General features: G+C 69.8%; 41 protein-coding genes, 1 other RNA gene and 3 pseudogenes (1 of these 45 running past the window's edge). 20 read left to right on the top strand and 25 right to left on the bottom strand.

From position 1 onward, the window contains the following. From QNJ12_RS03925 to QNJ12_RS03915, 3 genes are all read left to right on the top strand, one after another. Positions 1-488, top strand: the 3' portion of a protein-coding gene (locus QNJ12_RS03925) for an ABC transporter ATP-binding protein (RefSeq protein ID WP_300619069.1). Its footprint begins 157 nt before the window's first position; the window shows 488 of its 645 coding nt (coding positions 158-645); its start codon lies beyond the left edge, outside the window; its stop codon occupies positions 486-488. A gap of 29 nt (positions 489-517) precedes the next feature. After that, entirely contained in the window at positions 518-1573 is a 1056-nt protein-coding gene (locus QNJ12_RS03920; protein WP_300619067.1) for a hypothetical protein, read from the top strand. A 234-nt stretch (positions 1574-1807) separates the two neighbouring features. Beyond that, positions 1808-2626 carry a toll/interleukin-1 receptor domain-containing protein gene (locus tag QNJ12_RS03915; RefSeq protein WP_300619064.1) on the top strand — a complete coding sequence of 273 codons (819 nt, stop codon included), beginning with the start codon at positions 1808-1810 and terminating at the stop codon, positions 2624-2626. Between the two features lie 17 nt (positions 2627-2643). Here the strand turns inward: QNJ12_RS03915 and QNJ12_RS03910 are convergent, their stop codons facing one another. The 10 genes from QNJ12_RS03910 to QNJ12_RS03865 all read right to left on the bottom strand — a co-directional run bounded on the left by QNJ12_RS03910 (position 2644) and on the right by QNJ12_RS03865 (position 16745). Continuing rightward, positions 2644-3384, bottom strand: coding sequence for an SDR family NAD(P)-dependent oxidoreductase (locus QNJ12_RS03910; RefSeq protein WP_300619062.1), 741 nt, complete (start codon positions 3382-3384; stop codon positions 2644-2646). 34 nt (positions 3385-3418) lie between these two features. Further along, a complete protein-coding gene (locus QNJ12_RS03905; RefSeq protein ID WP_300619059.1) occupies positions 3419-5290 on the bottom strand; it encodes a hypothetical protein in 1872 nt (623 codons plus the stop codon). A gap of 144 nt (positions 5291-5434) precedes the next feature. Then, positions 5435-6583, bottom strand: a complete 1149-nt coding sequence (locus QNJ12_RS03900) for a 6-phosphofructokinase (RefSeq protein WP_300619056.1) — start codon at positions 6581-6583, stop codon at positions 5435-5437. 3 nt (positions 6584-6586) lie between these two features. Beyond that, positions 6587-7492 carry a 2-deoxy-5-keto-D-gluconate 6-phosphate aldolase domain-containing protein gene (locus tag QNJ12_RS03895; protein WP_300619053.1) on the bottom strand — a complete coding sequence of 302 codons (906 nt, stop codon included), beginning with the start codon at positions 7490-7492 and terminating at the stop codon, positions 6587-6589. Positions 7493-7687: 195 nt separating this feature from the next. Next, complete coding sequence (locus QNJ12_RS03890; RefSeq protein ID WP_300619194.1) at positions 7688-9889, bottom strand: 6-phosphofructokinase; 2202 nt, start codon at positions 9887-9889, stop codon at positions 7688-7690. Between the two features lie 204 nt (positions 9890-10093). Next, positions 10094-11275 (bottom strand): low temperature requirement protein A, encoded by a 1182-nt coding sequence (locus tag QNJ12_RS03885; RefSeq protein WP_300619050.1) that lies wholly within the window; start codon positions 11273-11275, stop codon positions 10094-10096. Positions 11276-11403: 128 nt separating this feature from the next. Then, positions 11404-13935 (bottom strand): ABC transporter permease, encoded by a 2532-nt coding sequence (locus QNJ12_RS03880; RefSeq protein WP_300619047.1) that lies wholly within the window; start codon positions 13933-13935, stop codon positions 11404-11406. Positions 13936-13963: 28 nt separating this feature from the next. Further along, a complete protein-coding gene (locus QNJ12_RS03875; protein ID WP_300619044.1) occupies positions 13964-14737 on the bottom strand; it encodes an ABC transporter ATP-binding protein in 774 nt (257 codons plus the stop codon). Positions 14738-14853: 116 nt separating this feature from the next. Further along, positions 14854-15522: a response regulator transcription factor gene (locus QNJ12_RS03870; protein WP_300619042.1), complete on the bottom strand. Its 669-nt coding sequence runs from the start codon at positions 15520-15522 to the stop codon at positions 14854-14856. After that, positions 15519-16745 (bottom strand): sensor histidine kinase, encoded by a 1227-nt coding sequence (locus tag QNJ12_RS03865; RefSeq protein ID WP_300619040.1) that lies wholly within the window; start codon positions 16743-16745, stop codon positions 15519-15521. The genes QNJ12_RS03870 and QNJ12_RS03865 overlap by 4 nt, the downstream gene beginning before the upstream one ends. A gap of 112 nt (positions 16746-16857) precedes the next feature. Between QNJ12_RS03865 and QNJ12_RS03860 the strand changes: the two genes are divergently transcribed. The 3 genes from QNJ12_RS03860 (at position 16858) to QNJ12_RS03850 (ending at position 18466) form a co-directional block, all read left to right on the top strand. Continuing rightward, a complete protein-coding gene (locus QNJ12_RS03860) occupies positions 16858-17787 on the top strand; it encodes a phytanoyl-CoA dioxygenase family protein (protein ID WP_300619037.1) in 930 nt (309 codons plus the stop codon). A 77-nt stretch (positions 17788-17864) separates the two neighbouring features. Next, positions 17865-18149 carry a DUF503 domain-containing protein gene (locus QNJ12_RS03855; protein ID WP_300619034.1) on the top strand — a complete coding sequence of 95 codons (285 nt, stop codon included), beginning with the start codon at positions 17865-17867 and terminating at the stop codon, positions 18147-18149. A 116-nt stretch (positions 18150-18265) separates the two neighbouring features. Further along, positions 18266-18466 carry a cold-shock protein gene (locus QNJ12_RS03850; protein ID WP_300619031.1) on the top strand — a complete coding sequence of 67 codons (201 nt, stop codon included), beginning with the start codon at positions 18266-18268 and terminating at the stop codon, positions 18464-18466. A 26-nt stretch (positions 18467-18492) separates the two neighbouring features. Here the strand turns inward: QNJ12_RS03850 and QNJ12_RS03845 are convergent. The 3 genes and pseudogenes from QNJ12_RS03845 to QNJ12_RS03835 form a co-directional block, all read right to left on the bottom strand. Beyond that, positions 18493-18705 (bottom strand): annotated as a pseudogene (locus QNJ12_RS03845) (Rdx family protein); the annotation flags it as partial. Between the two features lie 270 nt (positions 18706-18975). After that, positions 18976-21738: a phosphoenolpyruvate carboxylase gene (ppc, locus tag QNJ12_RS03840; protein ID WP_300619028.1), complete on the bottom strand. Its 2763-nt coding sequence runs from the start codon at positions 21736-21738 to the stop codon at positions 18976-18978. Positions 21739-21740: 2 nt separating this feature from the next. Further along, positions 21741-22184, bottom strand: coding sequence for a hypothetical protein (locus QNJ12_RS03835; protein WP_300619025.1), 444 nt, complete (start codon positions 22182-22184; stop codon positions 21741-21743). Between the two features lie 68 nt (positions 22185-22252). Here QNJ12_RS03835 and glgC point away from each other — a divergent pair, with 68 nt between their 5' ends. From glgC to QNJ12_RS03820, 3 genes are all read left to right on the top strand, one after another. Then, entirely contained in the window at positions 22253-23479 is a 1227-nt protein-coding gene (glgC, locus tag QNJ12_RS03830; protein ID WP_300619023.1) for a glucose-1-phosphate adenylyltransferase, read from the top strand. A 125-nt stretch (positions 23480-23604) separates the two neighbouring features. Continuing rightward, positions 23605-24069, top strand: coding sequence for a sigma-70 family RNA polymerase sigma factor (locus QNJ12_RS03825; RefSeq protein ID WP_300619020.1), 465 nt, complete (start codon positions 23605-23607; stop codon positions 24067-24069). Further along, positions 24066-25427, top strand: a complete 1362-nt coding sequence (locus tag QNJ12_RS03820) for a hypothetical protein (RefSeq protein WP_300619017.1) — start codon at positions 24066-24068, stop codon at positions 25425-25427. The genes QNJ12_RS03825 and QNJ12_RS03820 overlap by 4 nt, the downstream gene beginning before the upstream one ends. Positions 25428-25466: 39 nt before the next feature. On the opposite strand, the gene QNJ12_RS03815 is transcribed toward QNJ12_RS03820, so the two are convergent. Next, positions 25467-26411, bottom strand: coding sequence for a TIGR03621 family F420-dependent LLM class oxidoreductase (locus QNJ12_RS03815; protein WP_300619015.1), 945 nt, complete (start codon positions 26409-26411; stop codon positions 25467-25469). Positions 26412-26608: 197 nt separating this feature from the next. Here QNJ12_RS03815 and QNJ12_RS03810 point away from each other — a divergent pair, with 197 nt between their 5' ends. The 8 genes and pseudogenes from QNJ12_RS03810 to QNJ12_RS03780 all read left to right on the top strand — a co-directional run bounded on the left by QNJ12_RS03810 (position 26609) and on the right by QNJ12_RS03780 (position 34960). Further along, positions 26609-28975 carry a transglycosylase domain-containing protein gene (locus tag QNJ12_RS03810; RefSeq protein ID WP_300619012.1) on the top strand — a complete coding sequence of 789 codons (2367 nt, stop codon included), beginning with the start codon at positions 26609-26611 and terminating at the stop codon, positions 28973-28975. Between the two features lie 33 nt (positions 28976-29008). Then, positions 29009-29713 (top strand): C4-type zinc ribbon domain-containing protein, encoded by a 705-nt coding sequence (locus tag QNJ12_RS03805; RefSeq protein WP_300619008.1) that lies wholly within the window; start codon positions 29009-29011, stop codon positions 29711-29713. Positions 29714-29732: 19 nt separating this feature from the next. After that, positions 29733-30215 carry a hypothetical protein gene (locus QNJ12_RS03800; protein ID WP_300619006.1) on the top strand — a complete coding sequence of 161 codons (483 nt, stop codon included), beginning with the start codon at positions 29733-29735 and terminating at the stop codon, positions 30213-30215. Between the two features lie 23 nt (positions 30216-30238). After that, positions 30239-30814, top strand: a complete 576-nt coding sequence (locus tag QNJ12_RS03795) for a histidine phosphatase family protein (RefSeq protein ID WP_300619004.1) — start codon at positions 30239-30241, stop codon at positions 30812-30814. 87 nt (positions 30815-30901) lie between these two features. Beyond that, complete coding sequence (locus tag QNJ12_RS03790; RefSeq protein ID WP_300619002.1) at positions 30902-32362, top strand: hypothetical protein; 1461 nt, start codon at positions 30902-30904, stop codon at positions 32360-32362. A gap of 103 nt (positions 32363-32465) precedes the next feature. Next, positions 32466-33191, top strand: a pseudogene (locus tag QNJ12_RS03785) (mechanosensitive ion channel domain-containing protein); the annotation flags it as partial. 76 nt (positions 33192-33267) lie between these two features. Continuing rightward, positions 33268-33423, top strand: a pseudogene (locus tag QNJ12_RS23675) (mechanosensitive ion channel family protein); the annotation flags it as partial. A gap of 241 nt (positions 33424-33664) precedes the next feature. Further along, positions 33665-34960: a hypothetical protein gene (locus QNJ12_RS03780; RefSeq protein WP_300618996.1), complete on the top strand. Its 1296-nt coding sequence runs from the start codon at positions 33665-33667 to the stop codon at positions 34958-34960. Here QNJ12_RS03780 and QNJ12_RS03775 read toward each other — a convergent pair. The 5 genes from QNJ12_RS03775 to QNJ12_RS03755 form a co-directional block, all read right to left on the bottom strand. Next, positions 34950-36080 carry a carboxylate-amine ligase gene (locus QNJ12_RS03775; protein WP_300618993.1) on the bottom strand — a complete coding sequence of 377 codons (1131 nt, stop codon included), beginning with the start codon at positions 36078-36080 and terminating at the stop codon, positions 34950-34952. The two genes, QNJ12_RS03780 and QNJ12_RS03775, sit on opposite strands and share 11 nt — an antisense overlap. 183 nt (positions 36081-36263) lie before the next feature. Continuing rightward, positions 36264-37331 carry a hypothetical protein gene (locus QNJ12_RS03770; RefSeq protein WP_300618991.1) on the bottom strand — a complete coding sequence of 356 codons (1068 nt, stop codon included), beginning with the start codon at positions 37329-37331 and terminating at the stop codon, positions 36264-36266. Positions 37332-37590: 259 nt separating this feature from the next. Continuing rightward, positions 37591-37978, bottom strand: an RNA gene (gene rnpB / locus QNJ12_RS03765) — RNase P RNA component class A. 58 nt (positions 37979-38036) lie between these two features. Continuing rightward, complete coding sequence (locus QNJ12_RS03760; RefSeq protein ID WP_300618988.1) at positions 38037-47423, bottom strand: SdrD B-like domain-containing protein; 9387 nt, start codon at positions 47421-47423, stop codon at positions 38037-38039. Between the two features lie 591 nt (positions 47424-48014). Next, complete coding sequence (locus QNJ12_RS03755) at positions 48015-49103, bottom strand: DUF2855 family protein (RefSeq protein WP_300618985.1); 1089 nt, start codon at positions 49101-49103, stop codon at positions 48015-48017. A 104-nt stretch (positions 49104-49207) separates the two neighbouring features. On the opposite strand from QNJ12_RS03755, the gene QNJ12_RS03750 reads away from it, so the two are divergent. After that, entirely contained in the window at positions 49208-49726 is a 519-nt protein-coding gene (locus QNJ12_RS03750) for a hypothetical protein (protein WP_300618983.1), read from the top strand. 109 nt (positions 49727-49835) lie between these two features. On the opposite strand, the gene QNJ12_RS03745 is transcribed toward QNJ12_RS03750, so the two are convergent. The 6 genes from QNJ12_RS03745 to QNJ12_RS03720 all read right to left on the bottom strand — a co-directional run bounded on the left by QNJ12_RS03745 (position 49836) and on the right by QNJ12_RS03720 (position 56347). Beyond that, complete coding sequence (locus tag QNJ12_RS03745) at positions 49836-50645, bottom strand: ferritin-like domain-containing protein (protein ID WP_300618980.1); 810 nt, start codon at positions 50643-50645, stop codon at positions 49836-49838. Between the two features lie 2 nt (positions 50646-50647). Then, a complete protein-coding gene (locus QNJ12_RS03740) occupies positions 50648-51226 on the bottom strand; it encodes a ferritin-like domain-containing protein (protein WP_300618977.1) in 579 nt (192 codons plus the stop codon). Between the two features lie 81 nt (positions 51227-51307). Next, positions 51308-52756, bottom strand: coding sequence for an FGGY family carbohydrate kinase (locus QNJ12_RS03735; protein WP_300618975.1), 1449 nt, complete (start codon positions 52754-52756; stop codon positions 51308-51310). Beyond that, a complete protein-coding gene (locus QNJ12_RS03730; RefSeq protein WP_300618973.1) occupies positions 52753-53208 on the bottom strand; it encodes a hypothetical protein in 456 nt (151 codons plus the stop codon). The genes QNJ12_RS03735 and QNJ12_RS03730 overlap by 4 nt, the downstream gene beginning before the upstream one ends. After that, the gene (locus tag QNJ12_RS03725) at positions 53205-54683 is read right to left on the bottom strand and encodes an FAD-binding oxidoreductase (RefSeq protein ID WP_300618971.1); all 1479 of its coding nucleotides are present in this window, start codon (positions 54681-54683) and stop codon (positions 53205-53207) included. The genes QNJ12_RS03730 and QNJ12_RS03725 overlap by 4 nt, the downstream gene beginning before the upstream one ends. After that, the gene (locus QNJ12_RS03720; protein WP_300618968.1) at positions 54680-56347 is read right to left on the bottom strand and encodes a glycerol-3-phosphate dehydrogenase/oxidase; all 1668 of its coding nucleotides are present in this window, start codon (positions 56345-56347) and stop codon (positions 54680-54682) included. The genes QNJ12_RS03725 and QNJ12_RS03720 overlap by 4 nt, the downstream gene beginning before the upstream one ends. 106 nt (positions 56348-56453) lie before the next feature. Here QNJ12_RS03720 and QNJ12_RS03715 point away from each other — a divergent pair, with 106 nt between their 5' ends. After that, positions 56454-56897 (top strand): Fur family transcriptional regulator, encoded by a 444-nt coding sequence (locus tag QNJ12_RS03715; RefSeq protein ID WP_300618966.1) that lies wholly within the window; start codon positions 56454-56456, stop codon positions 56895-56897. Between the two features lie 91 nt (positions 56898-56988). Next, on the top strand, positions 56989-57671 hold a 683-nt coding region (locus tag QNJ12_RS03710), incomplete at its 3' end, for a peroxidase family protein (RefSeq protein WP_367281746.1).

Raw genomic sequence — 57671 nt, 5'->3', positions numbered from 1 at the left:
GTCTGCTGCGGCCGCGCGGCGGCTCGATCTGGATCGGCGGCGTCGACATCGCGTCAGCATCGGAACGGCACCGTGCCGCCATCCGCGCCGCGCACTGCGGCTTCGTGTTCCAGGACGCGCTGCTCGATCCCTCTCGCCGAGTGATCACCAGCGTGACCGAGGTCGGGTTGTACCGACGGCGCAGTCGTCGCCAGCTGCGGCAGACGGCTCGCGATCTCCTGGCCTCGCTCGGCGTCGGGCATCTCGCGAACGTCAGGCCCGGCCAGATGTCGGGTGGACAAGCGCAACGCGTCGCAGTGGCGCGAGCCCTGGTCGGTGGTCCACGCATCGTGCTCGCTGACGAGCCCACCGGGAACCTCGACCTCGAGTCAGGCCGACTGGTGATCGACGCCCTCCGGAGCTACGCACGAGCAGCCAACGCGTGCGTGGTCTTCGCGACTCACGATCCGAACGTCGTCGCGAACGTCGACCGTGAGGTCCGGTTGTGAAACCGGTGAGGCTCGCGGGCGAAGCGGTGGTGGACCTGATCGCCCAGCGGCTCCGGACGCTCTTGATCGTGCTGGTGCTCGCCGGCCTGACGACGTTCATGTTCTCGCTCGACCGGGAATCCTCCGAATCACGCGATCGGCTCGACGAGGTGCTCGCATCACCGACCGCGACGCTGCTGCGCATCAAGGCCCATCAATCCGAGGTCTCGATCGCACCGCAGCTTCCCCGCGCCATGGCCAGCTTCGCCGACGTGCACGCGTCGTTCGCCTTGAGCCAGCCCGTCGACGCGACCCACGAGCGTCTCGGTCGGTCTCGGTCCGCAGTTCTGTGGAGGGTGAGCGATCTGTCCGCGGTCTTCGGGAGCGGGACGTATCACTGCGATGCTGCGCTCGCATCGGTGGCCGGCGCCCGTCGCCTCGGACTGGCTGACGGCGTCGGGCAGCTGAGAGCCCAAGGTGTGCCGATCTCCATCGCCGGAGCCCGACCCGTGCCGGAATCGCTCTCGTTCCTCGATCAGTCGGTGCTCCAACCGGCGTGTCCGAGCGCCCAGGACGATCTCGAGTTCAAGGAGCTGGTCATCGTGGTCGAGGAGCCCACCGACGTGAGTTGGGCGCTCGAGACCGCGCTCGGGTTCTTCAGCATCGAGGATCGAGCCAAGCTCAGTGTCGAATCCCGCATCGAACAGATCGAACTCTCGGTCGACGTCGCCAACGAGGCCGCGAGGTCGGCAGCGAGGTTGTCGCTGCTGACTGCAGGCGGCATCACGGGTCTCGTCGTGCTCCTGTTCAGCGCAGTCGTGGTGCAGCGCCGACGCGACTACGGCAGGCGTCGAGCCCTGGGGGCGAGCGGGCTGTACGTCGGGGGGCTCGTCACGGCACAGGCGTGCATCGCGATGACGATCTCGATCTTGATCGCCGTCGCCGCGTCGGTCGGCTTGGCGATCGCTCAGGACGCAGCCGTCCCGGACGGGCAGTACGTCGCGGGCGCCACGGCGATGCTGCTCTGCGGTGCAGCGGTCGGCGGTCTCGTCCCGGCCCTGTTGGCGGTGGGCGGCGATCCGCTGCGCGAGCTCAGGGTGCCGTAGCCGTTCGCAGCGACAGGTCGTCGAGCCCGTGGAGTCGAGCCATGCGCCTGGTGGCCGTGCCCGCACTTCGGACGTTGCCCGGCCGGGAGGGTGCTGGTCAGGCGCCGACCAGGTGACGGGGCTGCAGGGGTCCGGCGGGGCCGTAGGCCCTTCGTCTCTAGGCCTCCTCTGTGGGCGGCGCGACGCTGAAGGGGAGGTGAGGGTCCTCGTCGCCTCGTGAATGGAGGACGCATCGTGGGTGTGATCTTCATCAGCTATCGGCGCACCGACAGCGAGTACGCCGCCGGCCGCATCTACGACGTGCTGGCCGACCGCTACGGCGCCAAGCGGGTGTTCAAGGACGTCGAGAAGATCGCGCCGGGCACGAGGTGGGTCGACGCCGTCGACGAAGCGATGCGCGCGACCGACACCCTGCTGGTGGTCATCGGGCCGTCGTGGCGCACGGCAGCCGACCCCACCACGGGGCGGCCTCGACTCGACGATCCGTCCGACGAGCTGCGGCGCGAGGTGGCGGCTGCACTCGCGAACCATCCGAGGACGAAGGTGCTACCGGTTCTCATCGGCGGTGCGGCCATGCCGGCGGCGTCGGAACTGCCGGGCGACCTCCAGGACCTGACCCGGCGCCAGGCGATCGTCGTTCGCGGCGAAGAGCACTTCCACCGGGACATGGACACGCTGATGCGCGCCATCTCCGAAGAGCCGCGACGTCGAGCCCACGTCGAGCAGCGTGGTGGCGGTCGGCTCGTCGGCGTGGGCCTCCTCGTGCTCGTGCTGATCGGCGGCGGGGTCGCCGGCTACTACCTCGGCCCCTGGCGAGACGATCCGAGTCCGGTGCCGGGCCCCGTCGACAACGGGGAACGGTCCCATCTCGACGAGCTCTGGGACCGCTGCGCGGGCGAGGGCGGCGTTGCCTGTGACGAGCTGTTCCACGATTCGCCGCCCGATTCGGAGTACCGGGCGTTCGCCGAGACGTGCGGCGGCCGCACCGAGCCACGGCCCGGCATGTGCGGCGAGCCGGATGTGGGTGCCGAGATGCCCTCCGACGACGGCTGATCAGGCGACGTCGAGCGTCACGTCATGACCCAGCCGCCGTCGACGTTGATCGTCTGGCCGGTGATGAACGACGATTCGTCGCCGCACAGGAACGACACGAGCGACGCCACGTCATCGACGCGCCCGCGCCGCTTGATCGCCTGGGCGTTCAGGATCTCGCGTTCGTAGGCCTCCAGATCGGGGTGCTGGGCGGCCTCGGCAGCCGTCGGGAACGCACCGGGCGCGACGGCGTTCACGCGGATGTCGTGCGGACCCAGCTCGCGGGCGAGCGCACGGGTCAACGCGACGACGCCGCCCTTCGACGTCACGTACGGGGCCATGTTCTCCCACCGGCCGTGCCACACGATGGAGGCGACGTTGACGATCACGCCGCCGCCCGAATTGATCATCGAGCGAGCGGCCATCTGTGCAGTCAGGAAGTACGCCCGCTGGTTGACGGCCAGCGTGTCGTCGAGGGTCTCGAGGGTCACCTCGGTGAAGGGCCCCGACGGGAACACCGCCGCGTTGTTGACCAACGCCGTCACTGGACCCAACCGTTGCTCGGCAGCGGCGAACGCCCGCTCGATCGCTGCGGCGTCGCGCAGATCGCACGCGATCGCCGTTGCCCGCCCTCCCGCCTCGAGGATGGGCCCTGCGGTCGCCTCGGCGGAGGGTCCATCGATGTCCACCACGGCCACCGCCAGACCGTCGGCGCCGAGCCGCTCCGCGATCGCGCCACCCAGCGCCCCGCCGGCTCCGGTGACGAACGCGGTCACCACGAACCCTGAGCATCAGGGGCGTGGGCTGACCCGGTCACCAGGCGAACTCCTGCTCGGGAAACGTTGTTTGCCCCGATTCGCTCGTCGGGAGTACGGACATCGGCTCCTCACCCGCCTGCGAGCTGGACGTTTCTGCTTCCTCGGATGGTGGACGGATCGTGTACCTGCCGACGAGCGGGGCGTCGGCGAGCGCGCTCCTGAGGACGTCCGGGACCAGCCACGTGGGATTCGCAGGCGAGATCGCCACCTCACGACCACCGTTCCGACTCTGTCGCACCGAGAACGCCGGCCCGTTCGGGTAGTTGACCGACACGTAGACGGGAATGCGCAACTCGCGCATCTCGTCCCACGTCATTGCACCGATCCTGTCGAGCCAGGCCTGGCTTTGTCGGTGGAACCGTGTCGGCCGGAGCTGCGTCGTGACCCAGACGGAGACTCGCGGACGGCCGGACCACGACGCTGTCCCCTCGAGGAGAATGGCGCCGAACCCGTGGCCCATGCCCCATCGAAGGAACTCGGCCCGCACCCCGGCGACGACCCGGTCGGAGGCGGCCCTCACCGCCGCGACCCGCTCATCGAGTCCGGCCACGACGTCGGCGAGTCGCTGGCGACGTATCGTGTACAACTGCGCCGGGCCCAGCGCCTCCTCGGTCTCGGCGACTGCCGCTCTGCTCTCCTCGGGCGGGTTCTCCCTCGAGAAGTCCTCCTCGGTCCTGTTCGCTCCCGCAAGTTGGCTCGCGAAGATGGACATCGTCTGTTCGCCGGGCAACGTGCCCGGTCGGCCGGCGAAACTACCGTGGATCTCGGCGACGCCGCAGTGGACGTCGTCCAGGACGGTGGCGTGGGCATCGAAGTACCGATGTATGACCGACGCGTCTCCGCGACCGGAGCGCTCGACCAGTCGTCCGACCGATTCGCGTGCAGCTCTGACCTGTGAACTGAGCTCATCGCGCCCGAGCTCAGCCCCCAGGAGACTGACGCCGAAACCGGCAACGATGCCGAACCCAGGGGGCGGCATCGCACCCACAGCCGTGCTCGCGGCGGCCCAGCCGACGTTCCGCCTGAGGCTTCCCGAGAACTCCTCGAGCTCAGTGCCGATCTCGGTGGTGGCGAGCACGCGCAGCTGGCCGATCACGTCGAGGCACGCATCGACCAGCCGTGCTGCGGCGGCACTCCCTTCGTTCCAGAGCGTCTCCGACCGCCGTCGCCAGTCGATTGAAGCGTTCTGCAGCTGGCGTCGCGCCGCACGCAGCCGGTCGAGGTCGGGGTCCCCGGTCGACGCAACTTCTCGCTCGGATCCCGCGTCGGCCTCGCCCTCGAGGCCGAAGCCAGGGGTACCGCGAAGATCGTCGCGCAGGGCATCCGGGAGGTCGGCGATCTGCATGACCAACTGCGAGGGAACGAAACCGATCCCTTCGATGAGGTAGCCCGGCGCACCTGGGCCGGAGTAGCGCACCACGCCGGTCGACGCGTCGACGATCGCGTACACGCCCGCACCGAGGGCCGTGGGTGCGTCGCCCAGGTTCGCCATGTCGGGGAACGCAGCCGCGACCACGCTCACCACGTCGGGCGGCAGCCGCGACACGGCGACGGTGCTCCCGGTCGGGACGAAGCCCAGCTGCGCGCGGCAGTAGTCGGGTGCGTCGCGGCCACCGAATCGCACCTCGTTCGTGTCCGGGTCGAAGCTCGCGGTGAGATCGTCGGCGGCCTCCAACTCCAGTGGGTCGGACATGAGGCGCTGGGCGCGGTGCTGCCCGTGCGAGACCAGTCGCGCCACCGCGGCGTTGCCGGCCGAACGTTGGAGGGCGAGGAGCGCAGCGCCGACGTTGGATGGCGGCGCAGCGGTCTGGTCGAGCCGCTGGAGTGGAGAACCATCAGCCGGCCTCGCCGGCACGTGCTCATGCATCGGCATCACCCACCACGAGCCTGACACCATGTCCCGGGCGTGACAACGAGACCGGACGCATCGTGTCCGTTCGGGCAGCAAGCTCGGCACCCGAGGCCGCGACGCAGACTCCGAACCGCGTCGCGGGGCGTCACCGAGCCGGCGTCAGTAGAGGAACATCGGCTTGCCGCCGACGTGGCGCACGCGTGGCTGGTACTGGTCGGCGTCGTAGAGCTCGTCGATGTCGACCCGCTTGACGCCTTCCTTGGTCACGCTGATCGGCACGTTGCTGTACGTACCGCTGCGCAGCGCCACCATGCGGCCCGAGGAGCCGTCGAGTGCGAGGTCGGCGGCCATCACGGCGTAGTTCGTCGCGACCATCAGGTCGAGCGAGTCGGGGCGGCCCGACCGCATCAGGTACGCCACCTGCTGGTAGATGATGCCCTGCCCGGTCAGCTGCTTGAGGGCTTCGCCGAGCTCGGCACCGATGCCGCCGAGCTTGCGGTGGCCGTACGCGTCGGCCTCGCCGCTCAGCGCCATCTCGCCGCCGGTCATCGTGGCGCCCTCGCTGACCGTGACCATCGCGTAGTTCGACGGGTTCGACTTCTGATCGTCGATGACCATCTGGGCCAGCCTGTCGACGTCGAACGGCACCTCGGAGATCAGTGCCCGGTCGACCCCGGCGAGGTACGCCGTGATCAACGACGTCTCACCGCTGTACCGACCGAACAGCTCGACGACGGCGATCCGCTCGTGCGAGCCGGTGCTGGTCCGCAGGTTGTGGATGAACTCGACGCCGCGCGTCACGGCGGTGGAGAAGCCGATGCAGTAGTCGGTGCCGTGTACGTCGTTGTCCATGGTCTTCGGGATGGCGACGACCGGGACGCCCTCTTCGTGCATGCGCAGCGCGTACGAGAGCGTGTCGTCGCCGCCGATCGGGATCAGCACGTCGATGCCCTGGCTCTCGATGACGCGCAGCGCGTGCGCAGTGAGATCGTGCGGGCCGTCGCCCTCGATCTCGCCCATCAGGAAGTGCGGTACCTCCGACGTGCGCACCTTGCCGGGGTTGGTCCGCGACGTGTGGAGGAACGTGCCGCCCGAGCGGTCGACCGTACGGACCCGCGCACGGTCGAGCGGCACCATGTGCTCGGCGACGGAGTGCCGGTCGTCGGGTTGGGTGTAGAGCAACCCGCCCCAGCCCTTGCGGATACCGACCACCTCGTGGCCGAGGTCGGCAGCGCGGTTGACGACCGCCTTGATGCAGGCGTTCAGGCCCGGGACGTCACCGCCCCCTGTCAGCACTCCGATTCGCATCGATCAGACCGCCCCTTCGTAGACGTCGATGAACCGACGATAGTTGGCCGCCACGTCGGCGATCGCGGCGTCGCGTTCCATCGTCCCGTCACGGATGCCCTCGATCGCGGCGCGGAAGATCGAGCGGCCGATCGCGAAGCCTGCGTAGCCCTCGACGCCGGCGCCCTCGCGCAGCCAGTGGTCGACCGCTGCGTCGTCGGCGCCTCGTCCGAGCACGACAGCGACGACCCCGTCGCGGCCGTCTCGCCGGGCGAGACCGCTGAGCAGCTCGCAGCTCGCCGCCCGGTCGAGGCCCTCGATCTTCCAGATGTCGGCCTCGATGCCGGCGGCCTGGATCTCGTCGATCGCCTCGAGCGTGACGTACGGCCGGACCTCGGTGTCGTAGGCGGCGGCGTCGCCGCCGACCAGCGTCATCTGGCGGTCGGACGCCGGCACCAGCAGCTCGAACAGGAACTTGCGGTCGTTGGCGTGCAGCCACTCGCCGAGGCGCGCGAGCCGCTCGCCCTGGACGCCCTTGTCGGTGGCGTCGTCGTCGGGGTTCCAGCGGACGAGCACCTTCGAGAAGTCGGGGTCGAACGCCTCGATGTGGGCGCCGAACTCCTCGCCGTACTCGAAGTCGAACACCTTCTGTCCCGAGGCTTCGCACGGCATCGCCAGCTTGAGCCCGGCCGCCTTGGCGTCGCGGGCGACGTCGGCGCCCATCTCCTCGTCGACGAGCACGCCGACCTTGTCGGCGGGCGCGCCGTCGGCGACCGCCCGTTGCGCGCCTTCGAAGATCAGCCGTTTGGCGTCGCGGAGCGAGGCGGCTTCGTCCTCGGTCGGCGTTCCCGTGATCCCGAGCATCTTGCGGAAGCTGCCGCGGTGATCGAACGCAAGGATGTAGAGCGTGCCGTCGTAGCCGAGTGCCATGGTTCCTCCTGTGCGACCGGCGGGCCGGAGTCTCGGGGGCGGATTGCCGAGGGCCCGCGGTGTCCTGGCTCAGACTAAACGACCAGGCCAGAGCGGTGGGAGGGCCGTTCGACCCGTCTTCGGCGGGCGGCAGTCACCGCCCGCGATCGGCAGGCGAACAGGCGAGCGGTCGGCGATCGGGCGATCGGTCGGCGATCAGGCGGGCGCCGGGATCGGGCGTGCCATCACGGCGGCGAGTGGCCGCAGGTCGAGCCACTGCTGCTCGCGCGGGCGGCGTGCGTCGGCCTCGACCAGCTTGGGGAACTCGGCGAGCGGCGTGAACCGGATCTTGCCGCGGTGCAGGCCGACGAACGCACTCTCGGAGTCGTCCTCCAAGCCCTGGTCGATCAGGTGGCGCATCGCCGCGTCCGAGAGCCGCGTCGCCTGGATCCGGTCGAACGGCGACGGGTCGCCGCCCTGTTGCACGTGGCCGAGGATGGCCTCGCGCACGTCGAACAGGTCGCCGCCCTCGCGTTCGAACAGCGCCTTGATGAAGCCGGTCGAGTACACCGAGTCGGCGTGCTCGCTCCGGATCACGAGGCCGAGGCGCTTGCCGTGCGCGAAGCCGTCGGTCAGCGCGTGGACGTCGGTCTGGAGGTCGGCCAGCGAGATGCCCTCCTCGGGGAGGTAGACCCGCTCGGCCCCGGTCGCCAGCCCGCTCATCAATGCGAGGTAGCCGCAGTCGTGGCCCATGACCTCGACCACGAACGACCGCCGCGACGCCACGGCCGACTGCTTGATCTTGTCGACGTCGCGCACGATGCTGTTCAGCGCCGTGTCGGAGCCGACGCTGAGCTCGGAACCGGGGAGGTCGTTGTTGATCGATGCCGGCAGGCACACGATCGGGATGTTGAGGCTGGGGTGGTCGGCAACGGCGGCCCGGAGGCGCGAGGCGGCCTCGTAGCCGGCCCACCCGCCGATCATCAGGATTCCGTCGATGCGGTCTTCTTCGATCCGGCTGGTGATCGCGTCGATGTCGTCGTCGGTGGGCAGGTGCCGGCTCGTGCCGAGCTCGGCCCCGCCGCGCGACACCCAGCCCGTCACGCTCATCCAGTCGAGCTCTTCGTGGTCGCCGTCGGCGAGGCCCTCGAAGCCGTTGCGAACGGCGAGGACGGTGTGGCCGAGGTCGAGGCCGACGCGCGCCGCCACCCGCACCGCGGTGTTCATGCCGGGTGCCGGGCCGCCGGCGTGCAGCACGGCGAGCCGGAGGCGCCGCTGCCCCGGTGGCGTGGCATGCGGCTGGGCGCGGACCATCGTGCGGATCATGCGGAACGAGTCGCGGAAGCTGCCGCCGCGCATCTCCATCGCAGTCTCGTACTCGCGCGCGGCGATGATGTCGGCGACCGAATGCGTCTTGGCCACGCAGTCCATCAGCGGCGAGTTGATGATGTGGTGGCCGCGCAGACCGATCAGCTGCGGTTCGTTGTCCGGTGCGGTCAGCAGCTGCTGCACGGCGGCGTACCCGAGCACCGTGCTGAGATAGCGGTCGAACGCGCTCGGCGCGCCACCACGCTGCACGTGACCGAGGCTGGTGACCCGCGTGTCCTCGCCGAGCCGCTCCTCGAGCACGTCCTTGACGTGCTGCGCCGTGATCGGGTTGCCGTGGAGGTCGCGGGCGCCCTCGGCCACGATCACGATGTTGGAGCGCCGCCCGATCTCACGCCCGGCCTCGAGCGCCCGGCACATCGATTCCTCCCACTCGTCGGTGTCGGGCGGGCTCTCGGGGATCAGGACGAAGTTGGCGCCGGATGCGAGCGCGCTCATCAGCGCCAGGTACCCGCAGTTGCGGCCCATCACCTCGATCACGAACGAGCGCTGGTGGCTCGACGCCGTGCTGTGGATCGCGTCGATCGCCTCGGTGATGCGGTGCAGCGCGGTGTCGGCGCCGATCGTCATGTCGGTGCCGAACATGTCGTTGTCGATCGAGCCGACCATGCCGACGAGCGTCAGGCGGCGGTGTGCATCGGCGGTCGCCTGCTCGATCTCGCCCGCCTCGACCAGCTCCGCCAGCAGGTCGGGCCACTCCTCCCGGAAGATGTTCGCGCCCGTCAGGCTGCCGTCGCCGCCGATGACGACGAGGGCATCGACCCCCAGCTCGGCGAGGTTGCGGGCCGCCTGCTTCCGGCCGTCCCGTGCCCTGAAGTCCTCGCATCTCGCGGTGCCGAGCACGGTGCCGCCCTGGTGGAGGATCCCACCGACGTCGCCGCTGCCCACCCGCCGGATCGCCGGCCCGCCGTCGACGAGCCCCTGGAACCCCTCGTAGACGGCGAAGACGGCAAGGCCGGCGTCGAGTCCGGTCCGCACCACGGCCCGGACCGCGGCGTTCATGCCGGCAGCGTCACCGCCACTGGTCAACACCGCGAGCGACCGGGGACGCCGAGATGTGCTCAGCACGATTGCCTCCTCGTTGCGACTCCGCCGGGAGACCTGACGCCCCAGGCACGACTTCGAGATTACCGACGGTGCGAGCGCCCCGGATCGGGCCGTTCGACCCTTTCTGACGGGCTGACGGGCCGTGGGCCGTCACGACCGAGCCGGGCCGACGCGATCGTCGCGAGCGGTTCAGCTCGAGACGGCGACCTCCTCGCGCTGGCGGCCCGGCACACCCTCGATCCGGATGTGCTCCGCGATCAACACGAGCACGAGCAGCAGGTCGACGAGCACGAGCAGGGTCAGGCCGTCAACCGACCCGCTGACGGCGATGATGACCGCGAGCACCGCCGCGCCCGACAGCCGCTCGCGGGCGACGATGCGGAACGCACGGAAGACCGAGATGGCGACGCCGCCGTAGAAGAGCGCCATGCCACCGAACAGCATCCACCGGAACTCGAGCGGCAGCTCGTCCTTCGGGTGGAGCGTGATCTCCTCGAGCGCGGCGGCCGCCAGGATGATGCCGGCGACGATCGGCAGGTGCGAGTACGTGTAGACGTCGCGGGCGAACCGTCCCCGTGCCATCGGCTCGTCGTGGCCCTCGTGGCGGTGCTCGAGTGCCGGGTTGACGCGGTCGAAGTACGCCCACCAGAGCAGGCACGCGAACGCCCCCGACGCGATCAGCGCCACCAGCGTCCGGCTCGGGAGGCCCTCGCCCTCCTCCAGCGCCTCGACGACCGGGATCCCGACCGCCACGATCACCTCACCGAGGGCGACGATGAGGATCAGACCGTGCCGCTCGGCGAAGTGCCCCGGACGGACGATCCACTCGCCGTCGGACGCCCGGATCGTGCCGATCAGCACGACGACCATCGAGGCGATCCAGAACGCGATCCGCAGCTCTCGATCGAGGAACGCACCGACCAGCAGGATCACCATCCCGATCCAGTTGGTCGTCGAGTAGCGGATCATCGCCCGCCTGGTCTCCCCGTTCATGTCGAGCCCGACCAGCATCGTGAACAGTCCGAGCGAGAGGATGATCGCCAACCCGACCGCGAACGCGACGCCGCCGTCGTCGAAGGCCGTCGTCACCGACGCCGCCATCGGCACGGTCGCGACCGTGCCGAGGAGGAACAGGACGCGCACCGGCCGGGCGTTGCCCGACACGGCGTTCGCCGACCACGTGAACTGACTCCACGGCAGCCAGATCATGACGACCAGCAGGGCGAACTCGCCGACGCCGCCCCAGTCGGGATGGTGGACGAGGTGGTAGACGAGCCTCGAGAAGGCGAACACGAAGGCCAGATCGAAGAACAGCTCGACCGGATCGGCCGTGAAGTCGTCCTCTCGTGGTGGAACCAGCACACCCTTCATGGGCGAAGAAGGTACTGCGCCCGACACACGACGACGTGCCGAGCGGCCGTTTGGCCGGCGTCGAACGCGCCACTGCCGGGCCGGACTCGAGCCCGGCCCGGCAGTCCGGGGGGAGGAGGGAGCGGGGATCAGTGGCTGATCGCTGCCAGCACGTTCAACTTCCCGGCGCGCCGGGCGGGCAGCCAGGCGGCGAGCAGGCCGGCGAGCGTGGCGATCGCCACGAGCGTGCCGATCTGCACGTACGGGATCGCCACGGTCGACGCGAAGGCCGAGGGCAGTGCAGTGACGATGGCCGTTCCGAAGCCGATGCCGATCACGACGCCCAGCACGGCGCCGAACGCCGCCACGATGCCGGCCTCGAACCGGATCGTCCGGCGCAGTTGGCGGCGGGTCATGCCGACCGCCCGGCTGAGGCCGAGCTCACGCGTGCGCTCGAACACCGACAGCGCCAACGTGTTGGCGATGCCGATCAGGGCGATCACGACGGCCAGCGCCACCATCGCGTTCAGCGTCGTCAGGATCTGGTCGATGCCGGCCTCGATCCGATCGCTGAACTCGCCGGCGGTGTCGATCGCCGCCTGCGGGTACGTCTGGCCGAGGAGGGCGATCGCCGCATCGACCGCGGCGGCGTCGGTGCCCTCGGCGATCGACATGGCGATGATGTCGTCCGCTGCGTTGGAGCCGACGGCGTCGAACGTGGCGACGTCGACCAGGTAGTCGTCGTCGACGATCGACTGGTCGTCGAACGTGCCGGCCATCGTCAGCGTGACCACCTGGTCGCCGGCGAACTCGGCGTCGAATCGGTCGCCGATCGCCAGCCCGCGTTCGGCGGCGGTGTCGGCGACGACCATCACGGGGTGCTCTGCGGCGGAGGTGTCGAACGAGCCGGTCACGACGTCGATGTCGTACAGGGACGCCACGGCGTCGAACTCCACGGCCGTGACCTCGACCACCTCGCCGCCGATCAGCGCGTCCTCGGCCCGGTACCCCGACACTGCGTCGAAGACACCGGTCGCCTCGACGTCGCGCGCGAGCGAGGTGGGGAAACCGGCCTCGGACGCCGTGTCGGTGACCAGGTAGTCGGCCTCGACCGAGTTCTCGAGCGTCGCCGACACGGTCGACTTCGCCGACTCGCCGATGACGAGCGCCATCGTCACCATCGACAGGCCGATCATCAGCGCCGCGGCCGTGGTGGCCGTGCGGCGCGGGTTGCGGCCGGCGTTGCGCTGGGCGAGCCGCCCGGCGACCCCGCCGAGCCGCTGCGCGGGCCAGCCGAGGGCGTGCGTCACCGGACCGGCGAGCAGCGGGCTGAGCATCGAGACGCCCAGGAAGATGACGGCTGCGCCACCGGCGAGCAGCGTCACCGTGACGGCGGTCGTGCCGGCGCCGACGAGGCCGAACGCGCCCGCCGTCGCCCCGACCGCCAGGAGCGCTCCACCGGCCACGACACGCGTGCGTCCGCTGGTCTCGCTGGCCTGGGCGCCGTCGCGGAGCGCTGCGATGGGCGGCACCTTGGCAGCCTTCCGGCTCGGCCCGAACGCGGCGAGCATCGTGACGCCGACGCCCACGGCGAGCGCGGCGACGATCGTGCGGGTCGCGATGATGGTGGGCGATTCGGGGAAGTCGGCGCCGATCAACCCGAACAGCGCTTCGAGCCCGCGGGCCGCGCCGAGGCCGCCGACGATCCCGAGCCCGGATGCCAGCAGCCCGATGACGAGCGCCTCGCCGAGCACCGAGCGGCGGAGCTGGAGGGGGTCCGCCCCGACGGTGCGCAGCAGGGCGAGCTCGCGGGTGCGCTGGCTCAGGACGATCGCGAACGTGTTGTAGATGATGAAGATCGACACGAACAGCGAGATGCCGGCGAAGCCGAGCAGCACGTTCTGGATGATGCCGATCTGGCTGTTGAACTCGTCGCTCTGCTCGTTGAGCAGGGTCTCGTTGTCGACCACCTCGACGTCCGCGAGGGTCGACGCGATCGACTGCATCACCGCATCCTGATCGGTGCCTGCGTCGAGCGCGACCGTGATCGAGTCGAACCCGTCGGTGCCGAACAGCGTCGGCGTCGCATCGACGTCGACGTTCATGAGGATCGCGCCGAGCGTGTCGTTGTTCTCGCCGAACGACGTCGTCCCCGCCAGCGTCAACGACTGCACGCCGGTCGGCGTGATGACGGTGTAGGTGTCGCCGACGACGAAGTCGTAGCGGTCGGCGCTGTCGACGTCGATGACGAACTCGCTCGGAGCGTCGGGAGCGGACCCCTCGACGACCGTGAACGAGTTGAGCTGTGGATCCTCGTTCCACGAGAACGCGAGCTGCGGCGGTCCGTCGACGGGGATCTCCTCGCCGTTGGACCTGATCGGCCGGATCGCGTTCTCGTCGGCTTCGACGAATCCCTCCGCCACGCGGACGCCGGAGGTGGCCTGGACCGACGCCAGGGCGTCGTCGGTGAGCGGGACGGGGTCGCCGAAGTCGGCGACCGGGCGGACCTCGAGGTCGGTGCCGTCGACGATCTCGGCGGACAGGTCGCCGAACGTCGAACGGAGCCCGTCTGCCAGCACGAAGGCCGACACGACGAAGCTGACGGCGAGCGTGACGCCGAGTGCGGTCAGAGCGAACCGCACGCGGTTCGCCTTCAGGTTCTTGAGGGTGAGAGCGAGCATGGCGGAGTCCCTTCGTCGTCCCGGGCGATCAGTGGCCGAGCTCGCGCATCTGGTCGAGGACGGTGTCAGGCGTCGGGTCGAAGAGCTGATCGGTGATCCGCCCGTCGGTCAGGAACACGACGCGATCCGAGTAGCTCGCGGCGACCGGGTCGTGGGTCACCATGACGATCGTCTGGCCGTGCTCCCTGACCGCATGGCGCATGAACTCGAGGATCTCGGCGCCGCTGTGGCTGTCGAGGTTGCCGGTCGGCTCGTCGGCGAAGATGATCTCGGGCCGGCTGGCCAGGGCGCGGGCCACCGCGACCCGCTGCTGTTGACCACCAGAGAGCTCGCTCGGGCGGTGGGTGAGCCGCTCGCCGAGACCGACGGTGTCGATCACGCCGTCGAGCCAGGCCTGATCCGGCTTCGTGCCGGCGAGGTCGAGCGGCAGCGTGATGTTCTCGATCGCCGAGAGCGTCGGGACGAGGTTGAACGACTGGAAGATGAAGCCGATCCGGTCGCGCCGGAGCAGGGTGAGGTCACGGTCGCCGGCACCGGAGATGTCGGTGTCGCCGATCTTGACCTGACCACTGTCGAGCGAGTCGAGGCCCGCCATGCAGTGCATGAGCGTCGACTTGCCCGAGCCGGACGGGCCCATGATGGCGGTGAACTGGGCGGCTGCGAAGTCGACGTCGACGGAGTCGAGGGCGACGACCTCGGTGTCGCCGGAGCCGTAGACCTTGACGGCGCCTCGGGCCTGCGCGGCGATCGGCGCCTCGACGACCCGGGCGGGGGAAGGGGTGGTTTCGAGCAGGAGTGTCATGCGTTCGACGGTACGGAAACCCCTGCTCAGAGGCGTCGGGCACGGTGATGATCGGCGTTCGTACGGCGGCACGACCTCACGGTCGTGCCGTGTCATCCGTGCGGATGACGGACCGGTCAGCCGCCGTCGCCCGGCCGGACGAGGCCGGTCTCGTACGCAGCCACGACCGCCTGGACGCGGTCGCGGACGCCGAGCTTGGTCAGCACACGGCTGACGTGGGTCTTGACGGTCGTCTCGCCGAGGATCAGGTGCTCGGCGATCTCGCCATTCGAGAGGCCGCGCGCCATGAGCCGCAGCACCTCGTTCTCGCGTTCGGTCAGCTCGTCGAGCAGCTCCGTCGTCGGCGCGACTGGGCCGGGCTGCCGGACGAACTCCTCGATGAGGCGCCGCGTGATCGTCGGCGCCAGGAGGGCTTCACCGTCGGCGAGCGTGCGCACGGCCGAGACCAGCGCGTCCGGCGGCGTGTCCTTGAGCAAGAACCCGCTGGCGCCGGCGCGGATCGCTCCGTAGACGTACTCGTCGAGGTCGAACGTGGTGAGCACGAGCACGCGCGTGTCGATGCCGTCGTCGTCGACGATGAGCCGGGTGGCCTCGATGCCGTCCATCTCGGGCATCCGGATGTCCATGAGCACGACATCGGGTCGGTGGCGACGGCAGAGCTCGACGCCTTGCCGCCCGTCCGGGGCGTCGCCGACGACCTCGATGTCGTCCTCGGTCTCGAGGATCATCGTGAATCCGGTGCGCATCAGCGCCTGGTCGTCGACGACGGCGACCCTGATCGTCACGCCCGTGCCGCCGCGTCGTCGTACGGGAAGGTGGCATGCACGGCGAACCCGCCTCCGCTCTGCGGGCCCGCTCTGAGCGTGCCGTTGTACAGCTCGACGCGTTCGCGCATGCCCACGAGGCCGTGACCCATGCCGTCGCCGTTGAGGCTGGCCGCCGCGCCGAGCCCGTCGTCGACCACGGCGAGCACGACACCGTCGTCGCGGTAGTCGATCTCGACCGAGGCGCGCACGGGCCGCCCGGCGTGCTTGACGACGTTGGTGAGCGCCTCCTGCACGATCCGGTAGCCGGCCATCTCGGGGCCCGCCGATCGTCGTTGCGGTGTACCGGTCACCACCAGCTCGGTCTCGACGCCTGCCTCGTTGCAGGTGGCGATCAGGGACTCGACGTCGGCCATGGTCGGCTGCGGGGTCATCGCCGGCGACTCGTCGTCGCTTCGCAGGACGCCGAGCATGCGGCGCATCTCGCTGAGGCTCTCGCGCCCGGTCTCCTGGACGTTGCGGAGTGCATCGGCCGCACGCTCGGGGTCGGCGTCGACGAGCCGCTCGGCCGCCGCTGCCTGCACCACCATCACGCTCATGCTGTGCGCGACCACGTCGTGCATGTCGCGGGCGATCCGGGAACGCTCGTCGAGCACGGCCTGGGCGGCCAGCAGCTCGCGTTCGCGCTCGGCTCTGATCGCCCGCTCTTCCAGCTCGGCGATGCGACGACGCCGGGCGAACATCATCTCACCGAGGCCGGCCGCGCTGAGGTTCAAGATGCCGAGGCCCACCACGGCCAGCGCCGGGAGGTCCTCCTCGGGCACCAGGACGCCGATGATCGCGACGATCGTGGTCGCGACGACGATGCCGCCGACCACCTGCCACGTCCGCCGGCGGTCGACCCCGTGGGCGGTCGCTGCGTAGATGGCGAGGACGGCGATCGCGTCGAAGTTCGTCGCGAAGTCCGAGACCCAGAAGATGATCTCGAACAGCGTGACGACCGAAGCCGCCATCAGGGGGCTCCGGCGGCGGTAGGCGAACGCCGCGGCCTGCGCGACGAGGATGGCGACACCGACCGGACCGGCGTCGCGCTCGCTGGCCTCGACGGACGCGGTCAGGTGGCCGACGACGCCGAGCGCGCCCATCACGACGGCGAACACGATATCGGTGGCGAACGGGCGTGCCTGGGCGGCGGTGCGGACGGCGCGAGCGGCTGCTCTGGTGCGCGCCGTCGCCTGCCACATGTCCCTGACGCTAGTGAGTGGGCGAGGGGCCGGCATCCGCCGGCGGAACGACAGATCGTCATCCCTCGGGCGGACCGGCCCTGTTGCCCGCTGACGGTTAGCGTGACGGTCGATGTCGATCCTCACCCGTCTCCGCCGCATGGTCGCAGGCGGTCGCCACCGGCCCGTGGCGTTGCCGACGAGCGCTTGGTTCGACGAGCCCGGTGCGATCGACGAGATCACGGAGCGGGCCGGCTCGACCGTCGACGAGCGGATCCTCCGCTCGTGGGTCCGCGACGGCTACGCGATCGTCGAGGACGTCGTGCCCCACGACCTGCTCGACGAGATGGTCGGCGACCTCGACCGGATGTTCATCGGCGACCGGCCGCTCGACGACCTGGTGGTGCACGACCTCGAGCTCGACGGCGGGCACCGGGCGACGACGTCGCACTCCGAGCTGCTCACCCTCGATCGAGAGGATCGAGTCGCCATCCGCGATCGTTCCAGCTGGCGGGTGCACGGCTTCTTCCAGCACTCGGGGGCCGCCGACGCAGTGCGCAACCACCCCGAGCTCAGGCGGGTCGCGTCGATGATCCTCGGCGTCGACAGCAGAGCCACGTACTCGATCAACTTCCACAACGGCAGTCGTCAGGCGCTCCACCAGGACACCGCGGTGTTCCACCTGGGTGTCCCCACGCTCATCTGCGGCGCCTGGATCGCCTGCGAGGACATCGTCGAGGGCTCGGGCCCGCTCGTCTACTACCCCGGGTCGCACCGCGAGCGGCTGTTCGCCGGCTTCGACGGCTACCCGATGGTCAACCTGCGGACCGCCGACCCCGCGCTCTCGGGCGCCTACCAGGCGCACGTCGACGGTGAGGCCGCCCGGTTCGAGCAGCGCGAGTTCCTGGCGAAGAAGGGCGACGTGCTGTTCTGGCACGGGATGCTGATCCACGGCGGCCAGCAGATCCGCCGCGCCGACTCGACCAGGCGCTCGTTCGTCGTGCACTTCATCCCGGACGGCGCCGACGTCGCCGACCAGGTGACGGCGCCCGTCAACTGGTGACGGGCCGTGAACTGGTGACGGCGCCCGTCGACTGGTGAGACGACCCTGCGGCGGCCTCGTACCGGTACCGTGCCCCCGTGCATGTCGTGGGGTTCGAGGTCGAGATCCGCATCCCGGCGTCGCAGTCGTTGAAGGACCGTCGCCAGGTCGTCCGTTCGCTGCTCGACAGCACCCGTCAGCGCTTCGGTGTGTCGGCGGCCGAGGTCGGCGGGCAGGACACCTGGCAGCGTGCGACGCTGGGTTTCGCCGTGGTCGCCTCGGAGGCCCGTCTCGCCGAAGAGGTCGTCGATTCGATCGATCGGTTCCTCTGGTCGCGCCCCGAGATCGAGGTGATCGGCGCCGAGACCCGGTGGGTCGAATGAACGATCCGGCGGGCGACGGTTCGTCTCCGATGAGCTTTCCGGTCGCAGGCTCGATAGCGTCGGTCCGGTCGGTCGCCACCGTGGTGGCCGGCGGCAACAGAAAGCAGTAACGCAACATGGCTACCGGCACAGTGAAGTTCTTCAACGATCAGAAGGGCTTCGGATTCATCAGCCGTGACGACGGTGACGACGTCTTCGTGCACTTCTCGAACATCGAGGGCACCGGGCGACGCACCCTCCTCGATGGTCAGACGGTCGAGTTCGACATCGCCCCGGGCCGCAAGGGTCCCGAGGCGACCAACGTCAAAGTCGTCTGATCCACACCCCTTGAGGGGGAGCGCTCTCAGCGCTCGTACGGCGTGACGTCGGCAGCGAACTGCTCACGGAACAACGCCAACACCTCACCCGGTTCGGCGTGGCGGCCGGTCTCGTGCTTCGAGTACAGGGTCCGGCCGTCCACGACGACATCGAAGATCCCCTTCGAACCGGCGACCAACGACAGCTCGGCGATCACGTGCTGGTAGTCGTGCATCAGGTCTCTCGCAGCGCTCACGGCCTGCTCGGAGTAGTCTCAAGGCACGCAGTACGTGATGCTCACGGTGTGATTCGCCATGTGAACGACCGTACCGCCGCCGCAAGCGCGAACGACCACTCGTCCAGGAATTCGCACTGACCGCCACCCGTCGCAAGGCGCCGACGCGCCGACGAGGAGTCTGGTATCTGAGACGGGGGCAGGGGCGCCGAGCGCAAGGCGCGGCGAGCCCCCGCCGACTGTGGTCGGCGGGCGGCGAGACGGAACGCAGCGAGTCGGCGTCCGTGCCCCGTCTCAGCCGGAGTTGCGGAGACCGGTGGCGATGGTGTTGAGCGTCAGCTGGATGCCGCGCTCGACCAGCTCGGAGTGGTCGCCGGCGCGGTAGCGCCGCAGCAGTTCGACCTGCATGACGTGCAGCGGGTCGAGGTAGGGGAAGCGGTTCCTCATGCTGCGCGCCAGCACCTGGTTGTCGGCGAGCGGATCGTCCGATCCGGTGAGCCGGGCGTGCCAGGCGAGCGTGCGGGCGTGTTCACGCTCGATCAGGCCGAAGATCTCCTCGCGGGTCTGGTCGTCGTCGACCAGGGCTTCGGCGTACCGGCGACCGATCCCGATGTCGGCCTTGGCCAGCACCATGCCCATGTTGTTGAGCATCGCCTGGAAGAACGGCCACCGCGCCTGCATGTCGTGCAGCGTGGCGATCCGGTCGTCGTCGGTGGCGTACGCCTCGAACGCGCTCCCGGCGCCGAACCAGCCGGGGATGTTGAGCCGGCACTGACTCCAGCCGAACACCCACGGGATCGCCCGCAGGTCCTGGATGCGGTTGGAGTTCTTGCGCGAGGCCGGGCGGCTCCCGACGTTCAGGCTGGCGATCTCGCCGATCGGGGTGATCGACCGGAAGAACCCGACGAAGCGCTCGGACGAGCCGTCGATCAGCTCGTGGTAGGCCCCGAGTGCGAGGTCGGCGAGCTCGTCCATGGCCGCAGTGAACCGGTCGACGTCGTCGCCCATGTGGTCGTCGTCGAGGCAGCTCGCCTCCAGCGTGGCCGACAGGAGCGTCTCGAGGTTGCGGCGTGCGGATGCGGGTTGTGCGTACTTGGCCGCCACCATCTCGCCCTGCTCGGTCATGCGGAGGGCGCCGTGCACCGAGCCCGCCGGCTGCGCCAGGATCGCCTGATAGGCGGGCCCGCCGCCGCGGCCGACGGTGCCACCACGTCCGTGGAAGAGGCGGATCCGCACGCCGTTCGCCCTGGCGGCGGCGACGAGCGCGCGCTGCGCGCTGAACAAGGCCCACTGCGACGCGACGTAGCCGCCGTCCTTGTTCGAGTCGGAGTACCCGATCATCACCTCCTGCCACCCCGATCGGCTGTCGACGATGCCGCGGTACCGCTCGTGGGTCAGCAGGGCCGTCAGGGTGTGATGGGCGTTGCGCAGGTCGTCGATCGTCTCGAACAGCGGCACGATGTCGAGCGAGCTCGTGATCGTGCCGTCCGCGGGGTCGACCCGGACGAGGCCGACCTCCTTGAGCAGCACGGCCACCTCGAGCACGTCGCTGACCGACGTCGCCATCGAGATCACGTAGTGCGGGATGGTCCGGTCGCCGAAGCGGTCGTGTGCCGACGCGGCCTCGCGCAGCACGTCGAGCTCGCCTCGGGTGACCGGGCTGTAGCTGCCGAACGGCGCCGCCAACGGGCGTTGCCCACCCAACTCGGCGGTCAGCAGGGCGATGCGGTCGTCCTCGTCGAGTGCGAGGTAGTCGTCGGTGACGCCGGCGACCCGGAAGAGCTCGGCGAGCACCTCTTCGTGCACGCCGCTGTTCTGCCGCATGTCGAGGCCGCAGAGATGGGTGCCGAAGATGGCGACGCCGCGCCGGACCGGATCGATGCGGGCGTCGGCGAGGCTTCCCGCACCGTGCGAGTGGAGCGATGTCGCGATTGCGTCGAGGTCGGCCATCAGCTCGTCGACCGAGTGGTAGGCGGGCAGCCGAGCGTGTCGCTCGGGGCCGGGTACCTGGTCGAGCACGCCCGCGGCCATGGCCCACAGGCGGGCGTGCATGCCGCGCAGCGCGCGGCGGTACGGCTCGTCGGCGCGGAACGGGGAGTCGTCCTGTGACGCCGCCGCGAGCTGCTCGACCGCAGGCGTCGGGGTGACGAGGCGGCTCGACATCGACAGGTTGCGGGCCAGGTCGGCGAGCGCGGTGAGATGGTGCTGATACGCCTCGGTCGCCTGCGACTGGACGGCATCTCGGAGCACGGCGGCGGTGACGAACGGGTTGCCGTCGCGGTCGCCGCCGATCCACGAGCCCATCGAGATCGCTCGCGGGTTGCTGATGGTGGCGCCGAGGTGTTGCTCGACGAGCGCTTCGACGTCGCGCTCGAGGCGCGGCACCGTCTCGAAGATGCTCGAGCGGTAGTAGCGCAGCGCCTCGCCGATCTCGTCGGAGACCCGCAGCTTCGAGAGCCGCAACTTCGCGGTCTGCCACAACGTCAGCACCTCGACGCGGAGCTGCTCGTCGATCTCGGCCACCTCGCTGGGGCTGTCGATCGACCGCCAGCGGAGGTCGAGCAGCGCCGCGACGCGGTCGACGTGATCGAGCACCGTCTGGCGCCTGACCTCGGTCGGGTGCGCGGTGATGACCGGGGTGACCATCAGCTGCTCGAGCTCGGCGATGATCCGCTTGCTGGGCACACCCCGGGCGATCAGGCGCGTGATGCTCGCCTCGACGCTGCCCTCCTGCGGGGCGGTGCCGACATCCCGGTGGTAGCGGCGCCGCCGTTCGAGGTTGAGGTCCTCGGCGGTGTTGGCGAGCAGCGACAGCCAGCCGAACGCGCGGATGAGGTGGAGTGCGTCATGGATGTCGGCATCGGCGAGCTCGCCGATGAGCGGCTCGACCGGGTTCTCGTCGTTGCGGCGGGCGTGGACGGCGATCCGGCGTACGCGTTCGACCAGCTCGAACGTGCCGTCGCCGGCCTGCTCGCGCAGCACGTCGCCGATCAGCCTGCCGAGCAGTCGGATGTCGTCGCCGACGCCGGCGGGCGCCGTGGGGGAGGGGTGGTTCACGGTCAACTCCTGCTGAGGGGGATCGTCACGGTGAGACCGCCGTAGCCGTTGGCCTGGTCGCGACCCTCGATGGTGACCTCGGTGACGTCGTCGGGGATCTCGACACCCGACAGGAACCGGGTGAATGGCTGTTCGGCGGCGTGGTCATGGGTGAGCTCGCGCACGCCGTAGACGGCGTCGTCCGGGCCGACGACGCGCCAGGCGTCGGCGTACCGCTCGGGTGTGTCGTAGGGGGACGAGAGCGTGGCGCTGAACGTCCAGGTCTCGCTGTCGGCGTCGAACGTGGCATCCGCTGCGAGCACGTCGGGGTACCGGTCGCCGCCGGTCGCCTCGTTGGTCGCCGGGCTGACGGTGGCGCCCGAGCTGTCGTCGCCGTCGGCGCATCCGCCGACGATCAGGACGCAGGCAGCCAGAAGCAGTCGGGGGGACAGGCGGGCGGGAGGCACCGCGCCAGGGTAGGGGCTTCGCGGCGAACGGTCGACGGGTACCCCGCATCTCGCTACCCTGCGGGTCGATGGCTGATCCCAAGGTGCTCGCGATCGTGCTGGCCGGCGGCGAGGGGAAGCGGCTCCTCCCACTCACGAACGACCGGGCGAAGCCCGCGGTGCCGTTCGGTGGTACCTACCGATTGATCGACTTCGCACTGTCGAACTTCGCGAACTCGGGGATGCTGCGGATCGTCGTGCTCACGCAGTACAAGAGCCACAGCCTCGACCGCCACATCTCCCAGACCTGGCGCTTCTCCGACCTGCTCGACAACTACGTGGCGCCCGTGCCGGCCCAGATGCGACGCGGCCCGCAGTGGTTCCAGGGTTCGGCCGACGCGATCTACCAGAACCTCAACCTGATCAACGACGACCGGCCCGACGTGGTCGCCGTCTTCGGTGCCGACCACATCTACCGCATGGACGTCAGCCAGATGTTGGCGCACCACGTGTCGAGCGACGCCGGCGTGACGGTGGCCGCGATCCCGGTGTCGCAGACCGAGGCCCGCGAGTTCGGGGTGATCGAGAGCGATGCCGACGGGACGATCCGCGACTTCCACGAGAAGTCCGAGAACCCGCCGACGATGCCTGGCGACGACAGCCGCTGCCTCGCCAGCATGGGCAACTACCTGTTCGACACCCAGACCCTCATCGACGTCGTGACCCCCAACACCGACGCACCGCTCATCGACATGGGTGGCGACGTGATCCCGGCGCTGACGCGCCAGGGGCTCGCCCAGGTCTACGACTTCTCGACCAACGACGTCCCCGGTCAGGACGAACGCGAGCGGGGATACTGGCGCGACGTCGGGACGCTCGACTCGTACTTCGAGGCGAACATGGACCTCATCGCCCCGGTGCCGGTGTTCAACCTCTACAACGACAGCTGGCCGGTCTACACCCACCGCAAGGCGCTGCCGCCCGCGAAGGTGTCGCGCGGCGTCGGCGGTGAGCCGTCGTTCGTCGACGGGTCGCTGCTCTGCCAGGGCTCGATCGTGTCCGGCTCCCACGTCGAGCGTTCGATCATCAGTCCGAGCGTCTTCATCGACCACGACGCGCACGTGACCGACTCGATCCTGATGGAGGGCGTGCACGTCGGCGCCGGTGCACGTCTGAAGCGCTGCATCATCGACAAGAACGTCGTGGTGCCCGACTACGCCCGGATCGGCCTCGACGCCGAGGAGGACGCCAAGCACTTCACGCGGAGCCCCAACGGCATCACCGTCGTCGAAAAGGGCCGCAGCTTCGCCGCCTAGTCACGAGATGTCCCAGGCACATCTCGTGAGTGGGTGGCGGCGGGAGTTCTCGATCGAGCGACAACCCAGTTCGTTGCTGTGTCGTGTGTGGTGATGTGGGTCCGAATGGGCAGACGATCGTCGACGTGACGTTCGACGAGCTGTATCGCAGCGAGATCAACGCGATCGTCGCGATCGCGACGTCGCTGACCGGCGACCGCGAGCGTGGTGCCGAGGTCGCGCACGAGGCGATGCTGAGCGCGTTCCGCAACTGGGAACGGGTCAGCAGGCTCGACAAGCCGGGGGCCTGGGTGCGGCGCGTGGCGATCAACCGCTGCCGCGACATCCATCGCCGCGCCCGGCGCGAACGTCGGGCGCTGGCGCGGCTCCCCGTGCGACGGGCCGTCGACGAGGATCCGACGCCCGACGAGTTCTGGGACCACGTGCGGACGCTGTCTTTGCGACAGGCGTCGGTGGTGGCGCTCCACTACTTCGACGATCTGTCCGTCGCCGAGATCGCCGAGATCCTCGAGATCGGCGAGGGCACCGTGAAGCGATCGCTGCACACCGCCCGACAGACGTTGGCCGACCGACTGGGGGTCGAACGATGACGACCATCGACGAGCTCGCACGCACCGCCTCTCGGGCCGCGTTCGCGGATGCGGCCGAGGCGTTCGACGTCGACGCCGGCCTCCGGCGGGTGCTCGCCGACGCTGCGACCGAGCCCGAGCGTGCCGAGCCGCGGCCGACTCTGTGGCGGCCCCAGACCTTCGCGGTCATCGGTGCTGTGGCCGCTGCCGTGCTGGTCATCGTGGTACTGGCGGTGCTGACCGGCGACGGCGACGAGCAACTGCCCGCCGACACGCTGCCGACCGTCCCGCCCACGACGACGCTCGCACCGCTCGAGCCGGCGACCTCGTGGTGGGAGCCGACGGTGGCCGAGACGATCGACATGACGTTCGAGAGCGGGCCTGATCCTGCGGACTTCCGCATCGCCGTCTCGCCTGACGGCCGGTGGGCGGCGTACCGGGACACTGCGCGGCGGGCGTGCGTCGTCGAGCTCGTCGCTGGCGCGACACCGACCTGTCACGAGCTCGAGGGATTCGGCTGGCGGCAGCTGACGTGGTCGAGCGACAGCTCTCGGTTCACCGGCGGCGACGAGATCCAGTTCGCGCAGGAGACCACGCACTGGGTGGTCGGTGTCGACGGTTCGACCACACCTCTCGACGATGCGGGCCTGCTGCTCGCCCCCAGGTTCGTGCCCGGCGCGGATCGGCTCGCGGCGCTCGCCCCGACGGATGGTGATCCGCCGCTGTCGTATGCAACCGTCGACGCATCGACCGGCGAGGTCGACCCGCTGACGCCGATCCTGCCCGGGGTTGCGAATCCGTCGTCGTTGCTGCCGCTCGACCCCGACCGTGCCCTGGTGATCCAGGCCGCGCCACCGGACGCGTCGGCGGTGTTCTGGCTGCTCGATCTCACCGACGGCGACCTGACGCAGCTGCGTCTGGAGACGGATCTCGCGTCCGGGGTCGCACATTCCGTCAGCGACGACGGCGACACGGTGCTCGTCGCCTCGGCCGTGCCCATCGGCCCTGGCCAGGTCCGCTTCGAGTACGAGCTGTGGGAGCTCGACACCGGGCGGGTGGTGGCGTTCGACCCCGCCGGAGAGGGGTCGACCAACCTGGCCGCCGCCGTCTCACCGGACGGCAGCTCGGTGGCAGCGGTGTGGTCCCGGCCGATCGACGGAGCAGGCGTCGCGATCGAGCTCGGCGTCGCTCGCGTCGCCGACCTGGCGAACGACACACCCCGGTGGGGCGTGACCGAGCTGACCAGCGACGCGGCGCTCACACTGCAGCGCTTCGACGGCCCACAGCCGATGTGCTGGTGCCGCGACGGGATCGTGGTGGTCAGCCACCAGGAGGCGATCCTCGTCCGCCTCGACGAGACGACCGTCCCGCCCGCGTGACGGACGGTGCCTGACACCGATCCTTCGTGGCGCCGATCGTTACGTGCCGGCGAGGGCGGCGACGACCGGGGCGAACGGTTCGATGTCGTTCTGGCCGACGATCACGTAGCTGAAACCCCACCGTTGGCGACGTTCCTGCAGCTCGTCGATGATCTTGCTCGCCGGGCCGACGAGCGCGAACGGCGAGGCGGCAATGACCTCCTTCGGCGCACCGGTGAAGCCTGCGAGCGTCTCGAGCCCCTGATCGGGGTCGTCGGTGACGAACACCATGAAGGCGCGGATGTTCATCTCGATGTCCGCGAGACGGCCTGCCTCGGTGGCGGCGTCCCGAACGATCTGCACCTTCGCATCGGTCGCCTCTGCGGTCATCGACTCGAACGTCGACTGGTCGACGGCGCCCGACGTCAGCGTGGCGTTGATGCCCACGATGTCGGCCTCGCGGGCGGCGAACCGCAGCACGCGTGGCCCACCACCGCCGATCAGCACCGGCGGTGGTGACTGCATCGGCGCTGGCGTGCCGTCGTAGTCGGTGATCGTGTAGTGCTCGCCGGCGAACGAGAACGGACCCGGCCCGAGCGCGCCCTTGATGACGGCGAGGCCCTCGATCATCCGGCTGACCCGGACGCCGGGCCGGTCGTACGGGATGCCCGACTGCTCGTAGTCGCTGATCATCCACCCGGCGCCGAGGCCGATCTCGACCCGGCCGTCGGACAGCACGTCCATCGTGGCGAGCTCCTTCGCGAGCACGACCGGGTGCTTGTAGTCGTTGTCGTAGACCAGTGCGCCCAACCGCAGTGTCGTGGTTGCGTCGGCGGCCGCCTGCAGCGCCGGCACCGGCGCGAGCTGGTCGTTGAAGTGGTCGGGCATCGTCAGGGTGGCGTACCCGTTGGCCTCGACCCGCCGGGCGAGGTCGGCCCACTCCTGGCGGTCTCCGGTGCCGTTGACCTGCACGCCGAATCGGAATGGTCGTTGCTCGTTGGCCATGGCGCCAGACCGTAGGGCAGCGACGCGGGCCGGTCGGCATCCGGTGGGCCTCTCGTGGGTGTCCGGTGAGAACCAGGTCGGCATCGGGTCGGCATCGGGTCGGCGATCGTCGTGCCGGCAACGCATCCGCCCCGTTCCGGGTCGTCGCGACTGCCACCATCCGGCGAGGGTGCGTCGGTAGTGTCGACGCCGTTGTGATGCGGTTCAGCTGGGTGTTCCGATTGGCGCTGGTCATCGGCGCCGGCGCTCTGCTCATGTCCGCCACCGTGGTCGCGGTGGCGCCCCGGATCTGGCGGATCGCCAACGCCCACGAGGAGACGCCGGTCGAGCTGCCCGACTTCGCCGACCTGTCGGCACGGACGACCGTGTTCGACGTGCAGGGCAACGAGATCGCGTCGTTCGAAGTCGAGAACAGCCAGCCGGTCTCGATCGACGACGTGCCCCAGGAGGTGATCGACGCGTTCCTCGCCGTGGAGGACAACGAGTTCTTCGTCCACAAGGGCGTGAACGTGCGGAGCCTGTTCCGCGCCACGCTGTCGAACCTGTCGACCGAGGGGCCGATCCAGGGCGCGTCGACGATCACGATGCAGGTGGTCAAGAACGACTTCATGGCCGGCTTCCCACGCGACGGGCGCTACAAGCTGCTGCAGATCACCTACGCGGTGCGGCTCGAGAAGCACAAGACCAAGGAGGAGATCCTCGAGCGGTACCTCAACACGGTGTTCTTCGGGCAGAACTCGTACGGCATCGGCGCCGCAGCCGAGACCTACTTCGGCAAGTCGGTGCAAGAGCTCGACTTCATCGAGGCGGCGTTCCTCGCCGGCATGGTGCAGGCCCCGTCGACGTACGACCCGATCATCAACCCCGAGCAGAGCCGCAACCGGTTCGCCCTGGTCCTGAACCGGCTCGAGGACGACGAGCTCCTGACCGAGGCCGAGCGGTCCGAGGTCGAGGAGACGTTCGTCATCCCCGAACGCGTGCGCGCCCGAGCCGAGCGAGCCACGAAGCGGACGTACTTCACCGAGGCGCTGCGCGACTACCTGCTCAATCGCAGCGACATCCTCGGCGACACCTACGACGAGCGGTACACACGGTTGCACCGCGGTGGTCTGAACATCCACACGACGTTCGACCCGTTCTTGCAGGCCCGGGCCGAGGAGGCCCGCGACGAGCTGCCCGACAACTTCACCGGCATCGACGCGGCACTCACCTCGCTCGACACGAGGACCGGCGCGATCAGGGCGATGGTGGGCGGCAAGGGCTTCATCCCCGGTCAGCGCGAGGTGAACCTGGCCCTGGCGCCGAGCCAGACCGGGTCGAGCATCAAGCTGTTCATCCTCGCCGCCGCCCTGCAGGCCGGGGCGACCCCCGACGACGTCGTCGACGGGACGCACCCGTGCCGACTCCCGAACGTCGGTGACCCGGTCAACCCGACGTTCGAGATCCGCGGCGGGGTCAGCGGTGGGGTCGACACGCTCCGGCGTCACACGGTGCGGTCGATCAACTGCGCGTTCGCGCGCACCTCGCAGATCGTCGGGCTCAACCGGATGGTCGACACGGTGTACCGGATGGCGGCCAACCCGTACCTCTACCAGGGGCAACCGGCGACGGAACGCGAGCCGATCCAGCCGTTCTCGGCGTTCGCCACGGGCGCCAACGAGCTGAGCACGCTCGACATGGCGGCCGGCATCCAGACGATCGCCAACGAGGGCGTGCACCACGAGCCGTACTACGTCGAGTACATCGAGGACGCCTCGGGCGCTCGCATCTACACCCACGCCGCCGAGGGCGCTCGGGTGCTCGACCGCAACGTGGCGTTGACGGCGGTCGATGTGATGAAGGGCGTGCTGACCGGCGGCACCGCCCGTCGTAGCCTGGCCGACTTCGCCAGCCGCCGGCCCGCCTTCGGCAAGACCGGCACCCAGCAGAACAACTGGACGGCGTTCTTCGTCGGGGCCACACCCGAGCTGTCGACGGCGGTGATGGTGCGCGACCCCGACCGGTACACGCCGATGCGAGGCATCCCCGAGTTCGAGGCGGCCGGCGTGCCGCGCGTGCAGGGTGGCACGTTCCCGGCGCGCATCTGGGGCGCCTACATGGAAGAGATCGGCCTCGAGCAGTTCGAGTTCGCCGACTGGGACCGGCCCGACTCGCAGCCTCGCGGCCCGGCCCGCCTGTACCTGCCGGGCAACGAGTGCCTGTTCCAGATCGTCGGCTACGAGACGCCCGCGACCGTGCCGCCGGCTGACGACCCGGCTGCGACGCCGGCGCCGCAGGGCTTCCGGTCCCCGCACGCACCGCCGAGCACCGATCCACCGGCACCGCCGCCGACGGCACCACCGGCGACCGATCCACCGGCGACCGATCCACCGGTCACCACGCCACCGGTGACCACACCGTCGGTGACGACCCTGCCGGTCGAGACGGTGCCGACGACGACGCTGCCACCGGTGCCGATCTTCGGCCAGGTCGAGAGCGGCACTACCATCCCACCCGATGTGCTCGACCCGAACGCCCCGCTCCCGTCGGTGCCGCTCAGCCAGCGCGTCGGTCCGTGCCGCTGACGACGACTGCCGGGTCGCGGGCGGGGTGCGGCGATGACGCATCCCATGCTCGAGCTGCAGGCCGCCGACACGATGGCCGACCAGCTCCGTCACCGGCGTGAGCATCTCGGCGAGCGCGAGCAGATGCAGGCCGCCCGCAATGCCCTGGTGCGCTGGGACCAGTCGCGCAAGGTGATGCGGCAGCGTCTCGACGAGTTGAGTGGCGTCATCGAGGAGTGCGAGTCGAAGTCGCACGACCTCGATGCCCAGCGTGATCGGCTGCAGGCGCAGCTCAAGACCGTGATCGCCCCGAGGGAGGCCGAGGCGCTGCAGAGCGAGATCGCGACCGTGAACGAGACCCGCAGCGGCATCGACGACGAGGAGCTGGCCGCCCTCGAGGAGCAGGCCCGGATCGACGACGAGCTCACCGAGGTGCTGGGCCAGGAGGAGGCGCTGCGCGAGGCGTTCATCGCCGCCGACGAGGTGTTGTCGGCCGCCGAGGCCGACATCGACGGGGAGCTCGAGCGCATCGCCGAGCGGCTCGAGGGTCTCAGGGCCGAGGTCGACAAGGCGTCGCTCAGGCGTTACGACCGGCTCCGTGAGCAGCACGTCGTGGCCGCGGCAACGCTGGCCGGGTCGCGCTGCGAGGGCTGCCACCTCGACCTGTCGGCCGCCGAGGTCGACGTCGTGAAGGACGAGGCGGCGTCGTCGGGCGGCCTGGCCGACTGCCCGCAGTGCGGCCGAATCCTCGTGATCTAGCGGCCGTACGCTGGCGGCGATGTTCTTCTGGTTCCTGGGCACGGTGGTGCTGGCCGTGTGGTTCGTCTTCCGGGATCCGTCGTTCGACTACCGGCTCCTCGCCGTCGGCGCCGTGTTGCCGGCGCTCGTCGATGCGCCCTTCGGCGGGGCGCGCGTGCTGCACAGCGTGACGTTCAGCGTTGCGCTGCTCGCGGTGCTGATGCTGGCGACGCCCGGCCGCAAGCCGATCCGCAAGATGCTGCTCGGTCTGCCGGTCGGCACGCTGCTGCATCTCGTGTTCACCGGCGCGTGGACCGACACCACCGTGTTCTGGTGGCCGTTCGGCGGGTTCGGCTTCGACGGTGCCGCCCACCCGGTCGCGAGTCGCGGCTGGTGGAACGTGCCGCTGGAGATCATCGGGATCGGCCTCTGCGTGTGGATCGTCCGCCACGCCGGCCTGCGCGACGCGGATCGTCGGGCCTGGTTCCGGCGCACGGGTCAGCTCGCGTTGCCGACGCGCTGACGCGTGTGTGGTTCACTGAGTCGGTGCTCTACCTCGTCCGGCACGGACGCACCGATGCGAACAAGCAGGGTCTGCTCCAGGGCCGCCTCGATCCTCCGCTCGACGAGATCGGCCGCAAGCAGGCCGAGGCGATCGCCGACCTGATCGGCGACGTCGACGAGGTGATCTCGAGCCCGCTCCAGCGGGCGCAGGAGACGGCATCGTTCTTCGGTCGCGACGTCGTGGTCGACGACGCATGGGTCGAGCTCGCGTACGGCGAGTACGAGGGCGTGCCGGCCGGAGAGGTGCCGCCCGAGGTCTGGCAGTCCTGGAAGACCAACTCGATGTACGCGACCAAGGGCGGCGAGAGCTTCGGGGCGCTCGACGCGCGGGTGAGGGTGGCGTGCGAGGCGCTCGCCGATCGCATCCACTCCCGCCACATCGTGGTCGTCAGCCACGTGTCGCCGATCAAGGCTGCGGTCGGCTGGGCGCTCAACACGACGATGGACATCATGTTCCACTGCCACCTCGGCCAGGCGAGCCTGTGCCGCGTCGACATGGGCCGCTTCGGCCCGCTGCTCCACAGCTTCAACGAGCAGGCCACCGTCGGCCCCTACTGAGCCGCGTCGACGCAGGGCGCAACACCACAAGAGCTGACGGTCTCGGCGACGACTTCTCCGGCCCGCGGCTTGGGCTACGTTCGCCCGATGGACCAACCCGACACAGCGATCGCCTCGGCGGACGACACCTCGGAGATCGAGGAGCTGCGACGCGAGGTCGGCGAGCTCCGGCAACTCGTCGCCTCGATGGCCACCCGCGAGCGCGCAGTCGCCGTCGCCGAGAGCGCACCGACCGAAGACGCCGGCGTCGACGCCTCCCTGCCCGACCCCGCCTCTCGGCGTCACGTCTTCAAGTTGGCCGCCGGCGCCGCAGCAGCGGGGGCGGTCGCCGCCGTCGGAACGGGTTCGACGGCAGCTGCCGCCGACAGCGACAGCGTCGACGTCGGTGGGCTGCACTCAGGCACGATCTCGACCGAGATCGCGCACACTGGCGACGACAAGGTCGGCTTCCTGGTCCACAACCTCGCACCCGGGGAAGTGAGGTTCGAGAGCTTCGCGTTCTACAACGCCCTCGTGGCCGGATACGCCTTGGCGTCCGCGCATCAGCACGGCGTGTACGGATACACCGATCAGACTGGAGGTGCGGGTGTGATCGGTCGGTCCGACCACGCTGGCTCGTCGGGCCTGCGAGGCGTCAACGACCAGGCGGGCGGCACGGCGGTCTCGGGCACTGCGTCGGGGCAATCCGGCGTGTCGATTCGAGGCGTCGCGACCGGCACGTTCGGTGGGGCCGTCAGTGGCATCGCGAGCGGCGACGCCGCAACCGGGGTCTACGGGCAGGCCGACGGTGTCAACGGTCGCGGGATCAACGGCTTCACGAGCGAGGTCACTGCGGTCGCGATGCGAGCGAACCACGATGGAGGCGGGACCGGCCTGGAGGCCCTCGGCGGCACGGCGGTGCTCGCCACCGGCGAGGAGATCGGCGTCGTCGGCAGCGGTTCGGGGTCCACGAGCCTCGGGGCGGAGCTCTCGGGGGAGCGAGCGGCCCTTCGTGTGGTCGCATCCGGTCCCGCCCCGGCCGGGACCGCGATCGCTCACGAGGCCGGCGAGATCTATGCCGACACCGACGGCGATCTGTGGTTCTGCACCAAGGGCGGCACACCGGGCACCTGGGTCAACCTGCTCGAACCGCCGCCGATACCGAGGCTGCCGTCGGTGCTCTACCCGGTGGCACCGTTCCGGACGTACGACTCGCGGTTCGAGGACGGGCCGCTGGGTGTCGGTGCCGGCCGGGTGGTGTCGGTGAAGGACGCGATCGATCTCGGCACGGGCGCGGTGACGGCGAGCGACGTGGTGCCGCCCGATGCGACGGCGGTGACGTTCAACCTGACGATCGTCGGCACGGTGTCGGCAGGCTTCGTGGCGACGGCGCCCGGCGACGCATCGACGTTCGCGACGTCGTCGATCAACTGGGCCGGTCCCGGTGTCGTCTTGGCGAATGGGACGATGGTGCAGCTCGACGGGAGCCGGCAGATGAAGGTCTTCGTCGACGGCGCGCCCGATGCGCAGACCGACTTCATCGTCGACATCACCGGCTACCTCGCCTGACGCCGCCGCTGCGGGTCGGCGATGCGACCCGGCGCATCCTCCATCGGCGCGAGAGCGCTCACTAGCGTTCATGCGGTGACGCCGCCGCGCCCGAGGTTCCGACGTGCCTGATTGGTTCGACGACGAGATCCTCGGCGTGCAGGTCGAGCAGTACCTCGGCGTCGGCCTCCTGGTGGTCATCGCGGTGGTCGTCCACTTCGTCGTGGTCCAGGTGATCGCGGCCGTCATCCGGCGACGATTCGCCGGCGAGGACCTGGCGTTCTGGAACGTCGAGCGCAAGCGGCTCGGCCGAGCGCTGTTCCTGCTGACGGTGGGCCTCACGACGCTGGTCGGCTTCCCGCTGCTCCAGTTCGATGTCGACGTCGAGGACGTCGTGACCCAGATCGCCGCGCTCGTCAGCGCGGTCGCCGTCGTGCTCGTCGCGTACCGCCTCATCGACGTCCTCACCGACGTGCTCGCCCGGCGGGCCGAGCTCACCGACTCTCGCCTCGACGACAGCCTCGTGCCGCTGCTGCGGACGACGCTGCGCCTGTTCGCCACGATCCTGGGGATCCTGTTCGTCCTGTCGAACCTCGACGTCAACATCACGTCGCTGATCGCCGGCCTCGGCCTCGGTGGTCTGGCGATCGCCCTGGCCGCGCAGGACACGGTGCGCAACCTGCTCGGCGGCGTGACGATCTTCGCCGACAAGCCGTTCGAGGTGGGGGACTGGGTGGTCGTCGACGGCGTCGAGGGGACGGTCGAGCAGGTCGGCTTCCGCTCGACCCGGGTGCGGACGTTCTACAACTCGCAGGTCACGGTGCCGAACGGCCGGCTGATGGACGCCGGCGTCGACAACATGGGCCGTCGCCACTGGCGGCGCTACAAGACGACGCTCGGTCGCCTACCACACGACGCCCGATCAGATGCAGGCCTTCGTCGAGGGCATCCGGGCGGTCATCCGGGCGAACCCCGGCATGCGCACGGACTACTACATCGTCGAGTTCCACGGCTTCGGTGCGGCGAGCCTCGACGTGCTCGTCTACTGCTTCATCGACGCCGAGGACTGGAACGAGGAGCTGCGCACCCGCCACGTGCTGAACCTCGACATCATGCGCCTCGCCGACCGACTGGGCGTCGACTTCGCCTTCCCGACCCAGACGATCCACGTCGCCGAGATGCCCGGCCAGCCGATGCCGAGGGGCGACGTGCCGGACCGTGACGGTCTGCGGGAGATCGTCGACGCCTTCGGCCCCGAGGGCGAGAGCGGCCAGCGGGTCGACGAGAAGATCACCGCCGGTTACGACAACGGCTAGGCATGGCGTGACCGAGGACGTCGCCTCGTCGTCGCCCGACCGGCGGACCTATCGCCTCGTGTTCGCCGCGCTCGTCGCCGGCGCCGCCGTGGTACGCCTCGGGTACGTCGCGGCCGCCAAACCGGGCGACGAGGTGGTCGGCGACCAGCTCCACTACTTCGGCCAGGCGGCGAGAATCGCCGACGGTCGCTGGTTCGAGCACCCGTGGATGTCCGACGCGTACTCGGCACTCCACCCCCCGCTCACCGCGCTGGCGCTGTCGCCCGTGTCGTGGGTCGACGACAACCTGAGCCTGACGCAGCGATACGCGATGGCGGTCTACGGCACGTTGGTGGTCGCGGGGATCGGTCTGCTCGCCCGCGGGCTGCTCGGCCGCTGGGTCTCGCTGGCGGCGACGGCGGTCGCCGCCGTGTACGCCAACCTCTGGATCAACGACGCGCTGATCATGTCCGAGACCTTCGCCGCCGGCACCGTGGTGGCGGTCCTCCTTGCGGTCTACGCGTACGACCGCCGCGCCGATCTGCTGATCGCCGGCGCACTCGGCGCCACCGTCGGCCTCGCCGGCTTGGCCCGCTCCGAGCTGCTCCTCCTGGGCACGGTGCTCGTCGTCCCGTTGACCCTGCGCGCCGGTGATCTCGCCTGGAGGACGCGAATCTCCCACCTCGCCGTGGCGGGCGCCGTGGCGGTCCTCGTGGTCAGCCCGTGGGTGATCCGCAACCAGATCCGGTTCGACGAGCCGACGTTCATGTCCACCCAGGACGGTCTGACGCTGGCGGGGGCGAACTGCGAGGAGACCTACTCCGGCGACGAGATCGGGTGGTGGAGCCTCGCCTGCACCCGCCGGGTGCCGATCCCCGAGGGCGCCGACGAGTCGGTGCAGTCGCGGATCTACCGTGAGGAGGCCGTCGACTTCGTCGGCGACCACCTCGACCGGGTGCCGGTCGTCGTGGCCGCCCGGCTCGGGCGGGGGCTCAGCGTGTGGGAGACCGAGCAGGTGATCCGCTTCAACCAGTTCGAGGGGCGTGAGCCGTGGGCGAGCCGCATCGGGCTCTGGCAGTACTGGCTGCTGGCGCCGCTGGCCGCCTACGGGCTCTGGCGCTGGCCGAGCCGCCAACCCCGATGGCCTTTGCTCGCCGTCACCGCGCTGTCCGTGGCGATGATCGCGTTCGTCTACGGGATCCCGCGCTTCCGGATCGCAGCCGAGGTGGCGATCGTGGTCGGCGCCGCCGTCGCCATCGTCGACGTGGCCCAACGGTTCGGTGAATGGCGCGCAGCGCGGAGCGGGGCGACCGTCAGAAGTTGACGGTCTCGTCGATGAGGAAGTCGACGACCCGGCGGACGGCCTCCTGCTGATCGGCGCCGTCCGCGAGGCACTCCTCGTACACCGCCATCTGCCGGTGGGCCGAGGTGCCGTCGGTCATGATCGAACGAACACCGAGCAGCTCGTCGAAGCAGTCGAGGCGTCGGGCGGCGGGAGCGAGCATCTCGACCAGTTCCTCCACCAGTTGCGCACAGGGGACCACCTCGCCGATGCCGAAGTCGATCAGCCCTTCGTCGATGCCGTAGCGCTGCGCGCGCCACCGGTTCTCCTGGATCAGGCCGATCGAGTAGTTGCGCCAACGCTGGTTGTCGCGCCGGAGCTGCCACAACATCGCCAGGACGGACTGGAAGAGGGCGGCGAGCGACGCGGCGTGGGCCGCAGTGGTGCACACGTCTGCGATGCGCATCTCGAGCGTCGGGAACCGGCCGGACGGCCGCAGGTCCCACCAGATCTTGCTGGCGTCCTCGATCTGGCCCGCGGCGACCAGGACGCCGACGTGGCGCTGGTACTCGGCCCACGAATCGAACACCTCGGGCAGGCCGGTGCGCGGCATGCCGTCGAAGATCGAGAGGCGGTAGGAGCGCAGACCGGTCGGGTAGCCGTGCCAGAACGGCGACGACGTCGACAGCGCGAGCACGTGGGGGAGGAAGTAGGTCGCCTGCTCCATGAGGTCGATCCGCAGATCGTCGTCGTCGATGCCGACGTGGACGTGCATGCCGCAGATCAGCATCCGGCGGGCGATGACCCCGTGGTCCTGCGCCAGCTTGTCGTAGCGCTCTCGCTTGGTGAACCGCTGCGCCGTCCAGTCGCCGAACGGGTGCGTCGACGCGGCGACGATCGCGTACCCGTACTCGCCGGCGAGGTCGGAGAGCGTGCGCCGCAGCGCGCGGATCTCGGCCGCAGCCTTCGGGACCGAGGCGCACTTGGTGGTGCCGACCTCGAGCTGCGACTGCAGGAACTCGGTGGTCATCAGACCGTCGGTCTCGGTGGCCCCGCGTTCGATCAGCTCGGCCGGGGGTTCGGCGACGAGGTCGCGGGTCTCGCGGTCGACGAGGAGGTACTCCTCCTCGATCCCGACGGTGAATGATGGTTCAGCGTGCACCCGTCCCCCTCGGCCGGCTCGGTCGTGGTCTCCGCGACCGCTGCATGACCCCCGACGCTAGGCGCTGGGGGTGCGCCGGGGATACGACCGCCGGGATGAGGGTGATCCGACATTGAGGTTGGGTTCCCACGAGAGGGAGCCCGGCGGTGCGGGCGCCCTCTCAGGATTCCGGCGTCGAGCGGCTCAACCGTCGTACGACACCCGGAGGAGGACCCCGCCGATCGTGATGTCGTGCGGGTCGCCGATGCCGCCGTAGTCCAGCTCCAACAACACGGTCACATAGTTGCCGTTCGGAACGAAGTCGAGCTGGCAGCCGGGGTCGAAGCAGTTCACCACGTAGCTGCTGTAGGTGGTCGATTTGCGGTCCGTGGACTCCCATCCGATGTCGACGTGGGCGCCCGAGTTGTTGCTCTTGATCAGTCGGGTGCTCGTGATGTAGCTGTTGACGTTGTCGACCTTGTACGACACCCGGTAGTCGACCAGCTTCCCCCACGCCCCGCCGAGCCTGGCAGGGAACGGAACCGGGATGAGCACCTGCATGGTTCCCGCCGACACGGTCTTGCGCACGATGGCATCGCTCGAGTTGTCGAAGTGGACGGTCGCCGGGCCGTCGTTGACGTGGATCTCGAGCATCGAGCCCGGGACGTAGTAGAAGGTGTCCTGCTTGGCGCTGACGTAGCGGCTGTCGGCCACGCTCTTGGTGTAGTACCGGCCGTCTGACTCGGCTTCGGTGTAGTACCGGTCGTCGTGGATGTGGTGGTCGTAGTAGCCGACGACGTCGATGATCACGTGCACCGAGCCCTGCAGGTTGTAGATGCTGAACAGGCCCGCGCCGTCGAGGTCGACGTTCACAGCGTTCGGCGTCGGAGGCTGGCCCGGCATCGGGTTGAGGTGGGACGCGTTCGGCAGCGTGCTGCTGGCGGGGAACAGGGTCAGGAACGTCGCCAGGGTGGGGTCGACTGCGGTGACGTTCAGCGACAGGCCGGTCGTGCCGCCGGGCAGGTTGCAGCTGCCGACCTTGCCCCATCCCGCGAGGGGGTAGGTCTCGTTCGGGCCGAGCGGCGCAGACCGTGGGCCGACTTGGAAGGCGGGCCGGGTGTCCGCCAGGCGGCACGGCTCGATCGGCACGTAGATCGGCCGTTCACCCGACGACGTGGTCGCCTGGGAGATGCCGATACCGCCGGCGCCGAGACTCACCGCCACCGCCGCTCCGATCGCCGCCCATCGGGTCCGAAGTAGTGAGAGGGTCATGACTCCTCCATTCGTGGTCGTCTACCTTCCACGGACGCGCTCCCAGCGCCCGGAGTCAAGGCAATTCGCCCCGGCAGACCAGGCGGTTCGGTCGCTCACGGGTGCTGTCGATCGCACCTCTCCACGGCGGGGGGTCGGCCCTTGCGAGCGCTTCGGGCGGCGGGTGGAGGGATCAGGGAACGATCGGCGAGACGATCGGAAATTGCGTCGGCGTCGCGGGTGAGCCGTGCCGATGCTCGAGTGTCAAGCACGACGTGCGACGGTGAGTCGGGCTGTAAGCGGGATTCTGTGGTCGTTGCCGACCGGTGACCATCCATCTGTGCGGCCCACCCGAGGGGTGCTCGTCGCCACATCGCTGCGGACACGAGCGGACGGGCAGCCCGTCCCCTCTGCTTGACCTTGCTCCGGGTGGAGTTTGCCGAGCCGAACGGGTCACCCCGCACGCTGGTGCGCTCTTACCGCACCGTTTCACCCTCACCTGTGGCCGCCACGTCGCCGCGGCCGCCCATCGGCGGTCTCTCTCTGTTGCACTGATTCGTCAGGTCACCCCGACCTGGCTCTCGCCAGCACCCTGCCCGGTGGAGTCCCGACTTTCCTCGACCCGGCCACGCTGAAGCGCCCCGAGCCGCGGTCACCCGACCGACTCACCATCGCAGCAGTCAGTGTACGAGCGACGCTGCCTGGCCGACCAGGTCGTTCGGCCGGCTACCCGGGCACCTGCCCGCCGCGGCGGCGCACCACGACGACGAGGCCCGCACCGACGAGCGCGAGCAGGAACGCCGACCGGATCAGGTCAGCGGTGCCGCTCGAACCCGTCTGAGGCAGGGTCACGGGTGGAGGCGGGGCCACGGTCGGCGGCGGCACCTGCGCGACGAGAACCACCGATTCGTCCTCGCTGTTGTTGGTGAGGTCGGGGTCGTCGGTGTCCGACTCGACGGTTGCGACGTTCTCGATCGTCCCGTCGAGCGCGTCCTCCGGCACGGTGACGGCGATCGTGACCGTGCCGGTCGCACCGGCCGCCATCGACGCCCGCGTGCAGGTCACGACATTGCCGGCGTTGCCGCAGTCGAAGTCGGCGGACGAGACGCCGGCGACCGTGACCTGACTCGGCACGATGTCACCGATCACCACGTTCTCGGCCGGGTCCGGGCCGTTGTTGGTGATCTCGAGGACGAAGTCGAAGCCGGTCCCGGCACCGGCTTGTACGACACTCGCCGTCTTGACGATCGCCAGGTCCGCCTCCACCACGGGCGGTGGCACGCAGACCTCGGCACTGTCGGAGTTGTTCGTCGCGTCGGTGTCGGGCCAGGTGATCTCATCGTCGCCGACCATGACGACACCTGTGTCGTCGAACACGTCGGCGGTGTTGGTCGCGCACAACGACCCGGCCGGTGCCGTCTCCATCTGCACGTCCACCGTGATCGTGACGGGCGCGTCCGGCAGCAGCGAGCCGAGGTCGCACGTCAGTGTGCCCCCGGTGGCCGAGCCGTCGTGCGAGCAGGTCCCGACCGGCGTGGTGACGCCGACGAACGCGAGGTTGGCAGGCAGCTCATCGCTCACGACGACCGTCGGCGCCGTCGACGGGCCGTTGTTGACGACGTCGAACGTGAACGAGAACGCACCGCCGACATCGATCTCGGGCGCCGACGACGACTTGACGATCGCCAGGTCGATCTCGTTCGTCACCGAGGCGTTCTTCTTGATGTAGTTGCAGCCGTCGCCCATCAGCGTCGGGCCGCCGAGCGCCATTGGATTGAACGGCGGGCTGTCGGTGTTCGACGTGGTCTGGCACAGCTCGCCGACGTCGGCCTTCACCTGGTTCGGCTCGTTGCCGCTCAGGGTCTGATCGCCGTACACCCAGGCGCGGTTCCAGACACGGAAGAACGCCGACGGGTCCATGGTGACGTGGAGCTCGATGTCGACTTCCTCGCCCGGCCCGAGGTCGCCGACCTCGCACCTCACCGCGTGGGCGCTCGCCGTCCGCGTACACGTGATGTCGGGACGCGGTCCGTTCAGATCGCTGGCGCTCGCACCGTTGTACTGCACGCCGTTGGTGGCGACGCGTTCGTCGGACGTGAACGGTCCGGGGTCGACGGCCGGCGGCACGTTGATCTGCCAGAACTCGTCGCCGACGGCCTCGCCGTTCTCGTCGAAGAACGGGAACTGTTCGAAGCCTGCTGCCGGCGCGAACAGCGCATCGTCGGCCGACAGCGTCCGCGCCGGCAAGGCGTCGAGCACGACCACGCCGGTCGCGGCGTCCGGGCCGAGGTTGCTCACCCGCAGCGTGTAGGTGAAGTCGGTACCGGCGATGACCGCCTCCGGCTCGGCGATCTTCTCGATCTGCAGGTCGATCTCGATGATGTCCGGCACGAGGATGCCTGCGTCACGGGTGGTGTCGCTCTGGCCAGAGACGAGGGTGATCGCCGCGGTCTTGCCGTCGGCGGGGTTGGCGTCGGAGTCGACGGTGTCGTCGCCGCCCTGATCGGGCGAGGTGAAGCTCGTGCCGTCAGGTGCCACGAACTGCACGAAGTAGGTACCCGGCGTCAGCCCGGTGAACTCGTAGAGACCGTCGGCGTCGGTGGTCGTGCTTGCGATCTCGACCATGTTCTCGTCGAGCAGCTTGACCTCGACGCCGGGCACACCGGGCTCGTCGGGGTCCTGGATGCCGTCCTCGTCCAGGTCGTTCCAGACCCTGTCGCCGATGCTGGCGGGGCGGACCAGCCCCGCGTCCCACTGCGTCTGCACGTCACCCATCCCGAGCACGATCGGGGCGGTCTTGCCGTCGATCGGGTCGGCGTCGGAGTCGACGGTGTCGTCGGCGCCTGCGTTGGGCGCCGTGAACGTCCAGATCCCCGCGTCGGGGTTGACGAACTGCACGAAGTAGGTACCGGCGGGCAGATCGGTGAACAGGTAGTTGCCGTTGCCGTCGGTGGTCGTCGAGGCGATCTCGACCATGTTCTCGTCGAGCAGCTTGACCTCGACGCCGGGCACACTGGGCTCGCCCTGGTCCTGCACGCCGTCTCCGTCGAGGTCCTCCCACACGCGGTCCCCGATGCTGGCCCGCTGGAAGATGCCGGCGTCCCACTGCGTCTGCGAGTCGCCGGCGGCGAGGACGATCGGGGCGGTCTTGCCGTCGATCGGGTTCGCGTCGGAGTCGACGGTGTCGTCGCCGCCCTGATCAGGCGGCGAGAAGCTCGATCCGTCGGGGGCGACGAACTGCACGAAGTAGGTCCCCGGCGCAAGGCCGGCGAACTCATAGAGGCCGTCGGCGTCGGTGGTCGTGCTGGCGATCTCGACCATGTTCTCGTCGAGCAGCTTCACCTCGACGCCGCCGAAGCCGGGTTCGTTCGGGTCCTGAATGCCGTCGCCGTCGAGGTCGTCCCAGACCCGGTCGCCGATGCTGCCGGGTCGGTACAGGCCGGCGTCCCACTGCAGCTGCGAGTCGCCGGCAGTGAGCGCAATCGGGGCGGTCTTGCCTGTGTCGGGTCCGGTCGGGTTGGCGTCGGAGTCGACGGTGTCGTCACCGCCGGCGTTCTGGGGTGAGAACGTCCACACCGCAGTGTCGGGATTGACGAACCGCACGAAGTAGGTGCCGGCCGCCAGATCGGGGAACAGGTACAGCCCGTCGGCGTCGGTGGTCGTCGCGTCGATCACGTTCATGTCGGCGTCGAGCAACTGCACTTCGATGCCTTCGATGCCGGGTTCGTCGGGGTCCTGGATGCCGTCGGCGTCGAGGTCCTCCCAGACGCGATCGCCGATCTCGCCGAGCGGGTTGCAGTAGTGCGAGAGATCGGCGTCGGAGCCGCCGGGCACGGTGACGGTGCCGACGTTCTCGTAGGTGTCGCGCTCGGGCGAGCCGGCGGCCGGGCTGTTCGCGCAACCCGCGACGACGGCAGTGCCCGCCGGCGGGTCGGTCAGGTCGGCGGCCACGCCTACGGCCGTGTACGTCCAGACCTCGCCGGGCGACAAGACGCCGTCGGCGCCGACGTCCGAGCCGGCGTCGAGCACGGGGGTCACGCCCGGTGTGCTGTCGGTGACCGTCACATCCGCGAGCGGGATCGACACCGCACCGGTGTTGGTGACGAGGTACGTCCACGTCACCGGGTCGCCCGGGGCGAGCACCGGCACGTCGGCGTCGTTGCTGCCGTCGGCGTCCGCTCCGTTGGTCGCCTTCTCGATGTCGATGTCGGGGGTCAGCAGGCCGGCGTCCCACGTGGGGTCGTTCTGACCGGAGACCAGCGTGATCGCGGCGGTCTTGCCGTCGGTTGGGTCCGCGTCGGAGTCGACCGCGTCGTCGGTGCCCTGGTCGGCGCTGGTGAAGCTGGTGCCGTCGGGCTTGACGAACTGCACGAAGTAGGTGCCCGGCACCAGGTCGGTGAACTGGTAGAACCCGTCGGCGTCCGTCGTCGTGGTCGCGATCTCGACCATGTTGGCGTCGAGCAGCTTCACCTCCACGCCTTCGACGCCTTGCTCGCCAGCGTCCTGGATGCCGTTGGCGTCGTTCGCGGAGACGCCACTGCCCTCGTCGAGCCAGACGCGGTCACCGAGGCTCGCCAGGCGGTACAGACCGGCATCCCACTGCGGCTGCGACTCACCCGCGGCGAGAGCGATTGGGGTCGTCTTGCCGGTGTCGGGTCCCGAGGGGTTGGCGTCGGAGTCGACCGTGTCGTCGCCGCCCACGTCCTGGGGCGAGAAGGTCCAGACCGCGGCGTCGGGGTTGACGAACTGCACGAAATAGGTGCCCGGCTCGAGACCGGTGAACAGGTAGTTGCCGTCGGCGTCGGTGGTCGTGGTGGCGATCTCGACCATGTTCTCGTCGAGCAGCTTGACCTCGATGTCGGCGATGCCGGGCTCGTCAGGATCCTGGATGCCGTCGGCGTCGAGGTCCTCCCAGACCCGGTCGCCGATCTCGCCCAGCGGGTTGCAGTAGTGGCTGGGGTCGGCATCGGTGCCGCCGGGCACCGTCACGGTGCCGATGTTCTCGTAGGCCGTCCGCTCCGGCGCACCCGGAGCCGGGATGTTCGCGCAACCCGCCACGACCGGCGTGCCGGCGGGCGGATCCGCCAGATCGACCGCGACGCCGGCGGCGGTGTACGTCCAGACCTCGCCGGGCGACAGCACGCCGTCGCTGCCGATGTCGGACGCGGGGTCGAACACCGGCGTGACGCCGGCAGCGCTGTCGGTCACCGTCACGTCGTCGAACAGGAACGGCTGCTCACCCGTGTTGGTGACCTGGTACGTCCAGACCGCCTGCTCGCCCGGTGCGAGCACCGGGACGTCCGCGTCGCTGGCGCCGTCGGCGTCGCTGCCGTTGGTCGCCTTCTCGATGTCGATGTCGGGGCGCGGCGGGTTGCAGTAGTGGCTGGGGTCGTCATCGTGATCGCCGGGCACGGTGACGGTGCCGACGTTCTCGTACGTCGCTCGTTCGGACGCGCCCGGCGTGGGGCGGTCGGCGCAGCCGTTCACCACCGGTGTGCCCGGCGGGGGAGCGGCCAAGTCTTCGGCGAGGCCGGTCGCTTCGTAGACCCAGATCTCACCCGGCGACAACACGCCGTCGCTCCCGTCGTCGGAGCCTGGGTCCAGCACCGGACTGACGCCGGCGACCGAGTCGGTCACCGTGACGTCGGCACCAGGGATCGACACGACACCGGTGTTGGTGACGCGATACGTCCACGTCACCGGGTCACCGGGCGCGAGCACGGGCACGTCGCCGCCGTTGGGGTCGTCGGCGTCGTTGCCGTTGGTCGCCTTCTCGATGTCGATGTCGGGGGTCAGGAGGCCGGCATCCCAGGTGGGGTCGTTCTGCCCCGACACGAGCGTGATCGAGGCGGTCTTGCCGTCGGTGGGGTTGGCGTCGGAGTCGACCGTGTCGTCGCCGCCCTGATCGGGCGTCGTGAAGCTGGTGCCGTCGGGCGCGACGAACTGCACGAAGTAGGTGCCCGGCGTCAGTCCGGTGAACTCGTACAGGCCGTCGGCGTCGGTCGTCGTGGTGGCGATCTCGTTCATGTCGGCGTCGAGCAGCCTGACCTCGACGTCGGCGACGCCCGGTTCGTCCGGGTCCTGGATGCCGTCGGCGTCGCGGTCCGCCCACACGCGGTCGCCCAGGCTCGCCGGACGATACAGGCCGGCGTCCCATTGCAGCTGCGAGTCACCAGTCGCGAGTTCGATCGCAGCGGTCTTGCCGGCATCGGGGTCGGTCGGGTTGGCGTCGGAGTCGACGGTGTCGTCGGCGCCGGCGTCTCGGGGCGAGAACGTCCAGACGGTGACGTCGGGGTTCACGAACCGCACGAAGTAGGTGCCGGCCGCCAGGTCGGTGAACAGGTAGAGGCCGTCGGCGTCGGTGGTCGTTGCATCGATCACGTTCATGTCGGCGTCGAGCAACTGCACCTCGATGTCCGCGATGCCGGCCTCGTCGGGATCCTGGATGCCGTCGGCGTCGAGGTCCTCCCAGACCCGGTCGCCGAGCTCGGCCAGCGGGTTGCAGTAGTGCGACGGGTCGGAGTCGCTGCCGCCGGGCACGGCGACCGTGCCCACGTTCTCGTACGCCTCACGTTCCGGGGAACCCGTCGCAGGGCTGTTCGCGCAACCTGCCACCACCGGCGTGCCAGCGGGTGGATCGGCCACGTCGATCGCATCACCGGTCGCGATGTAGGTCCACGTCTCGCCGGGCGACAACACGCCGTCAGCGCCGACGTCGGAGCCGGCGTCCAGCTCCGGCACGACACCCGGTACGTCGTCGGTCACGGTGACGTCGGCGAGCGGGATCGACACGGTGCCGGTGTTGGTGACCAGGTACGTCCAGGTCACCGCCTCACCGGGCGCGATCACGGGGACGTCCGCGCCGTTGGGGTCGTCGGCGTCGTTGCCGTTGGTCGCCTTCTCGATGTCGATCGAGGGCGCAGGATTGCAGTAGTGCGACGGATCGGCGTCGCTGTCGCCGGGCACGGTGACCGTGCCGACGTTCTCGTACGTCGCACGTTCCGGATCACCGATGAACGGGTTGTCGGCGCAGCCGTGTACGACGGTGGTGCCAGGTGGGGGCGTGACGAGATCGACGGCTTCACCGATCGCGTTGTAGACCCAGACCTCTTGGGGCGACAGGATGCCGTCGCTGCCGTCGTCGGAGCCGGGGTCGAGCTCGGGAGTGACACCGGGCGCGTCGTCCGTGACCGTGACGTCGGCAAGCGGGATCGACACGGTGCCGGTATTGGTGACCAGGTAGGTCCAGGTCACCGGATCGCCGGGCGTGATCACGGGGACGTCGCCGCCGTTCGGATCGTCGGCGTCGTTGCCGTTGGTTACCTTCTCGATATCGATCGACGGGGCCGGGTTGCAGTAGTGCGCCGGATCCTCGTCGGTGCCGCCGGGCACCGTGACGGTGCCGACGTTCTTGTACGTCGCCCGTTCCGGATCGCCGATGGCGGGGACGTTCGCGCAGCCGAGCACGGTCGCGTCGGCGTTCGCTGGGTCGCCGAGGTCGAGCGCCGCGCCGGTCGCCTGGTAGATCCACACTTCACCCGGTTCGAACAGGCCATCGCCGTCGTCGCCCGCGCCCGGGCCGGCGATGGTTCCGATCACGTCGTCGGTCACGACGACCGCACCGCCAGGGAACAGCTGACTGCCCGTGTTCTCGACGAGGTACGTCCACGTGACCGTCGCCCCTGGCGCGATGACGGGCAGGTCGGTGCCATTCGGATCGTTGGCGTCGGCGCCGTACTCCGGCGAGCAGTCCGCGCCCGAGAGCTGCAGGATCGCGATCGGGTCGTCGCTGCGCACGCACTTCACGATCTCGACGCCGGGGTTGACCAATCCGGCGTCCCAGGTGAGATCCGACTCGCCCTCGGCGAGATCGATCGCAGCGGTCTTGCCCACGTCGGGCCCGCTCGGCTGAGCGTCGGAGTCGACACCGTCGTCGCCACCCGCATCCTCTACCGTGAACCCGAACCCGTCGGGCGCAACGAATCGCACGAAGTACGTGCCGGCCTGGAGGTCGTCGAACAGATACCACCCCGGATCGCCCGTGGCAGGGTCGTCCGCCGTGACGGTCGAGCCGATGACGTCCATGTCGGCGTCGAGCAGCTCGACGGTGACGCCGTTGACGCCGGTCTCGCCGGCGTCCTGGATGCCGTCGCCGTCGGCGTCGAGCCAGACGTAGTCGCCGAGCTGGGCCTGCGCGACCGGCTCGAGCAGCACGCAGATGGGATCGATCGAGTTCGCGGTCGGCTGGTCACCGATGAGGTCGGCGATGTGCCACGCCTTGACCCGGTTGGCGTCTTCCTCGACGACCAGCAGGTCGTCGTCGTCGTTGACCAGCTCGAGCAGCCAGTTGGGAAGCGCGTCGGAGTCGGCGAGGTCGGAGATGGCCGCGGACTCGTAGCTCGCGTCACTGGTCGCCGAGTACAGACGGATGAAGAACTGCTCGAACTGCTGGTTCTGGGCCGTGTGGTTGGGGCCGAAGTCGGCCGATGCGAGCGTCACGCGGTAGGCGCCCGCCGGGACGTCGACGTCGAAGAAGGGCGTCATCACGGGTCCCGTGTCGAGCAGCCGCGTGCCCGTCATGTCGACGAGGATCTGGTTGTCGGTCGCCCGGACCGGGCACTTGAACAGACCCGCATCGAGGGTGTCGTCGAACTCGCCGGGAGCCAGGACGACACTCGGCGTCTCGCCATCGAAGACCGACGCGTCGGAGTCGACCGCATCGTCGTCACCCTGGTCGGCGTGGGTGAAGATGGTGCCGGCGGGTTGCTCGAACCGCACCGCGTAGTCCACGCCGGGGGTCAGGTCGTTGAACTTGTAGGAGCCCTGCGCGTCCGTGACGGTGACGTCGACGACCTGGCCGCCGAGCAGGAGTTCGACCCGCACACCCTCGACCGGGAGCTCGCCCGGATCCTGGATGCCGTTGCCGGCGTTGGCGAGGTCGCCGTTGCCGTCGTCGAGCCACACGAAGTCGCCCAGCATGGCGGGCTCGCGCTCGCCGATGTAGTGCGCGGGGTCGTGGTCCTCGACCTTGACCGGCTTCGGGTCGTCACAGTCGTCGCCGTCCGACGAATCGTCGTCGCCACTGCCGCTGCTGTCGTCGTCGCTGCCGCTGCTGTCGTCGTCTCCTTCGTCGTCGCTGCCGCTGCTGTCGTCGTCCTTGCCGTCGTCGCTGCTGTTGTCGCCGGAGCTGCCGTCGTCCTTCTCGTCCTTGCCGTCGTCGCTGCTGGTGTCGTCGCCGCTGCCGTCGTCCTGCTCGTCCTTGCCGTCGTCGCTGCTGCTGTCGTCGTCGACGCACGCGTCGTCGCCGCCCGGCCCGTCCCCAGGCGCGTGGGCCACGACCCAGCCTTCGTTGACGTGCTGGCCGAGCTGCGCCTCGAACGGCCCGAGGACGATCTGGAACGATGCGCCCGGGTCGAGCGTCGCCGGCACCTCGTCGACCGGGATCTCGAAGTCGGTGTCGGTCAGCTCGATGTCGCTGAGCGCGACGTCGCCCGTGTTCGTCACCGTGAACCGGAAGAAGACGTCGTTCGCTCCCGACGTGGCCGTGGGTCCGGTCGGCTCGTCGGCGTCGAACCACGTGGTGCCTCCGTCGACCGACACCTCCTTCTCGAGGTCGATGCCGGGCCGCGCCGGTTCGGGGACCCCGACATAGCCGGCGGGATCCGAGTCGTGCGGGTCACCGACCGACGAGAAGCCCTGCGCTGATGCCCGGTTGAGATGCGGCCCACCGTCGACGGCCGTGATCGGGCCGAAGACGCAGACGTAGATGTCATCGGCGACGTCGTTGTCGGCGGGGTCGCCCTCGGTGCTGTTGATCGAGGATGGGTTGGCGGCCGGCGGCAGGGGATTCGGCAGTGGGCCGCACTGCGCGTCGACGAGGTCCTGGTGGACGTCGTCGGTCACGATCGTGCCGAAGAGCGACGTGCGACCGGTGTTCTTGACCAGGATCCGCATCCACACGTCGCCCCCGACCGCGACCTCCGGTCGCGAGGCGTTGTACCACGGGCCGTCAGGACCGTCGACCGATGCGTACTTCTCGACGTCGATCGCAGCCCTGGTGCCCGTCGCGGTCGCCGTCGTCGGCGCGACGGCGAATCCAGCGGTGAGCGCCACGGCGCACAGGAGGAGGACGTGCGACCTGAGCCGACGCTGACCAAGGTGACCTGTCATTGCAACCCCGTTTCCCGCAGTACCCACGACGTAGACGTGTCGATTCGGCCCACCCGCTTGCCCGCCGGAGCCGAACCCAAAGCACCCGAACGGTAGTCCGACACACGACGAGCCCGCAATGCGTACGACCCCTCTCCGCGTCGGATTCAGGGGAAATCCGACGTTCAGTGACGGTCTCGTCGCCGCAGCGTGGTCGACGTTGACAGCTCCTTGAGAACATTGAATGGCTGCTCAGGCGTTCGCGTGGCACACTCCGGCAGCGGCCGTCTCCTCCGCTCCACCGGTCTGCAGGGCAACCCAGACGGCGCCGGAACGACGGCGACGGGTGCGCTGCGATTCGTCCGATGCCCGAGCGCGCGGCGATCGTTCATTGCCACTCGGTGGCGCGCCGCTCGAGCCGGGATGCGATGCGGGCGGTGATCCACCGTGCGAGCCCCCGTCGCCAGATCACCACCCACGGATCCGCCGATTGGCTCGAACGTACGACCTAGGGTCTGCGGCCTTTGTCGTCGTGGCGGCGCGTCGTCGCAGGGCTCACGGGTGCAGGACGTGGGCGACGTCGGGCGACGTCTCGCCCTCCAGCATCTCGGCGAAGACGTCGGCGACGGCGTCGGGACCCGAGCCGTGCTCGATCGTCACCCAACCCGACACCTTCTCGATGAACGGTCCCCACGCCTCGGCGAGCCGTTCCTCGACGACGCCGGGGCCCCAGTCCTGGTGGCGCTTCTCGATCTGGCTCGGGGCGAAGAACATCGTCTGCGCCGGGCCCGGGAGCGGTTCGGCGCTGCCGAGCCGATCCTCCCAGTGCGTGATGCCGACTACGGCCGACACCTTCAAGTCGTCGCCGTAGCGCTCGTGCACCGAGCGCACGACCGAGGCGTTGCCGCTCATGTCGACCAGCGCAGCCGGGCCGTCGGGCAGCGAGGCGACGTCGTCGTACGTGACGACCCGGTCGTAGCAGCCGAGGCGCTCGACGAACCCGACGTTGCCCGCCGAGGTGAGCCCGACGACGGTCAACTCCTCGCGCTGGTGCAGCAGGTGGGCGGTGCCGAACGAGGTCTTGCTCGACGCACTCGTCAACACCACGGTCGACGCACCGAAGAAGCCGTTGTCGTCGAGGAAGTCGTCGATCAGGAAGGAGGTGAAGAACAGCGGCCGGTACAGCATCTGTTCGGCCTCGAGGTCGGCGTCGTAGCCGGGGTCGGCCCCGCAGCGGACGTAGCGGTTGTACACCGGCGGCAGCGCGGCGCGGTGCGGGGCGCCGTCGCTCAACGCCGCCTCGGTGACGCCGGTCGGTTCGATCACCAGCTCGGTCGACATCGGGAAGTAGCCGAACAGCCGCTCGCCCTCGTTCACGCCGTCGCTGCGCGACTCGACCACGTCGGCGAAGCCCCAGACCGGCACGCGGCCCCACTGGACCGCATCGCCGAGATCGGGCGCCGGGAAGAACGTCCAGTAGCCGATCATGTCGCCGGCCGCCGCGTACGTGATGTTGTTGGCCGTGAAGCCGAACGCGTCGACCCGCACGCGTGCCTGGCCGTCGGCGAGCGCTGCCGGTTCGGCGTCGACCGTGCGGGTGTGCCGGTAGTCGTTGCGGTCGACGAGGAAGTGCCAGTCGGTCATGCCCGCACGGTAGCCCGGCATCCGCCAACTGGCCGATGCCCCATGACAAGCTGGAACCGATGCTGACGCACGCCTCAGCCGCCGTTGCCGCGTCCATCGCGTCCGTGACCGATCCGACGTTGCCGCCGACGACCGAGCCCGCCGCAACGCCCGTCGGTGACGGGGGCACCGAGTCGCCCGCCGAAGCCGGACAGGGCTTCGCATCGAGCGTGGCCGACGTCGTCGCCGCCGTGTTCGACAACCTGGGCAACAACGGCTATCAGACCGGCATCGCCCTCGTGGTGACCACGGCCGTCGTCATCGCGATGCTCAACCTCAAGGTCCACATGGCACTGCTCGCGCCGGTCGGCATCGGCGCATTCTGGGCCGGCTGGCTCGGCTGGAACACGCTCACCGCGCAGGACAATCCGCTCTTCCCGGGCGACGTCAGCGCGACGAAGCTCTGGGACGTCGGCCTCGACGGCGACATGGGCTTTCTGATCGTGGTCAGCGTCGCGTGCGTCGCAGCGGTGTTCCTGTGGCGCAAGGGCACGGCGCTCGCAAGCCGCATCATGCTGCTGGTCGGCGCGATCCTCGGCGCTTCGTTCCTCTACAACCTCGTCGAAGCCGTCCGCGTCGCCTAGCTCACGTTGTTTCACGTTGTGTCAGACACATCGTGAAATCGCAGGGGTCCGACCCGTGCCTGGCGCATCCGTTTCACGTTGTGTCTGACACAACGTGAAACGTGAACGGTCAGCAGGACTGGTACTCGTAGACGAAGCTGTTCTCGGCCGGCGTCTGCAGCTGCGTGCTGAACCGTGTGCCCTCGTCGTCACGTGCGCCGACCACCAACTCGATGCCGGTGAGTCGACCGAACGTCGACGGGATCGCGTACGGCACCGGGAAGCCGTCGCTGTCGGGCCCGACCGGCTCGCCGTAGATCTCGGGGCTGACGAGCTCGTCGGCGTTGATCGCTGCCGCCAGCGCAGCCGCATGGCGGTGCTCGTCGCCGCCGATGCGCATCGCTTCGCGGCGGAGATCGAGACCCGAGAGCGACGCCACCAGCGCCTGGTACGACGCGCCCGCCAGCGATTCGAACGCATGGGCGATGTTGAGCACGTCGCGATGCACGTCGTCGGAACCGTCGAGCGCACCGACGATCGGGCCGACGGCACGCTCCATGATGAATGGGTTGGCGCAGGTGAATTCCTCGCCCCCGAGCTCGGTGATGAGCGTGCCGAGCCGCGCCGCGTGACCGGTGTGATCGTCGACGAAGCGCCCGGCGAGCGCCGTCTCGGCGTTGGTGAGCACGCCGGTGCCCGCTGCCGCGTCGTAGACGGCCAGGGCCGTGTACTCGAGCGACTGCGCTGTGCGCAGCAGCACGGTGTCGTTGACCTCGGCGGGCGGCAACGTCGCGGCCGGCTCGGCGAGGCCGAGGCGACCCGGGGCGTCACTGCCGCCCCGGTCGGCGCCACAAGCGGCCACGACCGCGCCCATCGACAGGGCGAGGCCGCCGCTGCGGAGCAGCTGGCGGCGATCGAGCGAGGGGTTGAAGCGATTCACGGTCAGGCCTCCGGCGACAGTGCGGTCGCGGTGTTGAGGAACAGTGCGTCGAAGTCGCCGCCCTGGCCACTGAGGCCGGCCAGCACCGTGGCGTGGCGGGACTCGATGGCGGCGATGGATGCGATCGCCGCAGCCGGCTCGGGGTCGCTGACCGCCCCGAGCAGCTCGACGTGCGTGGCCGCCGCCGTGTTCTCGAGATCGAACGCCGCTCCGGCCGGGTCGCCGGCGGTGAAGGCACCTTCGAGCGCGTCGTACACCGCATCGTTGCGGGTGTCCGCCGAGATCCCCGAGATGCCGGCGAGGCGCTGGGCGTACGCCTCGTGCTGCTCGCGCATGACGCCCCACAGCGGATCGTCGGCGCCGCCGGCGATCGCCGCGTCGTACAGGTCGCGTGCGGTCAGCTCGAGCGAGATCGCGAAGCCGACCTGCGCGAGGTCGTCGTCGGACAACCCGGACGTGCTCGCGGCAGCGGTGCCCGAGCGGGCCAGTGCCATCGCGGCGCCGATGACGCCGGCGCCGAGCAGCGCGCGGCGGCTGGACCGTTCGGGTGCTGCGTCATCCGCAAGGGCGGCGTCAGTCACGTGTGGTGTCCTTTCGAGCGATCAGGTGTCGGGTGCGTGCGCGGCCCACATGATGGTGTTCTGGGCCGGGGCCACGCCATTCTAGAAGTCAAGTGCGGACAGCTCTGGAATCCATCCGGCGGATCGCTCGACCGCGGCCCGCCATGCGTCGCGGTCGAGCTCGCCGGCGGGCTCGACCACCGACGCCGGCGTGAACGTTGCCGCAGCCGTCTCGACGTCGGGCCACTCGCCGACCGCAGTGCCCGCCATGAGGCCGGCGCCGACCGTGGTGGCGTCGACGGTCGGCGAGACCTCGACCGGCTTGCGGGTGGCGTCGGCGATGGCCTGGACGAACGTCGGGTTCCCGCTCATCCCGCCGTCCACGCGCAAGGACGGGATCGTCAGCCCGGTGTCGGCCTCGGCCGCCTCGACCATGTCGGCGCTGCGGTGGGCGATCCCCTCGAGCACCGCCCGCACCACGTGCGCCCGCTCGGTGCCCCGCGTGATGCCGAGCAGCGTGCCGCGGGCCCCGTAGTCCCAGTGCGGCGTGCCCAGCCCGAGCAGCGCCGGAACGTAGACCACGCCATCGGCGGTCTCGCAGGCGGCAGCGACGTCGTGGCTCTCCTTCGAGGACGCGATCAGCTGGAGGTCGTCGCGCAGCCACTCGACGTTGCTCCCGGCCGAGAGCATGATCGCCTCGACGCCCCACGTCACCGACCCGTCCTGCGTCCAAGCGACGATCGGGAACGTGCCGTTCTCGGACCGAGCTGCGCTCGCCGGCACGTCGGGCCCCGTGGTCATGTCGAGCATGCCACCCGTGCCGAACGTGAACTTCGCGTGGCCGGGGGTCACGCAGCCCTGGCCGACGAGCGACGCCTGCTGGTCGCCGGCCAGGGCACCGATCGGTGGGCCGTCGGGGAGCGCGGTGGCCTCGCCGGCGACGCCGATCGTGTCGACGATCGTCGGCAGCATCGCCGGGTCGATGCCGAGCGTCTGGCAGTTCTCGATGTGCCAGCCGCGCCGCTCGATCGAGTACAGGCCGGTGATCGCGGCGTTGGTGTGGTCGGTGACATGCAGGGCCCCGTCGGACAGCGTCCACGCCACCCACGAGTCGACCGTGCCGAAGCACAGGTCGGCGGGGTCGTGGTCGCCGCAGTTCGCGAGCAGCCAGCCGATCTTGGTCGCCGACTGGTTGGGCGCGAGGTCGAGGCCGTGTTCGGCCTTCGCCGTCAGGCACTCGCCGACGGTTCGCAGGTCCTGCCAGCCGATGGCCGGGCCGATCGGGCGGCCCGTCGTGCGTTCCCACACGATCGTCGTGGCACGCTGGTTCGTGACGCCGACGCCGTTGACCGGCGGGTTGCCGGTGCGCCGGAGCACGGTCTGCGCCGCTTCGAGCACCAGTTGGGCCATGCGGGTGGCGTCGAACTCCACCATGCCGGGGAACGGCGAGTCGGGCGCGAACGGGAGGTGCTCGATCGCGGCGACCGTCGCGTCGGGGCGCACGATCGCGGACCGGAGCCCGGTCGTGCCGACATCGATGACGAGAATCACGGGGCGGTGTCCTTTCCGCGATCGGGGAGGTCCGGCAGGTCGGGGAGCGCGGTGGACGGCCGGAACCCCTTCGCCCGCAGGCGGCCGCCGAGCATCCCGCCGAGCAACCCCACGCCGACGACGACCGAGAGGTTGAAGAGCGCGGCGAACCAGCGGACGTCGTTGCCGCTCGCCAACCTGACGGTGATGAAGATCAGCTGCGCGAGCACGTAGGCACCGATCGCGGTCGCCATGCCGTGGCTCAGCGGCAGGTCGCGCCGCTGCACCCACGCCGCGCACCCGGCGCCGAGGAGGAACCCGAAGACCGCACCGACCGAGAGCCACAGCGCGAGCGTGTTGTCGTCGCGGCTCTCCGCAGCCCATCGCGCGGCGATCGACAACGGCACCGCGAAGACGAGCGCGACCATGCCGCCGGCCTTGAGCGCGTCGACGTCCCACCGCTCGGTGTTCACGGCCACGATGGTGCCCCGAACGGCCCGGGCAGTCCCAACTTCCCCGGGTTGAGGATGCCCGCGGGGTCGAGCGTCTGCTTCAGCCCGACGAGCACGTCGAACGCCGGTCCGAGGGCGTTCTCGACGAAGCGCGCTCGATTGAGGCCGACGCCGTGGTGGTGCGACAGGTTGCCGCCGGCGCCGAGGATCGCTCGCTGGCCTGCGTCCCAGAGCGCGACGTAGGTCGATTCGATCTCGTCGGCCGGCGGCGTCGCCGCGAACGTGAAGTAGAGGCAGGCGCCGTCGACATAGCTGTGCGAGAGGTGGCAGCTCGCCACGACCGCGTGCGGCACGGCCATGAGTGCCGTCGTGGCGGCCTCGTAGACGGCGTCGAGCGCGCTCCACGGCGCAGCGATCTCCATCGTGTCGACCACGAAGCCCCGCCGGGTCAGGTCCTGCAAGGCGGACGTGTCGTTGCGGTGCTCGATCCAGTCGGCCACCAGCGACTCGTCGGCCGCCGTGCCGAGGTCGAGGCAGACCTCGTCGACCACCGACATCGCCGCGTCGACGATGGCCTCGTCGCCCTCGTCGAGCACGAGCAACGCACAGTCGGTGCCGTCGCCGCCGTGACCGCGGGCCGACTCGACGCCGTCGTACAACCGGAGCACCGCCGGGGTCGCGCCGCGACGCAAGATCCGGCGGCAGGCCTCGAACCCCGCCGACAGCGTGTCGAACCGGTACGCAGCTCGGCGCTGTGCCGGGGGGACCGGATGGGCCCGCAGCCACACCCGGGTGATCACGCCCAGGGTGCCCTCGGAGCCGACGAAGAGTTGCGTGAGGTCCGGTCCCACCGCAGCAGCCGGGGCGCCGCCGGTCCGCACGACGCGGCCGTCGGCCAGCACGAGCTCGAGCCCGACGACCATGTCCTCGATCTTGCCGTAGCGGGTCGAGTACTGCCCGGCGCCCCGGCACGCGACCCACCCGCCGACGGTCGCGAGGTCGAAGCTTTGCGGGAAGTGGCCGACGGTCAGCCCGTGGTGGGTGTTGATCACCCGTTCGAGGTCGGGCCCGAACACGCCGGCCGCGACCTCGACGATGCCCGAGGCCTCGTCGACCGAGCCGATCGAGTCGAGTCCGGTGAGGTCGAGCAGCACCCCGCCGAACACCGGCACCGATGCGCCGCACACGCCGCTCCGTCCGCCCGCTGCCGTCACCGGAACGCGGGCCTCGTTGCAGGCCGCCAGCACGCCCGACACCTCCTCGGTCGCGGTGGGCCGGACGAGCACAGCGGCCCGCTTGGGCGTCTCGCCCGCGATCGACCAGTGCAATGCCAGCGGCCACCAGTCGCGGCTCGCCTCGGCGAGCTCGGCGACGTCGACGACGGTGTCGCAGATGCCGCCGAGTCGTGCGGCGAGGTCGTCCGGCAGGGGAGCGGCGGGCGCGGTGAGGTGCTCGCCGGTTCCGGTCAGCTCGATCGGTGGCGTCGGCTGCGTCACGCCGTCACCTGTGCGGTGGCCGCGCTGCGCCTGCTGGCGACCAGCTCGTGGTAGCAGAGGTCGCGGTAGGCGGAGACCTCGCGCTCGATGTCCTGCTCGCTCCACCCGAGCTCGGGCGCGATCAACTCGGCGACGCCGGCTGCGGCGGCGAGGGTGGCCTCGCGGTGGCGGAGGTGGGCGCGGGTTCGTCGCGTCAGCACGTCGATGAGCGTGGTCGCCATCTCGTGCCGGACGGCGTGGATCGCCTCGGCACGCGTGTAGGGCAGACCCGTGACGAGCGGCCGCACCAGCGTGTTGTCCATCGCAACCAGCGCCTTGATCTCGGCCAGCTCGGTCCCGTAGCGGTGCGCCAGCCGGTGGTCGGGGTGGTCGTCGGGGAGCGTGACATACCCGTCGGCGCCGATCAGCTGCAGCCGCTTCGTGCGGCATCGCTCGCGACGGTCGAGCCGCGCGAGCACCGCATCGACCGTGTCCTCCGCCATCTCGCGGTACGTGGTGAGCTTGCCGCCGGTCACGGTGATGACCCCGGAGTCGCTGGTGGTCACGGTGTGGCGCCGCGACAGGTCGGCGGTGCGGCCCGACGACGCCTGCTTGACGAGCGGGCGCAGTCCGGCCCACATGCCGGTGACGTCGGTCCGGGAGATCGTGGTGTCGAGGCTGTGGTTGAGCGCGCCGAGCACGTAGTCGAGGTCGTCGTCGTTGGTCTGCGGCTCGTCGAGCGAGCCGCTGTAGTCGGTGTCGGTCGTGCCGACGTAGCAGTGCTCGTACGTGCCGTTCGGCAGCTGCCCCCACGGCACCAGGAACAGGCTGCGCTTGTCGCGTGGCACCGAGATGATGACCGCGATGTCGTTGCCGACGAGGTGCCACGGGATCGTGATGTGGACGCCCTTCGCCGGTCGGATCGAGTCAGGGTCGGCGCCCTCGTCGAGCCGGCGGATCTCGTCGGCCCAGACCCCGGCGGCCGACACGACGACGCTGCTGCGGACGTGGATGCGCTCGTCACCGGTGTCGACGAGGGCGCCGTCGACGGTGCCGTCGGCGCGCTTGGTCAGCTCGACCGCCTCGCACCGGTTGGCGACGGCTGCGCCGTGGCGCGCGGCCGTGCGGGCGATCGTCAGCGTGAGGCGGGCGTCGTCGGCCGACGCGTCGTAGTACACGAACCCCGACGACACCTTGTCGGCCGGCAGCGTCGGGCAGTGGCCGAGCGTGCCGTCCGCTGCGAGGCGCTGGTGGCGCTTGCCGATCCGCAACCCGCCGGTCAGGTCGTACATCCACAGCGCCGTGCGCAACGCCTTGGCGATCTTCTTCGAGACCGGCCCGTCCCGCGTGAGCACCGGGATCATGAACGGCAGCACCGAGACGAGGTGTGGCGCGTTGTCGATCAGGCGTTGCCGCTCGCGCAGCGCCTGGTAGACGAGACGGACGTCACCCTGCTGGAGGTAGCGCAGGCCACCGTGGATCAGCTTCGAGCTCTTCGACGAGGTCCCCGAGGCGAAGTCGTCGCGCTCGACGAGCGCCGTCCGCAACCCGCGACTGGCCGCGTCGAGCGCCACGCCGGCGCCGGTGATGCCGCCACCGATGACGAGCACGTCGAAGTGGTCGGCAGCGAGCCGCTCGAGCATCGCGTCTCGCCGGAAGGGGAGCGGCGGCGATCCGAGTGGCATCGCCGCAGCCTACGACGCGCCACGTGTCGGGTCGGGGCGGACGCGCGGCAGATTCCAATCTGCACGAGTTGTAGATCAGCAATCGATGCGCGTAAGTTCGCCCTCGATGCGAGCGCCCGCCGAGCTGGTCGACGTCTTCCGGTCACAGGGTCTGAAGGTCACCCCTCAGCGTCAGCTGCTCTTCCGCCTGCTCCACGAGAACGACCGGCACCCCACCGCCGAGTCGCTCCACGTCCAGGCGAGCTCGCTGATGCCCGGCATCTCGCTGCGAACCGTGTACCAGACGCTCACCGATCTCGCGTCGATGGGCGAGCTCCGGCAGGTCTCGTTCGGCCACGGCCCGTCCCACTTCGACCCGAACGTCGCCGAGCACCATCACGCGGTGTGCGACGGCTGCGGTGCCATCACCGACGTGTACGTCGACGGCGCGCAGCACTTGACCGTCGATGGCCTCGATGGGTTCCGACCCGATTCGACGTCGATCGTCTTCCACGGCACCTGCACCAGCTGCGGCGCCGCAGCAACGTCGCCGACCGAGGGCACGTCATGAGCGCCGGCCGGTCGGGCACTCGCATCATCTCGCCCCGCCAACAACCCAACCCGAATCCGAATCCGCCAACACTTCATCGCAAGGAGCAGCAATGACCGATCAGAACGAAGGCACGTGCCCGGTGATGCACGGTTCCGTCCCGCCGACGACGACGGCTGCGAACCAGCACTGGTGGCCCGAGCAGCTGAACCTCGGCATCTTGCACCAGAACCATCCGGCGTCCGATCCGATGGACGACGACTTCGACTACGCCACCGAGTTCCAGTCGCTCGATCTCGCGGCGGTCAAGGCCGACCTGACCGCGATGATGACCGACTCGCAGGAGTGGTGGCCGGCCGACTACGGGCACTACGGCGGCCTGATGATCCGCATGGCGTGGCACGCCGCCGGCACCTACCGCATCGAGGACGGCCGCGGCGGCGCCGGCACCGGCAACCACCGCTTCGCTCCGCTCAACAGCTGGCCGGACAACGGCAACCTCGACAAGGCCCGGATGCTGCTGCTCCCGATCAAGCAGAAGTACGGCCGCAAGATCTCGTGGGCCGACCTGATGATCCTGGCGGGCAACGTCGCGCTCGAGTCGATGGGCTTCGAGACGTTCGGCTTCGCCGGCGGCCGCGAGGACATCTACGCCCCCGAGGACGACATCTACTGGGGCCCCGAGACCGAGTGGCTCGGCGACGAGCGCTACAGCGGCGACCGCGAGCTCGCGAAGCCGCTCGGCGCAGTGCAGATGGGCCTCATCTACGTCAACCCCGAGGGTCCCAACGGCAA

The organism is Ilumatobacter sp., assembly GCF_030065885.1.
GTDB lineage: Bacteria > Actinomycetota > Acidimicrobiia > Acidimicrobiales > Ilumatobacteraceae > Ilumatobacter.
Note: the sequence above shows the minus strand (reverse complement) of the source record. Positions and strands in the feature narration are given on the sequence as shown.

What these genes read in the sequence shown, in the direction of transcription:
- QNJ12_RS03815 (WP_300619015.1), bottom strand. Translation starts at nt 26,411, where the DNA reads ATGGCCAACGAGCAACGACCATTCCGATTCGGCGTGCAGGTCAACGGC.
- QNJ12_RS03810 (WP_300619012.1), top strand. Translation starts at nt 26,609, where the DNA reads ATGCGGTTCAGCTGGGTGTTCCGATTGGCGCTGGTCATCGGCGCCGGC.
- QNJ12_RS03880 (WP_300619047.1), bottom strand. Translation starts at nt 13,935, where the DNA reads ATGCTCGCTCTCACCCTCAAGAACCTGAAGGCGAACCGCGTGCGGTTC.
- QNJ12_RS03900 (WP_300619056.1), bottom strand. Translation starts at nt 6,583, where the DNA reads ATGCGAATCGGAGTGCTGACAGGGGGCGGTGACGTCCCGGGCCTGAAC.
- QNJ12_RS03790 (WP_300619002.1), top strand. Translation starts at nt 30,902, where the DNA reads ATGGACCAACCCGACACAGCGATCGCCTCGGCGGACGACACCTCGGAG.
- QNJ12_RS03850 (WP_300619031.1), top strand. Translation starts at nt 18,266, where the DNA reads ATGGCTACCGGCACAGTGAAGTTCTTCAACGATCAGAAGGGCTTCGGA.
- QNJ12_RS03770 (WP_300618991.1), bottom strand. Translation starts at nt 37,331, where the DNA reads ATGACCCTCTCACTACTTCGGACCCGATGGGCGGCGATCGGAGCGGCG.
- QNJ12_RS03715 (WP_300618966.1), top strand. Translation starts at nt 56,454, where the DNA reads ATGCGAGCGCCCGCCGAGCTGGTCGACGTCTTCCGGTCACAGGGTCTG.
- QNJ12_RS03820 (WP_300619017.1), top strand. Translation starts at nt 24,066, where the DNA reads ATGACGACCATCGACGAGCTCGCACGCACCGCCTCTCGGGCCGCGTTC.
- QNJ12_RS03885 (WP_300619050.1), bottom strand. Translation starts at nt 11,275, where the DNA reads ATGAAGGGTGTGCTGGTTCCACCACGAGAGGACGACTTCACGGCCGAT.
- QNJ12_RS03800 (WP_300619006.1), top strand. Translation starts at nt 29,733, where the DNA reads ATGTTCTTCTGGTTCCTGGGCACGGTGGTGCTGGCCGTGTGGTTCGTC.
- QNJ12_RS03875 (WP_300619044.1), bottom strand. Translation starts at nt 14,737, where the DNA reads ATGACACTCCTGCTCGAAACCACCCCTTCCCCCGCCCGGGTCGTCGAG.
- QNJ12_RS03720 (WP_300618968.1), bottom strand. Translation starts at nt 56,347, where the DNA reads ATGCCACTCGGATCGCCGCCGCTCCCCTTCCGGCGAGACGCGATGCTC.
- QNJ12_RS03755 (WP_300618985.1), bottom strand. Translation starts at nt 49,103, where the DNA reads ATGACCGACTGGCACTTCCTCGTCGACCGCAACGACTACCGGCACACC.
- QNJ12_RS03860 (WP_300619037.1), top strand. Translation starts at nt 16,858, where the DNA reads ATGTCGATCCTCACCCGTCTCCGCCGCATGGTCGCAGGCGGTCGCCAC.
- QNJ12_RS03905 (WP_300619059.1), bottom strand. Translation starts at nt 5,290, where the DNA reads ATGCATGAGCACGTGCCGGCGAGGCCGGCTGATGGTTCTCCACTCCAG.
- QNJ12_RS03895 (WP_300619053.1), bottom strand. Translation starts at nt 7,492, where the DNA reads ATGGCACTCGGCTACGACGGCACGCTCTACATCCTTGCGTTCGATCAC.
- glgC (WP_300619023.1), top strand. Translation starts at nt 22,253, where the DNA reads ATGGCTGATCCCAAGGTGCTCGCGATCGTGCTGGCCGGCGGCGAGGGG.
- QNJ12_RS03865 (WP_300619040.1), bottom strand. Translation starts at nt 16,745, where the DNA reads ATGTGGCAGGCGACGGCGCGCACCAGAGCAGCCGCTCGCGCCGTCCGC.
- QNJ12_RS03805 (WP_300619008.1), top strand. Translation starts at nt 29,009, where the DNA reads ATGACGCATCCCATGCTCGAGCTGCAGGCCGCCGACACGATGGCCGAC.